The organism is Armatimonadota bacterium (assembly GCA_020354555.1).
In the GTDB taxonomy this organism is placed as follows: Bacteria; Armatimonadota; Hebobacteria.
On sequence record CP070648.1, the window covers coordinates 4723889 to 4775012 of the forward strand.

The following is a 51124-nucleotide window of genomic DNA, read 5'->3' on the forward strand; positions in this document are numbered from 1 at the left end:
GGCGGCGTGGAGGTCCATCAGCCCGCGCAGGGTCGAGAGGAAGTGGTGGCTGTGGATCGCGCGCTCGTAGGGTTTGACGTGCTGGGCGATTTCCTGCGCGAGCGCGAGAAACCGGTCATCGTTTGCGGCGCGCGACAGTAGGACGAGACCGTCGAGGCAGTGCGAGTAGTTGGAGAAGACGGAAATGGCCGGCGATGGCGCGCGGTCCACCGCACCCGCAGGAGAGAGCCAGTGGGGCGCGGTCATGAGGTAATACTCGCCGAGGCGAACCGCCGCGTCGAGTGTGCGGTCGTCGCCGAATACGGCGTGATGCTCCAACAGGCCGCGCAGGAGGAACGCGGTACCGGACATCTGCCACCAGTTCAGCGTGGATATCGCCTGGTCGCCACCGAAGTGGCCGTCGGGTTTCTGGTGGCGAACGATGATCTCAGCGACCTCGTCCAGTTTCGGGTGCGGCCCGAAGGTCGGGGCCAGCGCGCTCAGCGCGCCCAGCCAGCGGCCGGAGACATCGCCCCACCAATCCATCGTCCAGCGCGGCTCTCCGGGAACACGCTCGCCGGGGACTTGCGTCACATCGCTGGTGACCCAGGGGACGGAATACGGTTCATCCCAGAGCAATCGGTCCCGGCACATGGCCATGCGAGCGGCCAGTTCGCCTTTTGGCGTGATGCGAAGCACAGCGGTTCCTGTTCTTGGCGGCGTTCGGGCGGGCCGGTACAAGCCGCCCGCTCAGTCCACCGGAACTGACGAGAGTATCTCGGCGATGACGTCGGCGGCAGTTGTGCCGGCGATGCGCGCTTCGGGGCGGACGATGATGCGGTGGCCGAGGACCGCCGGTGCGAGTCGTTTCAGGTGGTCGGGCAGCACGTAGTCCAGGCCCAAGACGGCGGCGAGGGCCTGCGCCGTGCGGAAGAGGTAGAGCGACCCGCGCGGGCTGGCGCCGAGGTAAACCTGGGGGTGATTGCGCGTCCCGGCCACGAGGTCGAGGATATACTCCTGCGCGCGCTCTTCGACGCGCACCTCGCGCACGGCGTGCTGCATGGCGACGACGGTGGCGGCATCGGTTACCGCCTCGATGCGCCGGATCGGGTGTTCCCGCTGCTGCTCGAGCACGACCGAGCGCTCTACCTCGCGTTCGGGATAGCCGATGCGCAGCCGCATCATGAAGCGGTCGAGCTGCAATTCGGGGAGCGGGTACGTGCCCTCGTATTCGATGGGGTTCTCCGTCGCCATCACGACAAACGGCTGCGGCAGCCTGTGGGGCACGCCGTCCACGGTGACCTGCCCCTCCTCCATGCATTCCAGGAGCGCTGACTGCGTTTTCGGGCTGGCGCGGTTGATCTCGTCGGCGAGCACGACGTTGGCGAACACCGGCCCGGCGACGAAGCGGAACTCCTGGCGCCCCTGGTCGTAGATGGAAACGCCGGTGACGTCGGAGGGTAGCAGGTCGGGAGTGAACTGGATGCGCTTGTACGTGCATCCCAGCGACGCCGCGAACGCCCGCGCGAGCATTGTCTTGCCCACGCCGGGCACGTCCTCGAACAGCACGTGGCCCGCGCACAACAGCGCGACGAGCGCATCCTCGATGACCTCGCGCTTGCCGAAGATGACGCGGGAGACGTTGTCAACGATGCGCGTGGCCGCAGCGGCGACCTGCGCAATCGTCATGCCGGGCGCCGCGGCCTCGACGGGATCCGCCTTTTGGCCCGGCTCCTCTGCGTTCTCTGACTGCATGGGGGAAGAGTTCGGCGGACGAGCGGGGCGCCCCTGCTCCGTCGGGCTGCGCGTGCGGATTCCGGTCTGCGCGAGGCCCGCGGCGTCGCAGGAAAACCAGTGCAATCGAGTCGAAAGAGCACCCGGCTGGGGGAGTGGGGTAGCCGGGACACGGGAGAGCTGCGTCGTCGCCACGGGAGGCTTTCATGACCAACACCGCACAATCAAGTAATCGTTTGCTCGCCGGCGCGGCGCGGGTGGATGTCACCCCGCCGCTGGGGACGTGGCTGGCGGGGTATGCCGCGCCGGACCGTTTCGCTGATGCGGTTGATGATCCGCTCCATGCCACCGCGCTCGCTCTGGAGCAGGGCGATCAACGGGCCGCGTTGGTGGTGCTGGATTGGGTCATCGTCGAGGAAAAAGAGCGTTTCGCCATCGCGTCGGCGGTCGAGAAGCGGGCGGGCATACCTGCCGCTCACCTCGTCATTCACGCGATCCAGACGCACTCGGCGCCACAAACGCAGTCCGTCTGGGGATTCCGCGAGCAGGACACGGCGTACACCGATTCGGTCCTGCCGCGGATCGTGGACTGCGTCTGCGAGGCGTGGTCGCAGCGCACGCCGGCGCGGTGCGGCGTCGGAGTCGGCCGGTGCGACGCCGGCGTCAACCGGCGCCAGATACTGGAGAACGGGGAGGTCGTTCTGGGCGTCAACCCGTTCGGCGCGTACGATCCCGAGGTAACGCTGCTGAGATTCGATACCGCGGACGGTCACCTCGCGACGGTGGTGAACTACGGCGCGCACCCGACGACGCGCGGGGGGCAGCATCGCGCGGTATCGCGCGACTGGCCCGGGGTGGCGATTGACTTCGTCGCGGCGCGCACCGGCGGCAGCGTCATGTTCCTCAACGGCGTCGTCGGCGATGTCGCGCCGCGGAACACGCTGCCCGGTCCGCCGGGGTCGGTCGAGGTCGGCCAGGTGCTTGGGCGCGAGGCGGCGCGGGCGTTCGCAGCGATCGAATGTCGCGACAACGCGGAGTTGCACGTGCTGGCGGAGGAAGTGGCGTTGCCCCTCGCGCCGCTGGAGTCGCGCGAGCTGGCCGAGGAGCGGCTGAAGTCACTGCCTGAGGAGTCACAGGACTGGTTCGTGGTGGCATCGCGACAGCACTACCGGGCGGTTGTGGATGAGTGGGAGCGGGGCGAGGTGAAGACGCACCGGCCCTTCCTGTGGACGCTGCTGCGCATCGGCGACGCGGCGATCATACCGTTTCCCGGGGAACTCTTCGCCGAGATCGGGCTGCGGCTGAAGCAGTACTCGCCGTTCCCGCATACCGTCGTGGCGAGCACGACGAACGGGTCGCTCGGCTACCTGGTGACCCGCGAGGCGCGTGCCCGCGGCGGATTCGAGGTGATGGTCGCCGACACGATATACGGCGCGTACGTGCTCGACCACAGGATTGACGATTTCCTCGTCACGAAGGGGTTGGAGCTGCTGCGCAAGTTGCAGGGGTGACCAGGGTGGAGTCTCCGGGCGGGGGGCAAATCGCGGCCTCAGGATGCGCCGCGCCCGGGATGCGGCGCGCGGGAGCAGAAGGAGTCGCGGCCTTCGGCGGTCGGCGGGACGGCATCCAGGCGTTCCGCGAGCCGTCGCGCGTCGAACGGCGCGTGCCCCTCGCCGTCGTTGTCGAAGAAGAAGTAGACCTCGCGGCGGCGACGGGCGGTGGCGCGGTCGGTAGCCCGCACCGGGTCGTCCCACGCCTTGCCCGCCATCCACGCCCGCGCCCGCTCCGCCCACCAGTCGAGCTGCGCGTCGGTGTAGCGGCTGATGTATGTCTTGTCGTGGCCGTGCAGGCGGCAGTAGACGATGTCGGACGTGATCTCCTCGGCATACGGCCAGTTGCCGGCGGAGTCGGTGAGGACGAAGCCCACGCCGCGCTCGGCCAGCATGTCGAACATCTCGCGCCGAATCATCTTGCGGCTGCGCACTTCCATGGCGTGGGCGAGCGGCCCTTCGTGGGCGCTTTCCACACACGGCGCCTTGACTTTGTCGTCGTGGTGGCGCGCAAGGCGCTGGGCGGCATCGCTGTCCCGGGGCAGCCAATCGAGGAACCGCTGAAACACATCGGGCTGCCATTCCATGCCCGGCGGCAGTTGCCACAGAATGGGCCCGAGGGTGTCGCGTAACTCGAGGACGCCGCTGGCGAAGAAGTTGGCGAGCGGCACGCGATCCTGCAGCCGGGTGATGTGCGTGATGAAGCGGTTGCCTTTGACGGCCCAGCGAAACGCCCGGGCGCCCCGCGTCTCGCGATAGCGCGCCCAAGTTTCCGCCGCCACCGTCCCGTAGAAGCTGGCGTTCAACTCGACGGCGTTGTACTGGCTGATGGCGAAGTCGCGCCAGCGCGCTTTGGGCAGTTCCGTGGGATAGAACACCCCCTGCCAGTGGCTGTAGGAGAACCCGCTGATTCCGACCCAGGCTGCGGTCATGGTGTGTGCTTCGTGAGCGGACACCGCGCTCCTGCCGCGGCGGCGCCGCAAAGCCTCGCGGCCCGCAGCGCGGCGGCGCCCGAGGACTCACGGCGCGTTTCATCGCACCGCCGGGCCCCGCGCTGCCTTGACAACTCGAGGACTTGCCCGCTATGATATATGCGGATTGGCGCATATATCATGCGGAGCCTGAATCGCATATTGCGCGCGCTGGCGGATCCGACGCGGGTGCGCATACTGGCGCTGCTGGACGGGCGCGACGAGCTGTGCGTGTGCGAGATCGTGGACGCGCTGCGGCTGCCGCAGTACGCGGTCTCGCGCCACCTGCGCGCGCTCCGCGCGGTGGGCCTGGTGTCCGCGCGGCGGCAGGGGCGCTGGATGCACTATCGCCTGCACCGCGACATGCGCGCCGCCGACCGCGCGCTTGCGGCGGCGGTGTGCGCGCGCGCGCAGGCGGAGTCCGCGGTGCGTGCAGATGTGCGCCGGCTGACCAAGTGCTTGCGCCCGCGCCGCGGGCGCACCTGCCGCATCGTCAGCGAACGCGAGCCGAAGGAGACATCCCATCGTGGCTGAACAGACGGGGCCGCCCAAGCTCGGCTTCCTAGATCGTTATCTGACCCTCTGGATATTCCTCGGGATGGCGGTCGGCGTGGGCCTGGGATACGTAGCGCCGGGCGTTGTGGGCCTGATCACGCGCTTCCAGGTCGGTACGACCTCAATCCCCATCGCCGTGGGGCTGATCCTGATGATGTACCCGCCGCTGGCGAAGGTGCGCTACGAGGAGCTGGGGGCCGTGTTCCGCAACCGGCGAGTGCTGGTGCTCGCGCTCATCATGAACTGGATCGTCGGGCCCATCGTGATGTTCGTGCTGGCGATCTTGCTGCTGCGCGGCATGCCTGAGTACATGGTTGGGGTGATCCTGGTCGGCCTGGCGCGGTGCATTGCGATGGTGCTGGTGTGGAACGACCTGGCGAAGGGCGACACGGAGTACGTCGCCGGGCTAGTGGCATTCAACGCGCTGTTCCAGGTACTCACGTACTCGGTGTACGCATACATCTTCATCACCGTGCTGCCGCCGTTGCTCGGGCTGAGCGGCGCGGTGGTGCGGGTCTCGATGGGGGAGATCGCACGCAGCGTCTTCATCTACCTCGGCATTCCCTTCCTCGGCGGCGTGATCACGCGGTTCAGCCTGATTCGCCTGAAGGACAAGCAGTGGTATCACGAGCGTTTCATCCCGCGCATCAGCCCCATCACCCTCATCGCGCTCCTATTCACGATTCTCGTCATGTTCTCGCTTAAGGGCGAGTATATCGTGCGCCTGCCGCTGGACGTCATTCGGGTGGCGATACCGCTGTTAATATACTTCGTGGTGATGTGGCTGGCGACGTTCTTCCTGGCCATGCGCATGGGGGCGGACTATCCCAAGACCGCGACGCTGGCGTTCACCGCCGCGAGCAATGATTTCGAGCTTGCCATCGCGGTCGCGGTGGCCGTCTTCGGCATTGAGTCCGGGCAGGCGTTCGCCACCGTCATCGGCCCGCTGGTCGAGGTGCCGGTGCTGGTCAGCCTGGTCAATGTGTCGCTGGCTTTTCGACGGCGGTATTTCGCCGCGGCGGCGCGACGGATCTGAAGGGCGCGGCGAGTTGAGGTAGTGGATGCACAGCGCGACGCTCCCGAGATGCCAGGGGGTGTGACTGCCCGAGGCGAAGACGACCGGATAAGGATTGAGCAACGTCTGAGGGCATACCGCAGGCCGCCCTTTGGGCGATAGGCGGCGCTCGCGGAAGGAGTGATGCGTGAGCAAGCGCGACAGCCGGAAGAAGGAATGGGTGCGAGAGCGTTACGGCGCCATCGCGGCGGGGAAGAGTTGTTGTAGCGCATCATCGTGCTGTGACGCGGCAGCGGCCACGGCGGCCAAGCTCGGTTACGGCGTGAACGAACTGGCCGAGGCCCCGCAAGGGGCGAACCTCGGCCTCGGCAGCGGCAACCCGCTGGCGCTGGACACCGTCGCGCCGGGCGAGATCGTTCTCGACCTCGGTTCCGGCGCGGGATTCGACGCGTTCCTCGCCGCTGCGCGCGTGGGCCCGACCGGCCGCGTGATCGGGGTGGACATGACTCCCGAGATGATCGAGAAGGCGCGCGCCAACGCCGAGCGAGCCGGCTGCGACAACGTCGAGTTCCGCCTCGGCGACATCGAGGCGTTGCCGGTCGAGGACGACTCGATTGACCTCGTTATCAGCAACTGCGTCCTGAACCTGGTGCCGAACAAGGCACAAGCCTTCCGCGAGATCGCGCGCGTGCTCAAGCCGGGCGGGCGCGCGGCGATCGCGGACATCGTGCTCGACAAGCCGCTACCGGAGGCGCTGCAGGACGATCCCGAATTGTACTGCTCGTGCGTCGGCGGTGCCATCCCGCGCGCCGAGTATCTCGAGGGGCTGGAGGCGGCGGGGTTGGTGGAGGTTCGGGTGGTCTCCGAGGCCGATGCGGCCGCATTGCTGGCGGATGACTGCTGTGAGTGCGGCACCGCGGCGAGCGACTTCACCGGCGTGGCGACGAGCATCCACGTGACGGGTCGCAAGCCGAAGCGGGACTGACTTGCGCATGCAATCTGTTGGGGGGTACGGCTGACTGACGTGCGGCGCCGGCGGGCCCTCAGTACGCCCGCCGTATCGCCTCTTCCCACAACGCGAGCTTGATTTGCTTTGCCGCTTCCGCGGCGAGTTCATCGAGGCTCGCATTGTGGAACTCCGAGTCGCCGGGGAGCACGGTGACGACAGGTTCCCCGCGCGCGAGGACGGCCGCTCGCGCACCTCCGTTGACGACGCGCACCTCGTACATCTGGAGATTGGCGAGGATCAGTCGGCGCAGGTCGGTTGCCGCCTTCTCGGCACGCTGCTGAGGCGAGCGCCCGTCGGCCTCGACGGCCGGCTCGAAGATGACGCGGTCGTCGAGCTTGACGCGCCCGATGGTCCGGCCGTTCTCCTCCAGCGACTCCGCCTTGGTCTGCAGGGTGCTCAGCACAAGCCGCGGGTTGAGGTCAACGTCCATGTCCGTGAGCTGGTGAAGCACCGCGCGCGCGCGCCGCTGAGGGTCGGGGTGAGTTTGGAAGATGCCCAGCTCCACGTACGGGCGCGTGAGCTCCATGTGCGCCAGCCCTTGGATCACGGTGAGCATCGCAATGGGGTAATAGCCGGCCTCGTGGAGATAGACGACGGCATTGGTGTCGGCTTGGGTTTCCGCCTCCCGGCTGTAGCCGCTGAGGATTCCGGTCTTGAGCAGGCTGCCGACGAGCACGACGTCGCCGGGGTCCACATTATCGCCGGCCAGGACCGCGGCAATGACCGCCAAGGCCAGCTTGCTATTCATCTTCGCCTCGCGGCGGGCGAGATCCAGTCCGTGCTTGAGGCAGACGTGAGCCATCTCGTGGGCGATGACCGCCGCCAGTTCGTCCTCAGACTCGACGGCCTCGAGCAGCGGCTTGGTGATGTACATGAACCCGCCGGGCAGGGCGAAGGCGTTGATGCCGCCCTTCTCGAGGATCTTCGGCTGGTACTCCATCGCGGGTCGTTCGGTGTGCACCGCGAGGCGCTGGATGATCTTGACGACGCGCTCGAGCGCCGCCGGATCATCGAGCACCTTGAATTCCTTCTCGATCTCCTCCGCAGCGCGCGCGCCGACCTCGAGTTCGGCCGGAGTGGCCTTGCCGCCGTCCGCGGCGGGCGGCGGAGCGTCCGGGGTCGCGACTGCCGTCTCCGCCGCGGGTTGCTGCGCTGGCGCGGGGGCAGGTGTCTCGCTGTCAGCGACGGCGAGAATGGAGAACGCGGCGAGGGCTACGAGGAGCATGGCCGCCGCGCCGTACTGGATTGGTCGAGATTTCCTCACGCTGCGGCTCACTTCCACTTATCGAGGACCCGGGCACGTCCCGCGCGGCACCGGGACCTCGTCCCGAACAGAATTGCCGATCACCGTGTGACCGGTTTGATGGTCGCCGACGCGACAAAACCCGATTAGAGTATACCACAAAGTATGGAACCTAAACAGAGGCATGGGACGATGCAGCAGCACACTCACATGGCTATCGCAATCATAGATCGGCAGACCAGCGGCCGTACCCACGCCGAAGGCTGGCGGAGCCGTGGAGTTTCGGGCAGCATGGCGGCGACGCGGGCGAAGCCGCCGCACCGAAACTCCTCCGGAGTGGGGTTTTGCCGCGACGTGCGCGGCCTCCCGCCCCGCAATGCCGCAAGACCCCATCAGCGAAAGGATATGTGCGCGCAATGGATGAGTGGAATGAGCAGGTTCAGCTCGCTCTGCTCCGCGCTGAGGCTCGCCGACGATATCAGGTACTGATCAACTTCATCAAGGAACAAGTCGAACCAGGATTCGAGTACGCGAACGAACTAGTGCGGGTCGTGCTCTCTGAGCGCGGATGCTACTACGAATTTGTGGATCTCCCCGAGGAGTTCTCCGGGGCGCTGGGCAGCGGTTTTACGCATGAATTCGTGGGCACCGCCGACGCGGTGGCGTTGGCGCACCAAGTCCACGATCTGACCCGGGCGTGTACGGAAGAGAACACGCGCGAGTTCAGCATGCTCGTCGTGTACGAGAGGCAGGGCATCTTCCGGCGCGACGGCACCTACATCTACCATTGCGCCCATCATGGTGAAGCCGACGTCGGGCCGCTGACCGTCGGCTATCACCGGGAAAACCAGCTGCCGCTGTTCCTCAAGCTCCGGGCGGATTCCGACATCGTGACCCCGATCTTCGGCGTGCCGCGCGGGGTTCTGTTCGTCGTCGCCAACCTTTCCGATCAGCATCTGGTGGTCACCATCCCACAGGTTGGCGACGGCCTGGCCGACCTCGCCCAGGCGCCGACGAGCGAGATGATACACTGACACCGTGGGCGGCTCCACTGCGCTCCATGGCCGGTGCGATGGTGCTCGCCGTTCTCCGCGGGGACGCGCCGACATCGGCTCGTGGTTGCCCGGATGAACGGTGACCGCGATCCGGCCGCCGCCTCTATTCCGTCACCTCCCGGATGAAGAGGTCTTTCCAGCGCACCTTGGCGCCGCCGCCGCTGTGCAGTTGAAGCGCGATGACGCCGTCGGTGAACTGAGGGTCAGGGTCGGTGTAGTCCACGGCCTGGAAGCCGTTGAGATGGGTGACGATGCGGTTCCCCTTGCAGGTCACCCACAACTCGTTCCAATCGCCGAAGCGCATGAGCGTGCGCGCATCCTCGTTGGGCTGCGCCAGCCACTGGCGTCCGCCGCTCTCGTACAGGCCCGCGTTCAGGTTGCGCGGCGTGGGGTCAATCTCGGCTTGAATCCCGCGGATGTCCGTGCCGTTCAGAGTCGAGTGGAAGAACAGCCCGCTGTTGCCCTCGGCGTCGCACTTGAACTTGACGCGGACCTGAAAATCGCGATAGGTCTTCTCCGTCGCCAGGTATCCGTATCCCCCTGCGCCGCTTTCGCCGACGATCATGCCGTCCTCGACACTCCACTTTTCGTCGCCGTGGATCTTCCAGCCCGTGAAATCCTCGCGGTTGAACAGCGCCTTCCAGCCGGGGCCGTAGCCAAGATCCTGGATGCGGATGTCCTTCCACCGCACGCGCACCGGTATGATGCCGCTGTGCACCTGAAGCGCGATGATGCCGAGCACGTTCTGGCCGTCGTCGAACTCGACCATCTTGACCCCGTTGAGTTCGGTCGTGATGTGGTCGTCGACGGCGGTGATGCGGTAGTTGTTCCACTCGCCTTCCCTCAGCACGTCGGCCAGTTCCGGCGGCGGCTGTGCCAGCCAGCCGCGTCCCATCGCCTCGCCCCACACGCCGCCGGTGTCGTCGCCCCGCTTCGGGCTCACCTCCGCCTGGTAGCCTTTCATGCGCGGGGTGTCGCGATCTTCGCCCTCCATCACCACGTGCGAGCGGAACTGAACGCCCGAATTGCCGGGCGCCTCAGTCCTGAACTTCAGCTCAAGGATGAAATCGCGGTATTCCTTGTCCGTGACCAACCACCCATAGCGGCCGTCGCCGGTTTCGCCGACGATCTCGCCGTTCTGGACACTCCACTTGCCACCCAGGACTTCGTGCCAGCCGGACAGGTCCTTGCCGTTGAACAGAGGTTGCCACTCCGCCGCCGTCGCTGGCATTGCGCAGAGCATAATGGCGATCAGTAGTGCCCCGATCCTCACCATAGCCTCCCGTGAACAGTGGTTCGTTTCATGCGCAGCTTTCGGCGACTCTCGCGTCTCGTCCTGCATGCGCGCTGCCGCATTGGCAGGCAGCGCGGTAGTTGCCGATCCTGCTTCCGCCATGTCGGCCGCGCCGGGAGGAATGCGCGGCATGCCGTAGAAGCGTACCGTCGGCCACCGCCACGGTGGACCGATGCGCGAGATGGTGCGCGACACGGCGGAATCCGCGCCACAACACACTGCTATGGATAGGAGCGTGCGGTAATGCGCAGAGTGATGACGGTCGCGGTGTTGGCTGCGCTGATGCTCGGCCTTGGTGCGGCGAATGCGGAGGTCGTCCTGGATCCCGGCGCCGTCACAGGCGTCGAGCGGTTCACCCACGTCAGGGCGGTCGTCGCGGACGACCAGTCAGTCATGGCCTGGCTCTCCGCCGAGCCGCTGCAAGGCGGCCAGGTCTTCGCGGCAGGGTCAACGGACGAGGGCGCCTGGAGCGAGCCCGTGCAAGTCAGCGGCGGCTATCCGGACTGGGTGGCCTCCGACGGCGGCGCGGGGGAGTTCTCGCTCGTCCGGGCGTCCAACGGCGCGTACTGGCTGGTGTGGAGCGCGGACACGGGGTGGCGAGCGCAAGTCGGCGGCGCCCACGGCAACTCCGATTCCGAGTTGACGTACGCCATCACGAGCCCCGACATCTGGGTGTCGCAGTCACCGGATGGGCGTGCCTGGAGCATCCCCGAGCCCGTGGCCATCGCCCCGACTCCGGACCGCAACCCGGGGATCATCGAGATGCCCGACGGACGCGTTGGCGTCATTTGGATCTCTGCGCGGGACGGGAACGCCGACTTGTCTCTGGCCTTCGCCGACGACGCCGGCACGTGGGGGGAGGCCGTGCAGATCACCACAGATCCTGCCCGTGACAGTCAGTACGAGTTGGTTCACGTCGGGCCCAAGTTCGTCATCGACACCCGCGGCCGGCTGACCCTCGCATGGGTCTCCGAACTCAGCGGGCAGCCGCAGGTCTACAGCGCGGTGTCCGCTGACGGGCGCACGTGGTCGCGGCCCGTGCGCGTCAGCGGCGGTCCTGGCGACAAGGGTTTCCTGACGATCGAGGAAGCCGGCGGAGGCTACAACTTGTACTGGAGCACAGCGACAGATGAGGGCGAGCAGCGCTGGGCATCGCGCTCTGCGGACTTCGTGACGTGGGGCGAGCCACGACTCGCTCCGGTGGGGAAGTAATTGGGCTCTCCGACGCCTGACGCCGACGAGCTGCGGGTCGTGATCGCCGCGGGTGGCACGGGCGGGCACATCTATCCCGCGATCGCGATCGCTCAGAGCCTGACGGCTCGCAACCCCGGCGCGCGCATCCTCTTCATCGGCACCCGCGAGCGTATGGAATCGCGGATCGTGCCCGCCGCCGGATATGACTTCGCGACCATCGCGGTGCGCGGGTTGCGCGGCAAGCAGCCGCTGCTGCGCCGCGCGCGCAGCCTGTGGGGCTTGCTGAGCGGACGCAGCCTGCGCCACAGCCGGCGCATTCTGCGCCTGCAGCGGCCGCACGTGGTGGTGGGCATGGGCGGTTACGTCAGCGGGCCGGTGCTCCTCGCCGCGCGCCAACTGCGCATTCCGCGGATCACCGTCGAGCAGAACCAGCAGCCCGGTTTCACGAGCCGGGTCACCGCCCGCATGTCGCAGGCGCTGTGCGTCGTGTCGCAGCAATCGGCCGGGTACTGTCGGGAGCTATTCGGAGAGCGCCTCCGCATCGAAGTCACCGGCAGCCCGATCCGACGCGAGATCGTCGACACTGCGCGCGATGATGCCCTATCCGCCCTTGGGTTGTCGCCGGATCGTCTGACCATACTCGTCACGGGCGGCAGCATCGGCTCGCCCGCGATCAACGCCGCGTTCTCCGACGCGGTGCAGCACCTGGCGCGGGATGAATCAATCGCGCGCCGCATTCAGGTGCTGCACCTCACCGGCAGCAGAGACCCTATCGACCCCGACCGGGAGGTGCTCGCGGCGGCGGGCCTCCCCTATCAGGCGCGCGAGTATCTCGACGAGATGCACCTTGCCCTTGCGGCGGCCGATATCATCGTCACCCGAGGCGGGGGCATGGCGCTGGCGGAGATTGCCGCGCGCGGCATTCCCGCAATCGTCATCCCGTGGTCGGGGGCCGCCGGCAACGAGCAGGAGCAGAACGCGCGGCCGCTGGCGGAGGCGGGCGCGGCGATCATGATCCACGACGCCGACCTCACGTCCGGCATACTCGCCAAGATGCTGCGTGAGGTGATTGAGGACGACGAGCGGCGAGAGGCAATGGCGCGCCGCAGCAAAGCCCTCGGCCGTCCCGATGCCGCGGACCGCGTGGCGGCGATAGTGGAAGAGTTGGCGAGGACAAGAACAGAGTAGGTGGGAAGGATGAGCGGCGTCCCGACGCCCGACTGCGAGCTGTTGCTGTTGCTACTCCCCGGCTAACGAGAACTCAGCATCCCCCGACTCCGGCGCATCGCCCAGCCGCCGCGCGCCTTTGAGGCGCTTCACGTAATACGGGTCGTAGACGCTCGTCGTGACGACCCTTCCGGCACCGCTCGAGGCGTGGATGAACTCGCCGTTGCCGATGTACATCCCGACGTGCGAGATACCCCTGCGGCTCGTCTTGAAGAAGAGCAGGTCGCCTGGTTCGAGTTCCGCGAAGCGCACCGCGCGGCCGAGCCCAAAGAGTTGCGCGGCGCTGTGGGGGGCGCGGATGCCATGCGCCCGGAGCACGCGCGCGATGAGCCCCGAGCAGTCCATGCCACGGCTGCTCATACCGGCCCAGCGATAGCGCACCCCGCTGTATCGCTGCGCCGTACCCACGAGCCGGCTGCCGGATGCTGGGGACGGTTCCTCACTGCTCTCCACAGCGGGCGAGTCGCTGGTGAGTTCTATGGAGACGTCAAACGCCTTGATGCAACTATCGAGGACGCTCGCGGTGACGGGAGCGGCTTGCGGCAGCGGCGTTACGCGAGCGAGGAACTGCATGCTGTTGAGAACAGCCTGACCTGCGTCAATCTGGGCGGGGGGGTCGGGGGGCTGGGTTGCTGCTGGCGGCGGAATGCACGCCAGCATCAGGAAAAACGCACATGACGCGGTCAGGAATGGAAACCTGCAATGCGGCAGCAACAGAATCGCACCTCACCGGGTAGTCCTCCACGCGGCGCACGGCACTGACGCTAGTTGAATGAGCCGGTCCGCCTCCCCCCAGCGGGATGCGGTATGTTAGCATGAATCCGCGGCGCTGTAAACCCCTGAGACAGGTTTTTTCACAAGATATAGCCCCTGGCGGCGGGCTGAACCTCTACATATAGTGCGCTCGCCTCGCGCTCGCAGGCGAGAGCGGAGCGGGTCCCAGGGCGCTGCGGACGGCCAGCCGCAGGCCTCTCGCCGCCGGCAACTAGCGGCCGCCGGTGAACGCCGCAGCGATGGCATAGCCGATATACGGCGCGAGCCCGAGGCACAACAACGCGGCGATCAGGACATCCACGAGGGTTCGCAGCCGCAAGCTCACGGCGACGGGAGCTTTCGTGACCGGGCCTGTAATCAGGGGCAGGACGATGCCGGCATACGCCCACAGGCTCACGGCGCCGAGAGCCGCGGCGCCGACGGTGGCGAGGAAGAGAACTCCGGGAGCCCGCAGTCCCGCATGTATCACGGCGATCTTCGCCGGCAGCCCAGCCAGCGGCGGCAGCCCCACCAGCGACATGCACGCGAGCGCAAAGCAGAACACAGCCCAGGCCGATGGGGCGGCGTCATCCGGCAGCGGAAGCGAATCGCCTGCCTCGGCACTCAGCGCGCGTGCGGCGATCCACATCAACCCAACGCCGGCCCCGGCGGCGATGGCCTGGAATACCGCGGCGGTATGGCCGTCGCCCTGTCCGCTGATAAGGCTCGCGGCGAACCCAAGCAAGACGTAGCCGCCCTGAAGAATCGCGGAGTAGATTACGACTGCTCGCAGCCGCGCGGCGAACAGCCCGGCCGCACCCGTCGCCATCGCCGCCACGGCGCCCGCCAGAACGAAGTACCCGAGTATCTGTGTCGCCAGCATCGGCACCAGCTACCCTCCCGTCAGCGCCCGCGCGATATCAAGTAGATAAGGCCACCACAGACCCGGCGCGAGGCCGAGCGTCAGAGACACAACGACGACCGCGCCCAGCCACCACCAGTGCCAGGCGCTTCCGTCCGGGCGCGAGGTCGGCGCCCCTCGCCGCCAGCCGCTCAACGCCGCTCTGACCGCATAGACTGCGATCAGTGTCGGGGCGATGAGCGCTGCCAGGAGCGGGGCGACGGATCCAGCTTGCCACGCGGCGGTGGCAACGGCGCGCAGTCCCGAGAAGCCGGCGAGCGGCGGCAAGCCCGACAGTGTCCATGCTCCGGCGATGGTCGCGGCCAAACGGACCGGGGCTGTCCCGGAGGTGCGGCGCAGCTCGCTCCAGGTACGCGCGGAGTTCCCGCCCATGGCCCCGGCGGCGAGCAGCGGCGCAGCAAGAGCAAGTGGCGCCACGAGCGCCAGACTCCCGGCGAGCGCGCCCGGGCGTCCTTGCATCGCGAGCCCAAGGCCGAACGCGACCTGGCCCGCGGCGGCGATGAAGACATGGCTCGCGGCAGTGCAGATGTCATCCGCGAGCACCGCCCGTGCGCCCGCGTACGCGACGGTGAGGAGCCCCAGCGCTATTGGCACCCACGCGACGGCGGCGGCGGCATAAGTCGGAAGGATGTAGAATACCAGGCGCACCGAGGCGTACGCCGCGATCACGATGGCCGAGCCCAGCAGCGCGAGATTCCACCGGCCATAGGCGCCCCGGCACAGGTCGAGCGCCCAGAAATGCACCGGCACGAGCGACAGCCGGACGCCGAGGCCGAGGGCGAGCATGACACCGACCCACTTGACCGAGGACAGGCGATGCACCAGTAGGCCCGACCCCACCGTGTAGATGTGCGTGTCGCGGGTCAGGTTGGCGACCCACACGATCGCAACGAGCAGGCACACACCCCCCGCGCAGTTCCAGGTCAGGAAGCGCCGACCGACGGGATTCGGGGGAGCGAGCGCAGCCCACAGCGCCACTACGGAAAGCTCCCAGAACATGTAGAGCAGGACGAGGTCGGCGGCAAGCACGACGCCGGTGAAGGCGCCGGCCGTCGCGGCAAACGCGGCCCAGCGGACGTGATTTTGCTGTCCCCCGGCGGCTGCCCACAGCGCACAGATCAGGAGCCCCGCCAGCGTCGCCAGCAAGGCGTAGAGACCGAGAGCATCAAGCCGCAGCCGAAACTGGAAGAAGTCCGGTGTCCAGAGGTAGTCGGCGAAGGCGTCGCCCCCGCGCGCGATGATTCCGCCCATCGCGGCGCTCACGGCGAGGGACAGCCCGATCGCGCTGATCGCAGTCACGGCCGGAGCGGCGACGGCGGACTGCCGTTCATGGGCGGGTATGAATCGCAGGACGCGCGGGAAGGCCGCAATCACGGCGGCCGCAATGAACGGGAACAAGAGCAACCAGTTGAGAAGTATGCTCTCCGGGGCGTTCAATGAGCCGCCCCTGTGGAGTCTTGGGTATGACCCGGTGGCGCCGTGCGCCGCGCCGTCGAGAGTCCTGCCGAAAGGGGCTGTTGAGCAGCATGCCCGGGTTTGAGAGCCCTGCGGTAACGCAATGACCCCATCAGGCTAGCGGAGAGGGAAGTTGCCATTGGCGGTCTCGACTGTCGCCTCCACGCGGTCCAGCTCCTCGCCGTGCTGGTCAACCGCCGTAACTTCGATGGTATGCTTGCCGTCACGTTCCAGCCGCGTGTCCCAGAGATACGTGAAGTGGCTCATGTTGGACACGGCTTTGCGCACGCCGTCAATGGTCAAACGGATGAAGAGTGCCGGCCCCTGGTACTCGACGGTCAGGACTTGCTCGCCTGACAATTTCTCCTCAGCGGACAGGTAGAGGAAGAGTTGCGGTACGGGGGACTCGAACTCAGAGTCTTGCGCCGTGCTCGAGGTGTCGGTTTCCGGGGGCATGACCCCCTGCGCCGGCGCCGCGCCGTCCCCGCCTTCGGACGCAGCGCTTGAGCTGCCCGTCCCAGGCGCAGGCGCGCGATCCGCCGGGGCCGCCGGCGCGGTCTCCCATCCGAGCGGGGGCAGGCACCACGCGACGGCCACCTGCTCCGGCACCTCTCCCGTGTAGGCGGCATGCTGAAGCAAGGTCGCCAACGCCCCCATGAACTGCGCGGGGGTCAGGCGCACGCCCTCGATCCACACGCCGGAGGGCAGATGGCCGGTGCCCTCGGCGATGTCAGCCGTGGGGCGCGCCTGGGCGAGTAGATCGGCCGCCGAAATCACTTGTTCTTGCCGGACGTCGCTGGTCTGGTCGGTGCGCTCCAGCGGCCCGATCGTCTGCGGCGGCAGCGGCGCGGATTCCGGGGTCATCCCGTCTTCATAGCCGTTGCCCAGGAATCGCGCAAGGAGGACAAAGACACGGGCGGCCGAGAGTGGTTCGCGCCTGCCGTCGCTCAGCGTCACGGCTGCGCCGGTCGGGATGCGCCCGTCTCTCGCCAGGCCGCGTGCGACGACGTCGGCGACGCGCAGGACTTCATTTGCCTCAATGACGACGGTCTGGAATGGCTCGACATCCATTGGCACGGCAGGCTGCGTGCTGCGTGGGGCCTGCGCGGCTATGCGGTATGCCGTCAGGACGCTCAGCGCGAGGACGAGGACTGTCACGGCAGGCACGCGGGGGCGGGTTACCAGCTTCAACGGGTCGCGGACTCTCATGACTGCTCACCTGCGGCGGGATCTTCCATGCGTTCAATTCGCGGCAGCCGCTTGCCCAACCTTGCCACGATCTCGTGCACGACGGTGCGTTGTGCGTCGGCCAGGTCGTTCGCCGTGATCTGCTCGCCCATTTGCTCTCCGATCAACACGACTTCGTCGCCGGCTTTCGCTTCCATGTCTCCCAGATCTACAAGCATCTGATCCATGCAGACCGCGCCCACAACGGGACAGCGGCGCCCGCCGATGAGCACGCGTCCGACGTTCGACAGCGCGCGCGGGAACCCGTCGGCATAGCCGACCGGGACGGTGGCGACACGCGTCGGCCGCTCCGTGACGTAGAGCCCGTTGTAGCTCAGAGGGTGTCCGGTGGGCACACGCTTGACGCAGACGATCCTGCTTTTCCAGGTGAGCGCCGCCGCGAGCCGCATCTCCGTCAGCTCGCGGCAAAGGGGGTTGAGCCCGTAGATCAGGAGCCCCGCCCGCACCATGTCAAGACGCATCTCCGGGAAGCAGACGGTCGCGGCGCTGTTGGCGAGGTGGCGAAGCGGCGGACGTATCCCGTGCGCGTCGAGTTCGGCCACCACCTCCTGGAACCGCTGCGCTTGACCGAGGGCGTAAGCCGTGTCGTCGTGGTCGGCGGTCGCGAGATGCGAATAGACGCCTTCGATGCGCAGGCCCGGCAACGCCGACACCAATTGGGCGAATGAGAGCACCTCGTGCGGCCACACCCCAAGGCGGCCCATCCCCGTGTCAACCTTGATGTGCGCGCTGATTTCGCGGCCGGCTGCCACGGCTGCCTGCGACAGCGCCGTGGCCATTTCCTCGCTGGTCAGGGTCTGCGCCAGGTCCTGCTCGACGACCTCCGCCGCCTGGTGCGGCAAACCACAGCTGAGGATGAGGATCGGGGCGGTCAGGCCGGCGGCGCGCAGTTCAGCTCCCTCCTGCACGTTGGCCACGCCGAGCCAGGACGCCCCGCCGGCGATGGCCGCGCGCGCCGCTGCGACAGCGCCGTGGCCGTAGCCGTCGGCTTTGAGTATCGCCATGACCCGCACGTTGGCGCCGACGAAATCGCACACGGCGCTCGTGTTGCGCCTTATGGCCGAGGCGTCAACCTCAATCCAGGCGTTCCAGGAGTTCTTCACAGCGGGCACAAGCGCCACGACGGCATCCCTTTCGCGTATCGGGGATGTTCGACGAGCGTACGTCCCATTCCTCCGCCCAACCAGGGACGGAGAGGATTGATCTCCTGCATCCCGAACCTATCTATGGTCGGCGCGGCGGGGCCTGCGCCCTGCTCAGCGCCGATCGCGCGTATGAGATGGGGTTCGCGTGTTGCCGCAAGGCAGGCAGACAGGAACCGTGCCCACGTACCCCATTCCGGAAGAGCGCCGGATGCATCCTGCGCGCGCCGAAGCTCATTAGAGGAGTCGTTGAGTGATCAAGCGCGTTCTACCGACGCTGGCGATATGCTCGATTGCCGCGTTGCTCGTCGTCGGCTGCGGCGGCAGTTCAGGCCCCGGCATCGGCTCCATACAGGGCTACGTCTTCGGCCAGGTCGTGGCTGACACAGGCGGCTCCGCGCCCGCGATCGCCATCGGGCGCGCCGCGACGCCTCCTGCCGGATACGAGCCGGTTCAGGGGGCCGTAGTCATGGTGACCGGCAGTTCCACCATCGCCACCACCGACGCCCAGGGCTACTTCCGGATTGACGACGTCCTGTCCGGCGTGCAGACGGTCAGCGTGACCAAGTCGGGCTACCTCACCGGGATTGCGCAGGTGACGGTCCTGCGAGGGCAACTGGTGACGGTCGGGGACACGCTGCTCAACCCGTCGGAGCGCAAGTGGACGATCCTTGTCTTTCTCAACGCCGACAACGATCTCGACCCGTACGGCGTGCTCGACGTCAACGAGATGGAGACGGTGGGTTCGTCGCCGGAGGTGGACATTCTGGTACAGATGGACCGGTACAGCACGAGTCCGGACTGGACCGGATGCCGGCGCATGCGCATCATGCGCGACAACAATCCGGCGACGATCACTTCGCCGGTGCTGCAGGACCTCGGCGAGGTGGACATGGGGGATTGGCGGGTGCTGCGGGACTTCGTCGTCTGGGGGACGACCAACTACCCCGCGGAGCACTACCTGGTGATGGTATGGAATCACGGGGACGGGTGGCGGACCACCCAGGCGGCGGCACTCAAGCAGGTCAGCCCCGCGACGCGGAGCATTTCCTCGGACTGGACGAGCAACACGCAGATCAAGATCACCGACCTCCCCCGCGCCTTCGACGTGCACCCGCGAGTTGACATCGTCAGCTTCGACGCGTGTCTGATGCAGATGGCCGAGGTCGCGTATGAGCTGCGCCACTACGGCGGTCTCGTCGTCGGCTCGGAGGAAATCGTCCCCGACCAAGGCTATCCGTACCAGACGTACCTGAGCGCCCTGGTCGCCTCGCCGACCATGATGCCGGAGCAACTGGCCGAGGAGATGGTCACGCAGACCCTGGACTTCTACAACTCGCAGCCGGATTCTTACAACTACCGATGGCTGACGCAGTCAGCCGTGGCGCTGGCGCAAATGGACGGCGTCGCGGTGGCGCTCGATGGCTTTGCGCGCGCGCTGTCCGCGGCGATGCCGGCCTACACCGTGGAGATCACGTCGGCCCGCACGCAGGCGCAGAGCTACTCCGGCAACCGCGACCACAAGGACCTCTACGATTTCGCGCGGCTCGTCAACGAGCTCGTGCCCAAGGACGACGTCAGGCTGGCGGCGCAGGCGCTGATGATCGCGCTCGACGACGCGGTGCGCTCGGAGGCGCACGGCGACGCGCGCCCCAACTCCCACGGCCTCGCGATCTTCGTGCCGAACCGCTTCGACTATAACGGAATCTACAAGACCTCGTATCAGACGCTCGAGCTGTCCCTCAATACCGCGTGGGATGAATGGCTCGCGGTAAGCCCGCCGTAGGCCAGGCGCTCGGAGGCGCACGCCGGGCCCGAGACCGCCTTCTGCCCCCTTGCGCAGCCCGCGCCTGTCAGAGTCGAGCGGCCACGTCCTCCCACGGCTCCAGGTCGCGCGCGTCGGTCGCAACCAGCCAGTCGAGCAGCCGCGAGCGCATTTCATCGGCCACCGCACGATACTCCACGTCGCCGACGAGGTTACGCAATTCCTCGGGGTCATCCTCGAGGTCGTACAACTCCTGCGCGCCGCCCGCCCTCGGGTCGTGGACATACTTCCACCGCCCCGCGCGCACCATGCACGCCGACCCCAGCTCGCTGAAGGCGGCGCCGTCACCGCACGTTGCATCTCCGCGAGCGAGAGGCATGAGGTCTTTCCCGAAGGTTCCGTCGGGTGGCTCAACGCCCGCTAGTGCGAGGATTGTGCGATAGGGGTCAATGATCTCGGCGGGCGTCGAGCATACCGCGCCCAGAGCGGGGCCGCGATAGTCGGCTGCCAGCAGCGGTATGCGCGCCGACCCCTCGTAGAACACACTCTTGTTGACGAGCCGGTGGTCGCCGAGCATTTCGCCGTGGTCGCTGGTATAGATGACGACGGTGTTGTCGAGCACGCCGGATTCCCTGAGCGCGGCAAGGATGCGGCCGCACCAGTCGTCAATGTTGCTGACCAGCCCGTAGTACTGAGCGGCCATCGGTTTGACGTCGGACTCCTCGAGCGCGGGCATGCCGCCGCGCTCCGAGCGCTCCCGCTGCCTGGCGGGCTTGCCCTGCAGCGTGTCGCTCCACGCAATCGGCAGGGGCATGTCGGCGGGGTCGTACATCTCGCCGTACTCGCCCGGCGCATCCCAGGGGTCATGTGGTCCGGGGAAGGAGACCCAGAGGAAGAACGGCTGCGGCGGGGCGGACGCGAGCCACTCGATGGCTTTGCGCCCGGTGAAGCTATCGCACTGCTCGTCGCGCGGCAGGGGAGACGGCTTCGCGAAATACACGGGCTGCCGCTTTCGCTCCCGGTAGTCATCGCGGTGCACGTCAAGCAGGCCGAGTTCCTTGAGCTGTGCCGTCCAATCGCAATCCGCGCGCATGGAACCGAACTTGCCCATGACCTGGACCAGGTGGTCGAACCCGAACTCGCGCTTGAGGAAACCGGCGGCCTTTCGCATGTCGTAACCGGCGGGCTGCGGCAGCAGGTGGTGCTTGCCGACGAATGCGGACGTATAACCGGCATGTTGCAGCGCCAGGCCTACCGACCGACGGCGCTCCTCGGGGTTTATGACGCAGGCGAGGTTGCCGATCATGCCGTGGTTGTGGTTGTATCGCCCGGTGGCGAGTGACGCGCGCGCCGGCATGCACAGCGGCGAGGTCGTGTAGGCCCGAGTGAAGCGGCAGCCCTGGGCGGCGACGGCGTCGAGCGCGGGCGTCCGCACCACCGGATGCCCCTCGCAGCTCAGCGCGTCGCCCCGGTGCTGGTCGCTCATGAGCAGGATGATGTTGGGCAGCTTCGGTTGGCGAGCGGTCGAATCGGCGGCCAATGTGTACCTCCCGTATCGCCGGTAAGGCGTTATGGATGGATGCGGGACACGACTTCCTGCCTTCGACGGGGGACGCTTCCTGTTCCTGCAATGGAGGTTGGGCCGGAGCTGCGCCGAAAAGTGATGGCGAGCAATCGTGGTTCGAAAGCCCGCGTGTGATGAGCCGCCCGCGAAACTTCCAGCTCTTGATAAAGCCCGTGTCCGCGGACTGCAACCTAGGGTGCCGGTACTGTTTCTACCGGCGCGTCGCCGGCATGTACCCGGACAGCGGCGCGCATCGCATGCCTGCCGAAGTGTTGGAACGCATGATCGGCCACTACCTCGGGGCCACGCGCTATTCGCCGGCGGTGTTCGCGTGGCAGGGCGGAGAGCCGCTGCTCGCGGGGCTGGACTTCTACGTTGACGCATTCGGCCTCATGACGCGCCATGGGCGCGGCGGCCAGGATGTCTCGAATGCGGTACAGACCAACGGCGTGTTGATTGACCGGGAATGGGCGCGGTTGTTCGCCGCGTACAGCGTGCTCGTCGGGGTCAGCCTCGATGGGCCGCGCGAGATCCACGACCACTATCGGACGGGCCCGGGCGGTGGCACCTTCGACGCGGTCATGGTGGGGATACGCCATCTGCGAGAGGCGCGGGCGGAATTCAACATACTCACCATGATCACACCGCACAGTGCGCCGCGCGGCGCGGAGATCTACCGCTTCCTGCGCGGCGAGGGGTTCAGGCATCTGCAGTTTATCCCATGTGTGGAAGCGGATCCGCGCACCGGCGAGCCGGCGGCGTACACGGTGTCACCCCTAGCGTTCGGCGACTTCATGTCAGCGGTATTCGATGCGTGGCGCACGGACGGCAGCGATGAAGTATCGGTGCGGTTGTTCGACGCCATGATGGAGCGCGAGGTGCGGGGCCGCAGCAGCCTGTGCGAGTTGGACGGCCCGTGCAGCGGATACGTCGTCGTCGAGCACAATGGCGACGTCTATCCCTGCGACTTCTTCGTCCGGCCGGAGTGGCGCATGGGTAACCTGATGCGCGATGACTTCGACGCGCTGTTCGCGAGCGCGCAGTGGCGGGATTTCGGCGCGCAGCGGGAGGCGAACGCCGGGGCATGCGTTGGATGCGAGTGGCTCGACCTGTGCCGGGGCGGCTGCAACAAGGATCGGCTGTTGGCCGGCGGAGTGGAGCATAGAACGTACCTGTGCGAGGGATACCGGCGGTTCTTCGCCCACGCGGGCGAGGAACTGCGCCGGCTGGCACGCGAACGCTGTCCGACCTGACTTCGGCCCTCCCGACGGCTCTCTGCTGCTGCGACGTGCAAGTCGTGCGCACGGCGGCAACGGCTGTTTGGCGTTGTGCGGGAAGGTCAACTCTGCTACAATAGCTGGCGTTGTTGAACGGCCGACCTGGCGCCAGGCGGCCCGGCGTCAATAATGAGAGTAACCGTCGCAGTCATCTTTGCAGCACTCGTCGTCGCAGTGGTTGGTGCGCCTATCGCCCGCGCGGACACGTTCGTCGCCGGCGGGTACTCCTTTCCCAGCCCCGCTCCGTTTCAAGTCATAACGGACAAAGACGAGATCTGCGCGCCCGCAGCCAGCGCCCTGCGGCGGCTGGGGGTGCAAGTATCCAGCAGTGACAAGCGCATCGAGTTGCGCGCGCCCAACGGCTCGTCAGTGCTCGCCACCTTCGGCAGCGACCGTGCGATGGTGGGCCAGGTGGAGCGCGTTTTGCCGGTCGCGCCATCCCTCCGCGGGGACAACGCCTTTCTGCCGGTGCGCGCTGTCGCGTGGCATCTCGGCATCGCGTATCGGTGGGATGAAGCGTCGCGCACCATCTTCCTGCACCCGCGCGTCACCGATATCACTTTCGCCCGCCTGCCCGACAAAGTGCGGGTCAGGATCAGCGGTACCGGCCAGTTATCATATTCGGTCGGCATGCTCCGCCAGCCGGCGCGCCTGTACGTGGACATCTCCAACGCCGACCTGTTCGCCGCCGAGCAGCAGATTGCGGTCAGCGAAGGCGATCTGATTGGCGTGCGCGCGAGCCAGCACTCGCTCAACCCGGACCTGGTGCGCGTGGTGCTGGATGTCAAGCGCGAGGATGTGCAGTACATTGACAGCGCGGCCGACGGAGGGCGCTCGATCATCTTGGACCTTCCGGCGCCGCTGATCCCGCCGAGCGGGGCGGGGGGCGTGATCCTGGTGCGCTCGGTGCGGCTGGAGCGCCGCTACGATTCGGTGTGCGCGCTGGTGGTCGAGGCGGACGGAGCCCCGGTGGCGAGCCTGAGCACGCGGCGCAATCCGCCGCAGGTAATCGTCGAGCTGTCAAACGTGCGCCTCTCCGCCGAGGAAGTCGAGGGCACGCACTCCGCGGTCGAATCCGCGACGGCGGAGCAGACCGGCGAGAGCGAGGCGCGGGTAGTGCTCAATCTCAAGGAGCCGCTACCGGCGGCGCTGGTGCGACGGCCGACGGGCGTGTGCGTGCTGACGGGCAAGGTGCCGCTGACTGACGTGACGGTGGTTCTGGACGCCGGGCACGGCGGGCGCCAACCCGGTGCGATCGGTCCCAGCGGACTGGAGGAGAAGGCGGTCAATCTGGCCGTCGCGCTGGCGGCGGAGAAAGCTCTCAAGGAACTCGGCGCGCAGGTCATTCTGACGCGCAGGGATGATTCCAGCCTGGTGCCGGTGGCATCCCGCGAAGACCTGCGTCGGGAACTCGCGATGCGCGCCGAGGTCGCCAATACCCGCCGGGCTGATGTCTTCGTCTCGCTTCACTGCAACGCATGTCCCAAGGGCGTCCGGCGCGTCGGCACGGAGACGTATTATTGCACGGCGCGCAGTCTCGGGTTGGCGAAGGTGATGCAGCAGGAACTGGTGCGGGAACTCAAGCTCAACGACGGCGGCACGCGCTCGGCGAACTTCGTGGTCATTCGGGAGGCCAAGATGCCCGCGGTGCTGCTGGAGATGGCGTACCTCAATGACCGCCACGAGGAGGCCCTGCTGGGCAGCCCGGCGTTCCGCGAGCGTGCGGCAAGAGCCGTTGCCAGCGGCCTGCGGCGCTTTGCCGATGAGGGCGGACTGCTCGAATACTACGCCGAGCTGGAGTCGGCCAAATGGGCGCAGGCCTTCGTCGAGCGAGACCGGTCAGAGCCGGGAGAAGTGGCAAGCGAGATCAGTGAGGACAAGCCCGGCGTCGGCGGGGCGGCGAACGATCTCCAGCCCGAGGGCGATGACGCCGTGACGCCCGCGGGCCCTGCGGGCTTGCCGCTGCAGAAAGCACCGCGATGATCGGAGTTTTCGATTCCGGCCTCGGCGGACTCACCGTCGTGCGGCGCATCTTCGAGGTCCTGCCCGATTACCGCGTCACGTATTTCGGTGACACGGCGCGGGTGCCATACGGCGGCAAGTCGGCGGAGACCGTCACTCGCTACGCTCTCGAGGACGCCGATCTCCTGCTCGGGCAGGGCGCGAAGCTGATCGTGGTCGCGTGCAACACGGCGTCGGCGGTCGCGCTCGATGCCCTGCGGGAGCGGTTCGAGGCCCCGGTCGTCGGTGTCATCGAGCCGGCGGTGCGCGCGGCGGTCGCGGCGAGCGAGAGCGGACGCATCGGCGTCATCGGTACGCGAGCCACCATCGCCAGCGGCATCTACGAGCGCATGGTCACGGAAATGCGTTCGGACGCCGTCGTCATCGCCGAGCCGGCGCCTCTGCTCGTGCCGCTGGTGGAGGAAGACTGGCTTGATCAGCTCGAGACGCCGTCCATCCTTCGCACATACCTCACCCCACTGCTCGAGCGGCGGGTGGACACGATCATCCTCGCCTGCACTCACTACCCCATCTTGCGCGACATGATCGCGCGCCTGGTCGGTGATGGCGTGACGCTGGTTGATCCCGCCCAGGAGACGGCGGCGGAGACCGCGGCGTTGATCGCCCGCGACGAGGCGCTGCGCGAGTTGCTCGAGCGCTCGCAGGATCACCTGTTTCTCGTCTCCGACATCACCCCCCACTTCGCGGCGGTCAGTGAGAGGTTCCTCGGGCGCAGCATCGAAGGGCATATCCGCAAGATCGAGCTGCCGTAGCGACGACCCTGCAACCGCGGAGAGAACAGAGCGGACGCCGCAGAGCGAGGGCGGGGCTCATCCCCGCTCGGCGCGCTTCTAGGGCAGGAGCTTCAGTCGCCTCCGGAGACTCGCCTCCTGCCCTGGCGGCCGTGAGACGGCGTGTTGTCACCGCGGGTCGGCGTGCGAGCCGTATGCGATGAGTGCAGCGCGCTGACGACGTTTGCCCCAATGGGAAGAAGGAGTCGCTGATGCCACGAGTTGACGGGCGCGCGGCCAATGCGCTGCGCCCGGTAAGTATAACGCGCGAGTATCTGAAGTACGCTGAGGGCTCGTGTCTCATCGAGATGGGCGACACGAAGGTCGTGTGCGCAGCGAGCGTGGACGAAGGGGTGCCGCCGTTTCTCAAGGGCTCGAGTTCGGGCTGGGTGACGGGCGAGTACGGCATGCTGCCGCGCGCGGGCAGCGAGCGTTCGCCGCGGGAGGCGGCCCGGGGCCGCCAGGTTGGGCGGACGTATGAGATACAGCGGCTGATCGGCCGTTCGCTGCGGGCCGTGACCGAGTTGCGGTCGCTCGGCGAGCGCACGATCATCGTGGACTGCGACGTCATTCAGGCCGACGGCGGCACGCGGACGGCGTCGATCACCGGCGCGTACGTCGCGCTCGTGGACGCCCTGCGCAGTCTTCAGCAGCGCAAGGTCGTGCGCAACCTGCCGCTGATTGACGCGGTAGCGGCGGTGAGCGTCGGCATCGTCCAGGGCGAGATGCTCCTCGACCTGAATTACGATGAGGACTCGAGGGCCTCGGTGGACATGAACGTCGTCGCGACCGGGGCGCTGCGGCTGGTTGAAGTGCAGGGAACAGCCGAGGGCACGCCGTTCACGCGTGAGCAGATGGATCAGCTGCTCGACCTCGCGCAAGCGGGGATCAAGCAACTTCTCGACGCGCAGAAGGCGGTGTTGGGGTAGAAGCGACGGTGCGCCATCGCTCGTAACGCACGGCTCGGGCGTGTCGGGGCGGTCTCTTGCAGGCCATTGCATGATTGCTTCGACGGGACCGAGATTCTTCGCTTCGCGCCTCGCGTACGCTCGGCGCTGTGCTCTGAATGACGTTCTGCGGGTTGGCGCAACGCGAGGCAGTGAATTACGCAGCAGTGTTCAGGGGGCCGTCCCTACGGTTGCTTTCCGGCCATGCCTCAGATCGGCCCGATAGTCCTGGCAACGCGCAACGCGCACAAGCTGCGGGAGGTGCGACAGATCCTTGCAGCGGGCGGGTGGAGTGTTGATCTACGCGGGCTCGATGAATTTCCCGACGCACCCGACACCCCCGAGACCGGCACCACGTTCGCCGAGAACGCTGTTGCGAAGGCCCAAGCGGCAGCGTTCGCGACCGGGTTGATCGCGTTGGCCGATGACTCCGGCCTGGAGGTAGATGCGCTGGGCGGGCGACCGGGGATTGAATCCAATCGTTTTGCCGGGCCGGACGCGGATGACGCCGCGCGAATCGCGAAACTGCTGGGGCTGATGCAGGACGTGCCTGACGCGCAACGGGCGGCGCGATTCCGGTGCGCGGCAGCCGTTGCGACCCCGGGGGGAGAGGTGACGGTGGTCGAGGGTGTGTGCGAGGGCGCGATTAGTGATTCGCCGCGAGGCGATAGCGGCTTCGGCTACGATCCCGTGTTCGTACCGCTCGGCCACAACCGCACGTTTGCGGAGATGAGCGCGGAGGAGAAGAACCGGCTCAGCCACCGCGGGCGGGCGTTCCGCGCCGCGGCGACAATGCTCACGCAAATGGCGCAAGGCACCGGCGATCCCGCGCAGGCTGCATCGCCGTGACAGCCTCCTGACAACCCGTGCCGGGACTACGATGACAACCGTCGCTGAGCAGCACGAGGCAGAGATGTGAGTATATCGCGCCGAGACTTCCTGAGGTACTGCGGGGTATCCGCGGCTGCACTCGCAGCACACATGCCGACTTCGGCCGACGCAGGACCGGATCCGATCGGAGGGCAAACCATGACGGGAAGAGACCTGAGAGCGCTCCTGAAGAAAGAGGCGGCGCGCAAGCTGGCATGGGAGATGGACTGGGAGAAGACGTGCGACCAGTTCCTCGCGGGTGACCCGGAGGCCGAGGTCAAAGGCGTCGGCGTCGCCTGGCACAGCACGTCGGATGTCCTCAGGCAAGCCGCCGCGCGCGGGGCCAACATGCTCGTGACGCACGAGCCCCTCTATGCCTCCGCGGCTGATCCCTCAAAGGGCTTGAACGAAGACCATCCCTGGGTTGCCAAGCACCGGTGGCTGGCGGAGACGGGCATGGTCGTGTACCGCTGCCACGACTTCTGGGACGACTATCCCGAGATCGGCATTCATGGGGCATGGGCCAAGTGGCTCGGCTTCGAAGGCACGCCGGTCGCGGCCCAGCGCTTCTACGAGGTGCACGAGACGGGTGGCCTCAAGTTGAAGGCGCTGGCCTCGCGCGTCCTGGAGAAGACCAAAGAGTTGGGACAGACCACGCTGGGGATGATCGGCGACCCTGACCGCGCGACGCACCGCGTGGCGCTGGGCACGGGCGCAATCACCAACTACACCGTGATGGCCGGGATGGGCGCCGATGTGCTGCTGCTGACCGACGACGGGACTCGTCTCTGGGAATCGGCGCAGTGGGCGGAGGACGCCGGTGTGAGCGTGCTTGTGGTGAATCACGCCACGGCGGAGGAACCTGGAATGCGGACTCTGGCGGGGTACCTGGGCGGCCTCGTCAAGCCGGTGCCCGTCTTCCACCTGCCCGTCGGCTGTCTCTACCAGGGCATCTGCTCGTAGGCCAGGCCGCGGGGGCTGCCGGTGCAGACTGCCTCGCCGCGGTGCCTGGCGAGCCCCGGCTCAGTGCCGCAGGTTCTTGCGTCGTTACCCTTGCCCCAACGCCACGGGGCACAGCCGGGCGATTTCGGCAGCATCGGCGAGGCCGATGTTGGCGCACACTGCAATGTCGAACGCGCCGCCCAGGCCGAGCCGGATGTCGCCTGCCTCGCGATCATCCTGCGCGTACGCGGCAATGAGGCCAAATCCGCTCTCGGCCAGCAGACCCGTGAACTCCGCGCTTTTGTAATGCCGGACGTGGTGCGCGTGGTTGCTCGGGTCGAAAGGCAGTACGTCTTCATTCGGAGTCGAAACCATGAGCGTGCCGCCCGGGACGAGCAACTGCCCGAGTTTCGCCAGAAAGGCGCGGTCCTCCGCGACGTGTTCGAGTGCCTCGAAACTGACGATAACGTCGAAGCGCTGTCCGCCGAGGTCGAGCTTCAGCAGATCCGCGCACATCAGAGTGACCCCGGGATGAGGGTAATGCCGCAGCCCGTACGCTACGGCATCGAGCGAGATGTCCACCCCGACGACGTGGGTCGGTTGCGCCATCTCCGCCATCATCCACGAGCCGTAGCCTATCCCGCAGGCGGCGTCGAGCACCCACGCACCCTCGGATATGAAGCTTGCCGCAAGCCGGTAGCGCTCGCGGTGGTCGCGCCGGATCCCGTCAAGGGTCGGGCTGACCTCGCGCTCATCCTCGATAGCCATGATTCCTCTCCGAACAGGCCTCGTCCGGGAGAGTCCGCAGGCAGTACCGGTGCTACGGGAATACCCGAGACTCTATACTAGGGTCTTCGGAACCGGCGGGGAATAACTTGAGGGGTGGATGCGCTGCGCGGCGCCGTCTCGGAAGCTGTGCCGCGCCGGATGCGCGACCACTTCCTGTGGCAAATCGAGCATGTTCTTCCTCCTGCCATATGCGACGGAGAGGCCCCGGCGGCGTACGCCGTTCGCGACGTACGGGCTGCTCGTCGCCAACTGCGTCGTGTTCCTGTTCTACCAGTTGCCGTACTGGGCGGACGGGCACCACGGGGCGGGGCCGTTCGGGTTCGTGCCTTCCGCCCCGGAGACGCGGGCGTTGGTGGTCTCGATGTTCTCGCACGGCGGGCTGGGGCACCTGTTCTGGAACATGTTGTTCCTGTGGCTGTTCGGCTCGATCGTCGAGGACGTGTTGGGGCCGGTGATGTTCCTCGGCTTCTACTTGGGCGGGCAGATGGGCGCGACGCTGCTGGACGTGAGCATCGCCAAGGCGTTCGCCCCGGCTTCGCTTATCGTCCCGCGCGTGGGGGCGTCGGGGGCAATCGCCGGCATCCTCGGTCTCTCGGCGGTGTGTTTCTCCGGCGTACGCATCAAGGTCGCGTACTTCTTCGGCATCATTTTTCTGTGGCGCGTCGGCGTGTGGCGTATTCCGGCATGGTTCTTCCTGGGGCTGTGGATTGCGGTGCAGTTCGTGGGCGGGTTCTTCTCGACGTCGTTGAGCGCGGCCACCGGCCAGGCGGTCGGGGGGGTCGCGTACTGGGCGCACATCGGCGGGGTCGCGGCGGGCATGGTCGGCGCCGTCTTGCTCGCACTGCCCGGCAAGATCCGCAGGCACGACCTGCTGCAGCGCACGCCGGTCGGTGAAGACGGCGGCTCGCGGCGCTACGCCGACCTGCACGATCTGGTTCGCCGCGCGCCCGAGGATGCCGAGGCGTGGCTCGCCCTCGCCCACAGCAAGGAATCGTACGGCGCGACCACGGAAGCCGCCGAGGCCTATGCGCGGGCGGCCACGCTGTTCCTGGAACACCGCGAGCCGGAGCGGGCAGCCCGCGCTTACAAAGCCGTGCTTGCCTACGATCCAACGTTCGTGTTGTCCGCCCCGGCGCAGTTCGATATCGCCCTCGGGTTCGCGCGCAGCGGGGATTACAGGGACGCACTCACGGCGCTCGACAAGCTGCTGCAAGCCTACCCGTCGAGCCAGGAGGCGGAGGTCGCGTTCCTGCGCGCGGGGGAATTGGCCGAGCGCATCGGCGAGCCAGATGCGGCGCTCGAGTACTTTCAGGAACTGACCAGACGGTATCCGCACAGCGTGTGGGCGGACCACGCGCGGCACCGGATTCGCGCCCTGCGGGGGTGACTCACGCCGCTGATGCCCGGCAGTACCGGCGGATCGGCGTCGCGCCACGCGGCCTGACGGCGTCTCTCCGAACGGTGCTCACAGCAACGGGTGCTCGTGCATCGCCCGCAGGCGGCGCCAGCGGCGTTCGACCTCGGCCTCGAACCTCTCCAGCGTCTCCTTGTGCTCGGGCTGCACGAGGTGGCGGGTCTTGCCCATCATGCCGAGCCATTCGGAAGCCGGGATGCGCTTGTCGTCCGCTTCGGGATCATAGTTGATCTTCGTACTGCCTCGCTCGATCTCATAGACCGGGAAGAAGCAGCAGTCCACCGCCGCGTGAATGACCTTAGTGCCCAACCGCTCCGGGTAGCGCCAACTCAACGGGCACGCGCTGAGGAACTTGCCGTACACGAAGCCCTCGTTCCTCGCGTACCATTGCGCCTTTGCGCCCTTCTCGGTCAGATCGCGGCCGAGGCCTTCGACGCTGGTAAAGACATACGGCACGTGGCAGCCCGCCATGATCTGCGCGGTGTCCTTGTGCTGGAACCCCTTGCCGACCTCGTATGGGCCGACGCGGCTGGTGGATGTGGCATGGCCGAGGGGCGTCGCGTAGCTCAACTGGTTGCCGGTGTTCATATATCCCTCGTTGTCGTACTCCAAGATGATGAGCGGGTGGCCGCGCAGGGCAGTGCCGATGGTCGGCCCCATGCCGATGTCCATGCCGCCGTCGCCGCTGACCATGACAAATGTGATATCGAGGTCTTCCGGCAGTTCGCCTCGGCGCTTGCGTTCGCGGAACATCTCGACGACGCCGGACAGCGTCGCGGCGCCGTTCTGGAACAGGTTGTGGATGTAGGTCACGCGGTGGGCGCTGAACGGGTAGCCGGTGGTGACGACCATCGCGCAGCCGGTCTGGAAGAGCACGACGATATGACCGGTGATGCCCTTGAAGAACTGGTTGAGGCTGGGGAAGATGCCGCAGCCGGGGCAGGCGCCGTGGCCGGGGGCGATGCGCTTGGGCATTTCGGTGAGCTGGCGCCAGGTGCCGACGGAGGACTTAACCTCTCCGCTCTCCTCATCGCGGCGCACCTTGATGTTGGGCAGCTTCGTGCCCTCGATGTCAATCGGCCCGCGCTGGCGCATCTCGTAGCCGGCTTTGCCGGGCGTCGCGCCGTGGTAGTCGAAGGCCCTTCCGAGACCCCCGGATTGCGCGGCCTCCAGCGCCTCGCGCAGCATGTGCTCGGCGTCGTCCATGTAGAAGTCCTTGCCGCCCATGCCGTACACGCGCGCGAGACACGTGGCCCGGTTGCCGGGATCGTCCTTCAGCGCCGCCTTCACCTCAAGCGCCAGGTTGCCGCCGCCGGCGCCGAACGAGTCCGCGCGGTCCGCAATGAGCACCGACTTCACGCCGCGCAGAGCGTCGCGGATCTCCTGCCCCGGGAACGGGCGGAACACGTTCAGGCTGACCACGCCGACCTTCGTGCCCGCCTCGCGGAGTCTGTCCGCCGCGTCCTTTGCGGTCTCCGCGGCGGAGTTGAGGATGACGAGCACTGCTTCGGCGTCGTCGGCGCGGTACACATCAACGACGGGGTAATGCCTGCCGCTCAGGTCACCGTATTCCGCGAACACACCTGGCAGCGCCGCCCGCGCCGCTTCCATCGCCAGGTGGAGCTGATACTTGTTGTTGATCAGGTCGGGATCGTTCATGTACGGCCCGATGGTCACCGGGCGCTCGGGGTCAAGGGCGGTGATCGGAGTCTGCGGCTCGCCAAGCCAGTCGCGCACGACCTGCGGATTCTCGAAGTGCCGGACGCGGCGCTTCTGGTGGCTGGTGAAGAAGCCGTCGTAGGCGACCATTACCGGCAAGCGCACGTCGGGCAGTTCGCCGAGCTTGGCGGCGATGATGTTCATGTCATACACCGCCTGCGGCTCGCGGGCGAGCAGCATGATCCAGCCGGCGTTGATGGCCATCATGATATCGGAGTGATCGCCCAGGATGTCGAGCGGCCCGCTCACCGCACGCGTGACGATGTTGAGCACCATGGGGTAGCGCGTGCCCGACTGCACGGGCAACTGCTCCATGGAGTAGATGAGGCCTTGCGACGATGTCACATTGAGCACGCGACCACCGCCGACCGCCGCGCCGTAGCATATGCCGGCAGCGCCGTGCTCGCCGTCGGCCGGGATCATCTTGATCTGGTGCTCGCCGTTGGCGAACATCTCATCGAGGTACTCGGCGACCTCGGTCGAGGGCGTGATGGGGTAATAGCCCATGACGTGGAAGTTGATGTGCTTGGCCGCAAGCGCCGCCATCTCGTTGCCGGTGCACAGGTCAATGATCTGGGACGCGGTTTCGGCGGCATCGCGTTTGCGGTCGGTTGTGACGGACATCGTTCTCGCTCCTTGTCCGGTTCCCCGCTTCAGGGGACAGTCACCTATTTCGTTGACAGGGCGCCCAGCTGTCCGGGCGAATCACCTTTCTCGCAACGTGTCTGCGGCGAGAGTAGCCGCAGGATCGCGAAATGGGTGACAGTCCCTGCCGCTATCCAATCCGGCGGTACGCCGTGTCCTCGTCCGGTTCGGTGGGGATGCCGACTTTCTCGCGCACGACCGAAGCGAGGTGCTCGGGCGGGCCGACGAGCTCCACCTCGCTGGTACACACGAGTTCGGGCAGGTCATCCATTTGCGTCAGCGCCTCGACCGGGCAGATCTCGACGCAGCGCATGCACCCCTTGCAGTAGCGATAGTCCGGCCCCTTCATGACCATCGCGGGCTTGCCGCGTTTATCCTCGCCCTTGTGGAAGATGAACACGTTGTCGGGGCACGTCATCTCGCACCGGCCGCAGTCGATGCAGCGGTCGCGGTGGTACTGCGGGATGTATCCCTGGCGCGATGAACCGAGGTTCCGACGCACCGTATTGCCGCCGTTGGTGACGGCGCCGCCGATCGGCGCATTTTCGTAGCCGAGGTCGGGCGTGTATCGCTCGCGCGATGCCGGCTCGAAACCGCCGGTATCCTCGAACTCAACCAGCACCAGCTCGTCGTGGCCGCGGTCGAAGGTGCGAATGTTCGGCTCGACCATGGCCGGGTAGCGTGCCTGAAAGGTCTCGGCGATGGTGTCGCGCACGGCTTGGGGGTCTATGAAACCCGATGCCTTGGTGACCGCGCCGAGCATCGCCGTGTTGACGCGCGTCTTCTCTTCATTGGCGATGCGCAGCGCGTCCACCACGCCCATGTGGAGCACCGGCGCCTTGAGGAGCTGCCGCATCAGGACGGGATCGCGCGCGGTGTTGGCGATGATGACGGTGTCTTCTTTCACCCCGCGCAGGAGGCCGGGCAGCGCGAAGAGCCCGTCGTGGAACAGCGCCAGCAGGTGCGGCTCCTCGACCGGGCTGTTGGTGCGCAGCTCGCAGTCGGGCGCGCATACGCGAACGTACGCCTTGACCGGCGAGCCCTTCTTCTCGGCCCCGTACGAGGAGAAATTCGCGCCGTTGAACCCCTGACGCAGGACGAGCGCCTCCGCCAGCATCTGCCCCGCCAGGTTGGCGCCGAGCGCCCCGATGGACTCGAAGCGCATCTCGAAATAGCCGAATTCATTGGTGCGCGGAAGGCTTGCCGTTGAATCGCTCATGACTTCACTCCTTCGGCGCGGCGCTCACGCCCCGCAGGGATCTGTCGCGTTACGCCCGCCATCGGCAGAGCCGAGAATCCGTTGGCATGGGGCGCGTGAGTGCGAGCACCGCGTCTCTATCGAGTCCGGTAGCACCCGAACTGCGTCTCCCACGACCGCTTGTCTTCCGGGTCAGCGCCGGCTTCTCCTACGCGGCGATGGCGGGCAAAGACCACATCGGACGGTCAAGCCCTTCCGCGCCGAAAGGTGGGCGCGCTGAGCAGTGCGAAGATAGGATATGATCGGTGTAAACCTCGGCGGGTGCGAGTCGCTGCATCCTGCCGGGGGCATTATAGTAAACGAAGGCATTGAGGAGGAGGACATGAAGCGAGGTGTGCTGATCGCAGTTGTGGCGGTCGCAGTGCTGTGCACGGCAGCGCAGATCGCCCTCGCGGAGACGTGGGCGGAGAAGCTCGGCTGGAAGCCGGGCGACAGAGTGCTCATGATCCACGCCGACGACGTAGGGATGTGCCGCGAGACGGTGCTCGGCGCGACCGATGCGTACGAGAATGGCGTGGTCAGTTCCATGAGCATCATGATGCCGTGCTCGTGGGTGGGGCTGATCGCGGATTATCTGAAAGAGCACCCGGACACCGATGCGGGCCTGCATTTGCAGATGAACTCGGAATGGGACCACTACCGGTTCGGGCCGGTTGCGGGCAAGTCGGCGGTGCCGAGTCTAGTGGACGAGTGGGGCTGTCTGTGGGACAACGTGGATCAGGTGCGCAAGACCGCGACCACCGAGGACGTGGAGACGGAGATCCGTGCCCAGATCGCGCGCGCCCGGGCCTTTGGTATCGAGCCGACGCACATTGACACGCACATGGGCGCGCTCTTCTGCCGCCCCGACATTGCGATGGCATACATCAAGGTCGGCATTGAAGAGGGCCTGCCGGTGATGGCGATCGACCTGTCGAAGGAGCGCCTCGAGGAAGAGGCGCCGGGCATGGCCGACGCGTTCAAGCAGTTGATCCGGACCGTCTGGGACTCCGGTCTGCCGGTGATCGACAGCCTCGTTCCCGCGGAGTACGGCATGGCGCCTGAGAAGAAGAAGGACGATTACATCAGGCTGCTGCGCGAGCTGCCGCCGGGTGTGAACGAGATGATCGTCCACTGCGCCAAGGACAGCGCGAACTTCCGCGCCATCACCGACGCCGCCCCGCGGTGGATCGCGGACGGCGAGGTGATGCTCGATTCGGACCTCAAGAAGGTCATCGAGGAAGAGGGCATCATCCTGACGAGTTGGCGCGAGCTGAAGGCGCGGCGCGCGGCGCTGGGCGAGGCGGAGAAGTAGCCGCGAGCGGCGGCGAGCGGTAGGCTGAGGGCATCCTGTCCGGTCGGGGATTCGTGCTTTCTGCCGCCGGTCGCTCGCCGCGTTATCGCAGGCACGGCCGTGATGGCCTACTTCACAGTCGCACTCGTCGCGCTGGCCGCGCTGTCACTCGCGGCGGGGGCGGCGTCGAGCCAGACGTGGGCACAGAAGCTCGGGTGGGGGGCGAATGACCGCGTGCTCATCGTCCACGCGGACGACGTCGGCATGTGTCATTCAACCAACCTTGGCGCGACGGCTGCCTACGAATGCGGCATCGTCAGCTCGATGAGCGTCATGATGCCGTGCCCGCACGTCGGCGAGATCGCCGACTACCTCAGGGAGCATCCCGAGACCGACGCGGGGCTGCACCTCACCCTAACCTCGGAATGGCCGCGCTACCGCTGGGGGCCGGTGGCGGGCGCCGCCAACGTGCCCGGACTCACGGACGAGCGCGGCCGTTTGTGGCAGGACGGCGACCTCGTGCTGAGACACGCGCCCCCGGATGAGGTCGAGATCGAGATCCGCGCGCAACTCGATCGCGCGCTCGAGTGCGGGATCAGCCCGACGCACATGGACTCGCACATGGCCGTTCTCTTTCTGTCGCGGGAGTACTTCACGCGCTATGTCAAGGTCGCCGCCGAGCACGGCCTCCCCATCCTGGCCGTTGACATGGCGCCGGAGCGTTACCCCGATCACGCACCGTACCCGGCGCAGCACCTGAAGGCCGTCATGCGGACGGTGTGGAACGCGGGGCTGCCCGTCATTGATGATGTCAGAGCCGAAACGTACGGCTGGCCGGTCGAGGAGAGACGCGCCGAGTACATCAAGCTGCTGCGCGGCCTTGCGCCGGGGATCACGGAGGTCATCGTTCACTGCGCCGCCGACACGACTGAAATGCGCACCATCTCGGATGACGCGTCACGGTGGATCGCCGACGGACGGATCATGCTCGATCCGGGGCTGCGAAACATCATCGAGGACGAGGGGATCATCCTCACGACGTGGCGCGAACTGAAGGTCCGGCGCGACGCCGCAGCCAGCTAGAGATACGACGTTCTGCGATCACGCCCGCGGCCCGGGCGTGCCGGTGCCGCGACCGCCGTCCCGGCTCATCCGATGAGCGAGCGGATGCGGTCGTCGAGCTTCTGCTGATCGGCGGTGAATGACAGCAGCCCGCTGCGGGTCATGAGGTCGTCGAGCGCGACCCGGCCTCGCCAGCGGCTGAGTTCGGGGATCTTCCCCTTGGCCGCGACCGCCGCCTCTTCGTCGCGCGTGAAGCGGTGGAAGAGCCGCGCGCCATGGTCATCCGAAGCGCGGACGAGGTCCTCGGGCGTCAGCTTGAGCAGATTCGCTCGCAGCAAGTCATCGGCGGTGGCGCGCGTCGCCTCGTCCACTTCCCACAGCACGTCGAGCCCGATGTCCTCCGCGTTCACGCCGTCATTCAGCAGGATCTCCGGATCGCGTTCGAGCTGCGAGCGGATGCCTTCCGGCGAAGCGCCGCCGGCGAGGAACTCCTCGGCCACCTTCGGCGGCACGGTCTGAACATCCACTCCCGCAAGATCAGCCATTTGCGATGGCGCGCGCATACTCGCCGCGATCTGGCGAGTTGCAGCGGCAGGGCGAGCGTCCCGAGCCTGCCGTACGGCTCGCGCGGAGGCGAGCGTTACCTTCTCGCCGATATCGCGGCCGTCGCCCAATCCGTTGTCGCCGACCACCGCGTTGAGGCGGCCCAGAAACACGTTGACGAACCGCGGCCGCGCCAGCAGCGCGGCCAGGTAGTTCTGCCGCGCCGAGAAGCCCAGCGTGAAGTTGACCGCCACCCCTTCGCTTTCCAGCCGCGCGGCGGCACAGTAGCCCGCAGGGGTCAGCGGGACCTTGATGAGGAAGTAATCAGGGCAGACGGAATGATACCGCCGCCCGAACAGCACGCTCTCGTCAACCTGGTGCGCGAGCGAGGGATGGAGTTCCACGCTGACGCGCACCCCGAACGTCGCGATCAGCGCCAACGCGACCCTGCAGTTGGCGATGAAGCCGACTTCCATGACCAGCTCGTGGCGCTCCACCGAACCCTCCGCGCTCCGCAAGCGCTCCGCGGCGGCACGGATCACGTCGTCGAGGGCTCCGGTCTGGATCACCTGGTTGACCAGCGTATTATTCGTCGTCAAACCCGAGAACTCGGACCGCCACAAGCGCCGCGCCGCATCGAGGTCACCGGTATCGAGCCACAGCTCCGTGCCGGCGGCGATGATTGCGGCGAGCCGGGCGTCCGACTGCGCTTCGACAGCGCCCGGACCACCCCAGTCCTGCAATGCGATTTCGTGTGACAATGTCGCGATCTTCGGCGTCATGCATTCCTCCACCTACGGGCGTTCTCGTGTTGCTGCAACCCTCTGGGCGTGATGCAAGTGGGCCATATCGGTGCGCCGCAGGCGAATGACGCCAGAGACGCACCGGTTCCGGAGCGCTACGCGGCGCGGCCACAGCTAGTCGTCCTCGAGGATCCGGCTCCGAGAGAGTCTCGGCGACTTCTGCAGTAACCGAGACTTGCCAGATGTCGTGCTCATGTTTTGCATGAGCGATCATACGGGAATTCGCACTGCGGGTCGGCGTGTCCTCTCGGTCGGTCTCGCCGCGGCCTTTAGACGCGCGACTCGCCGCTGATGTGCCGCAGTGCCCGCCGCTCCCGCCAGGCGCACGTGCAGCGCAGGAGGGCGCGTGTGCGCGCAGGCAGAATAGGGTATGCAGCACAGGTGGGGGTGATACATGAGCAGGGAGATCAGAGCGTGACCGATGACGTGCAGGCCACCCGCGATCAAGGGATTGAGGCTTTTCGGCAGGGGCGGGTAGATGACGCAATACGGCTCCTCAGTCAGGCCGTGTCGGACGACCCGCGAGATCACCGGGCCTACGCGGTGTTGGGCGCGGCGCACGTTCAGCGCAAGGAATACGAACAAGCCATCGCGGCGTTCGAGAACGCCCGCACCATACGGCCCGACGCGGCCCACATCCACTACAATCTGGGGCTGGCCTATCAGCGGGCGGGGAGGGCGGACGACGCCGTACCGGCATTCCAGGCGGCGCTCGAAGTTGACCCCACGTACGAGAAGGCGAAAGACGCTCTGAACCGGGCGCAGGCCGCTGCCCGGCCCCCCGGGCAGCCGTCCGGGCCGCCCCTGGCTCCGCCGGCGCCCGACGAGGCTTCGCCGGGCCCTGCGAGAATGCCCACCGTTCCACCCGCCGCGGAGGCTGCCCCGAGTCCGCCAGCGGCGGGGCAGGATGACTCGCCGACGGAGGAGAAGACGCCGTCCGCGCCGGAGCCGGAGCCGCCGACTCCCGCCGACGCCCGGCCCGGCCCTCCCAAGATGCCGAGCGTGCCGCCCGCGGCACCTGCTGCATCCGGGCCGCCGAAAGCACCGTGGGATACCGACAGCTCCACCGGCCCGGCCAAACCGGCAGACGACACGTTCCAATTGCGTCGTCTCGGCGGCGGTCAGGAACCTGCGAAGCCAGCACCAGGCCAGAAGCAGGCGTCCGGGGAGGCCGCGTCCGGCGGGCCGCCGCGCGCGCCGTGGGAGATGGAGGGGAACCAGGTACAGCGCCTCCAGCGCCCTGTTGATCGCCGGCCAAAGGAGGCGCCGCCGCCGCGCCGTCCGGAGGCGACACAGACACGCCGGCCCGGCTATGTCCCGCCGCGCACCAAGAAACCGACGCAGAGCCAATACGCGGCCGCGGGCGCGCTCGGCGGCGCGATCTACGGCGCGATCTTCATGGTCGTGCTCGTGGTGGTTGACCGCATCCTGGGCTCTCAATGGGGCGTCCTGGCCAAGGCGGGCAAGCCCGGATTGATTCCGCTCATCATCGGCGCCGCAATCACCGGCGCGTTGTTCGGCGCGATCATCGGCGTTCCGACGGCGGTCAGCGCAAACACGGCGCCGGGCATCTACACCGGCGTCGGCCTGTGGGTGTTCGTCGCCATCATCATCCATCTGCGCGCGGGCACCACCGGACTTCCGCTGCTCCTGGGCCTGGGGGTGGGCGCGGTGTACGGCCTGCTCATGGGTTGGATCGTCGCCAGCCAGACCAATTCGTCCATCAAGCGCGAGTAGCGCGCCGGGTCGCCACCACGGCGACCGCCGGAGGAGGAAGGCTCATGTCTAATATGGCGCGCCTAGCGCTGCTGTGCGTTGTCATCGGCCTCATGCTGCCCGCCGACGCGCTTGCGGAGGCGCGGACGTATGTCTGCCACCGCGCCCGCGGCGGGATTGCGATAGATGGTAGGCTCGACGATGCCGGGTGGCGCGGGATACCGTGGACCGCCGGCTTCCGCCGCTTTCGCGCGCCGGAAGAGACGACCCCCCAGCGCACGTTCGTCAAAGCCGCATGGGATGATCACGCCCTGTATGTCGCTTTGCGCGTGTATGACACCGACCCCTGGGCGACGAAGACGACCCGCGACGACAGCCTGTGGGAAGAGGAAGTCGTCGAGGTTTACATTGACGAGAATGGCGACCGGCTGAACTACCGCGAGTTCGAGATCAATCCGCTCGGCACCGTGATTGACCTGCTGATCCCGCAGGCGGGACATCAGGTCGGCTGGGAGGCATGCGCACGCTGGAACGGGCAGGGCTGGCGCACGGCGGTGGGGATGTACGACGCCGCGACGCGGCCGCACTGGGTGGCGGAGATGGCGTTCCCGTGGGGCATGTTCGACGAAGCGGCGCACTTGCCGCCGCACGTCGGGGATATGTGGCGGATACAGTTCTACCGCATTGAGCGCCCGCGGCCGGGCGAGGAACTGGTCGCCACCTCCTGGTCACCGACGCCCGACTTCCACGTGCCCGAGCACTTCGGGCGGCTTGCCTTTACGGAGCGATGACGGGCTTCATCCGCAGCTTCGCGGATGGTCGGGAGCAACGGGCTGCTGCCGGCCGCGAATTCGCATGGAAGGCGCGTCCCCCCGGTTTGCGCGATGCCCGATCCGCTGCCGATCAGGTCTTTCAGATGAAATCGTCGCGGGGGGCAGTTTGGGGGAGGTCGGGGGTGACGGGCAGGCGGCGCTTGAACTCGGAACCGCGCATGAGTTCGATGACGCGGGTGACGGCCGCCCGCGGGAAGCCCTCCGCGATGACCTGGCGCTCGCTCATCTCGAGATCCACAAGGCGATAGAGGATGCGGTCGGCGTCCTCGTACGACACGCCCATTTCCCCCTCGTCGGTCTGCCCGCGCCACAGGTCCGCGGACGGCGGTTTGTCAATGATGCGCTGCGGCAGGCCGAGGTGGCCCGCCATCTGCCGCACCTGCGTCTTGTAGAGGCATCCCAGCGGCCACAGCGCCGCGCCCATGTCGCCCCAGAGGGTGAAGTACCCGAGCAGCCATTCAGTGCGATTGCTGGTCCCGACCACCAGGCCGCCGATCGCCGCCGACTGGTCGTAGAGAATCGTCATCCGCTCGCGCGCCATCTTGTTGCCGCGCCGGACCCTGTCGGCATCGGCGAAGCGCTCGAAGTATGCGTCTATCTGCTGCGTGATGTCTAACTCGATGCGCTCGGCCCCGGCAAGTGCGATGACCGCGTCAATATCCTGGCGCGCGTCCGCCGACAGCCCGCCGTAGGGCAGGATGACACAGGTGAGGCGCCCCTTGCCCAGCGCTTGTGAAGCGAGCAGCGCGGCGGTGGAGGAATCGAGCCCTCCCGACAGCCCGATCACCGCACGGTCGCATCGGGCCTGCTCGAAAAAGCCGGCGATGAAGTCAACGAGAACTCCCCGCACCTGCTCGCAGTCCACGGACAATTCACCCGACATAGTGCGCTCTCCGCGGCGGGTGTTGTTGCCGGTGGGCAGTCTCGCCACCACGCCGGGCGAGGCTCTGCGCGACCGACAAGGAGTTCACCCGCGCCATACCCAGTATATTGCGGCGCCAGCGGCGAGGAGCCCGGCGAGGCCCCAATCGCCGACGCCGACGCTGTTCGCCGCGCGCACGAACGACAGGGAGGCCGGCGCGCCGGCCTCCGCGAGCAAGCGCGCATGCCCCGCCACCGCGCCGCTGAAGGCGCCGAGGGCGGCGGCGATACCTGCGGCGGCCTGGACGCTCGGGGCGAGTATGCGACGGACCATCGTGCGCGCCACATGCCCGACGAGCAGACCGAGAAGTATTCCAGTCAGCCAGTTGAGCCAGCCGAAATACCCCAGCGCCGATCCGGCGGCGAGCGCGGTTGCCACGGCCGCGGCGCCGGCGGCGAAGCGCCTGCGGCGCGACACGGGCTGAATCTCAATCCCGTACATGCACTCGATGCACCGCGTGCCGACCGGGCCGTGATTGACACACTCCGGGCACAGCGGCTTGCCGCATGCGCCGCACCGGACGAAGGCCGCGCGCCCGGGATGATAGTGACAGGTTGTCTCGGTGCTGTCGTCGCCGTCGCTGGACATGGGTGCGTCTATGTTCGGCGGCGGCGGACGGCGAACCTTTTGAGGGACACGCCCGGCACGCGCGGCCAGGACGTGTCCGCCCGCGGCGAAGACCGCGCGCCCGGATGCATGGGACGATGCGCCCGGCCCTTGCCCCAAAGGCAGAGCGCCAGGCTTACAGCCTGGCGCCCCTGCGACCCAAGCGCCGGTAGGATTGTCAGGAAATCACGCGGGCGAGGGCTCGATTCCCGCCGGGCCGATTGACTCGCCCTCTTCCTTATGCGTCTCCGGCTTGACTGCTTCGCCGCCTGGCGGCGACGGCCCGGCGGATTCGCTCTCCGGCAGCGGCCGGTCTTCGAGCAGAGCTTTGAACTCGTCGCGCTCGAGGGTCTCCTTCTCGAGCAGCACCTGGACGATGCGCTCCATCGCCGAACGCCGCTCGCGAAGAATCTCCTCGGCGCGATGGTACGACTGGTCTATGATGGCGCGGATCTCGTGATCAATCGCGGACGCGACGTCATCGCTGTAGTCACGTTCGTCCATGAGGTCGCGACCGAGGAAAGGCATCCCGTGCTTGCGCCCGAAGCTGCGCGCGCCGAGCTTGTCGGACATGCCGAACTCGGTCACCATCCGGCGGGCCAGTTCCGTCGCGCGCTCCAGGTCATTCGTGGCGCCGGTCGTCGGCTCCGCGAAGACGATCCGCTCCGCCGCGCGGCCGCCGAGCAGGACGGTGATATCATCGAGCAGTTCGGAGCGCGTCGTGACGTACTTGTCCTCGAGCGGGAGCTGGAGCGTGTAGCCGAGGGCCATGCCGCGAGCGAGGATGGACGTCTTGTGCAGCGGATCGGCGTGGGGCAGCAACTCGGCGAGGACGGCGTGCCCGACCTCGTGGTGCGCGAGGATTCGCTTCTCGGCCTCGGAGATGATGCGGCTTTTGCGCTCGGGGCCGGCGATGACGCGGTCAACGGAGGCCTCGAAATCGACCATTTCGATCTTGGTCTTGCTGCCGCGCGCGGCGAGGAGCGCCCCCTCGTTGGCCATATTGGCCAGATCCGCGCCGGAGAATCCGGGGGTGCGGCGGGCCAACACTTCGAGATCCACGTCGTCGGCGAGCGGCTTGCCTTTGACGTGAACGGCGAGGATGTCTCGGCGCCCCTTGATGTCGGGCTGATCCACGACGATGCGGCGATCGAAGCGGCCCGGGCGCAGCAAGGCGGGATCGAGCACGTCGGGGCGGTTGGTCGCGGCGACGAGGATGACGCCTGCATTGGGATCGAACCCGTCCATCTCGACGAGTAACTGGTTGAGCGTCGGCTCGCGCTCGTCGTGACCGCCGCCGAGGCCCGCGAATCGCTGGCGGCCCACGGCGTCAATTTCGTCGATGAAGACGATGCAGGGGCGGTTGGCCTTGGCTTGCTCGAAGAGGTCGCGCACGCGCGAGGCGCCGACGCCGACGAACATCTCGACGAAGTCGGAGCCGCTGATGTGGAAGAAGGGCACCCCCGCCTCGCCCGCGACGGCGCGCGCCAGCAGCGTCTTGCCGCACCCCGGCGGACCGAGCAGGAGCACGCCCCGCGGAATGCGGGCGCCGAGGGTCTGGAAGCGCTTGGCGTTGCGGAGGAAGTCGACGACCTCCTCCAACTCCTCCTTCGCCTCCTCGACGCCGGCGACATCGCTGAACGTGATCTTGGGCATGCCCTCGGTGATGCGTTTGGCGCGGCTGCGGCCGAAAGACAGCGCCTGACTGCTGCCGCTCTGCGCCTGGCGCATGATGAACATCCAGAAGCCGACCATGAGCAGCACGACGATGACGACCATGATGATGCTGCTCATCAGGGACTCGGAGATGGCGGGGCGATCGTAGCCGAAGTCTATGCCGGCCTCGTGCAGGGCGGCCACGTATTGCTCGCGGTCGGACTCGGGCAGCCAGACGACGAAGCGGCGATTATTGCGCAGATCGCCCGTGACGATGTCCTTGCGGAACATCGCGCTGGCGACCTGACCGCCGGCGATGCGGTTGAGGAACTCGCTTGCCGCCAGCTTCTCCTGCGGGGGCTGCTTGTTCGCCAGGTACTTGCCCGCGGCAAGCAAGCCGACAAACAGGCCCACCCAGAACAGGAGCTTCAGGAATCTGGTTCCGTTCAAGAATCAGCCTCCAGCACAAGCCCGCTGCTTGCGCCGTTCTATTACTTTCCCCATTTCTCCCTTGCGGACACAACGAATTCACTAGGATTATAGCACAGTGCTGGGCGCCAAACAACGCAGGTGCTTGCTCGACGATGGGGTTTTGTCGCGCTGCAGCCACAGTGATAACCGGCCGAGACGGGTCCGTTTGCCGGGGGCGCACGGCCAAATGCCGATGCGGGGCGTTGTCGCGGCCGCTCTGTTGATGAGGCCGCACAGCGGTCTCGAGCGCGCGGGACGCACCGTCGCTACGGCTGATCCGGGCCGACTTCTCCCAACGGCTCGTTCATGCTGCCGGTGCGATAGCCGCGCAGGTCAGCCGCGACGTAAGTGTAGCCTAGCTCGCGCAGGCGCGCGTCAATGCGGTCGCGCAGCGCCGGGTCGAGCAGGCGGCTGATGTCCTCCGCGGCCACCTCGATGCGCGCCACATCGCCGTGATGCCGCACCCGCACCTGCTTGAAGCCGAGGGCGCGCAGGGATGATTCCGCGGCATCCACACGGCGGAGTTCGTCCGGCGTTATCCGCTGCCCGTAGGGGAAGCGCGAGGCGAGGCACGCGAATGACGGCTTGTCCCACGTCGGCAAGCCCATGTCGCGCGACAGGGCGCGGATCTCGGTCTTGGTCAGGCCGGCTTCCTGCAACGGGCTGCGGACGCCCAGCTCGCGCGCCGCCTTCATCCCCGGTCGCCAGTCGCCGAGGTCGTCGTGGTTCGAGCCGTCACACACCCATTCCAGCCCGCGCCGCCGGGCCACGTCGAGCAGTTTGCCGAAAAGCTCCTGCTTGCAGTGGTAGCAGCGGTCGGGCGGGTTGGCGGCGAACTGCTCGATGCCGAGCTCCGAGGTCGTCAGCAGTTCATGAGGGACGTCGAGGTCGGCCGCCAGCGCGGAGGCATCCTCAATCTCGCTCTGAGGATACGTCTCGGAGCACGCGGTGGCCGCCAGCAGTCGGTCGCGCGGGAGTTCCTGCGACGCTACCTTGAGCAGCAGGCTGCTGTCAACGCCGCCCGAGAAGGCGACGAGCGCGCTCCCCATCTCGCGCAGGATCTGGCGCAGTCGTTCCAGCTTCGCGTGGGTTTCGTTCGTCACGGCGCGGACCTCGTTCCTCGCCCCACGGGCGTGGTCGGTCACTTTGCCGGCGCCGCGCTGGCGAGGGACGAGGCGGCGATCTTCGCTGCTCGCTTGCCCGACAACAGCATGGCGCCGAAGGTCGGGCCCATGCGCGGCAGACCGTACACGGTTGACACGGCCATGCCGCAGACGATCAAGCCCGGATGCGCCTCGCCGGTGTGTTCGACGATCAGGTCCTCGCTGCGCTCCACCCACATCGCGCCGAAGCCGACGGTCTTGAGCAATCCTCGCTCCTCGAGCTTGCGGGCGACCTGGGCGTCGTGCCCGGTGGCGTCGATGACGACTTTCGCTTCGAGGGCGATGGGGTCAACGCAGGTTATCTCGCGCGGCATCGCGGCAACCGGGGTCCAGTTGACCACCGCGCCGGCCACGCGGTTGCCTTCGCGCAGCACGATGTCGTCGAACACGGTGAGGCTGGCGATCTTGACGCCCGCGTCGCACGCGGCGGCGATCAGCTTGGAGCACGCATGGGGGCCGTCGGCGACATAGAGCCCGGGGAACGCCTCCTCGTACGGCACGCCCAATTCGTCGAGGGCGAGGTGCCCCGGCGCGCGCACCGTCAGCTTGTTCATGAGGTAGCCGCCGATCCAGAAGCCGCCGCCGAGGTAGTTGTTGCGCTCGATGATGAAGGTGCGGTAACCCTGGGCGGCCAGCTCGCGGCCCGCCATCAGCCCGGAAGGACCGCCGCCGACGATGATGACGTCGCTCTCGACGTATTCCATGAACTGGTGGGCGAACCGGCCGACGATGGCGCGGGTGACCTCCTTCTCGCCCACTGCTGCGAACTTCGGTGATTCCTCAGCCATCTACACATCCTCCTGCGCCGGCAGCGCCGACGCCTTGATTCGCCTGGGCCACGTGACCCGCCTGCGGCGCGTGAGCGGCCTGCAGCGGGTCAACTCGCCTGCGGCGAGTAAACATCGGGCAGCGCCGTGCGTCCGGCGCCGCCCTGAAGTGAGTTCAACCATATGATATGTTACCCACCGCAGCCGGGTTGTCCTGCCGCGGCATGGCCGCGTGCGCGACACAGAGCGCGACAGCGTCGTCAGGCGCGGTCGCCGCCCACAACGTAGACGAACTCGACGACATCGCCCGCGTGCAGGGGCGTGGCACCGTAGCGCGTGGGATCAATGATGCGGCGGTTGATTTCCACGGTCACCACGTCGGGGCGAATGCGTTGCTGCTCGAGCCAAGCGGCTACGGTAGTGCCGTCCTCGACCGATTCCTGTTTGCCGTTGACTGAGAGCGTGACGACCAACCGACTCACCTCTCATTGCGAACGACGCGGAATTTCTGCTCCGAGACCGTGCCGTTGTGGATGCGGAAGATACGCATCACCGGCCGCTTAAGATTGACGAGGGAGATGATGACGTAATCGAGGTCCGGGTAGAAGGCGAGTTCGCGGTCGCGTTCGCTGGGGTACGCCTCGCTGGCAACGTGGGAGTGATAGATCGCCAACAGCGATAGCCCTTCCCTGCGCGCGTCGCGGACGACCCGCAACTGGTCGCGCGGATCCATGAAATAGCTGTAACCGCTGTGGTCGGTGTTGATCATCGGGTACACCTTGAGCACCAGACCATCACTACCGGCCAGGATGCCGCACGCCTCCATGGGGAACTCATGGCGCACGTGCTGCTGCAGCCGCTCCATATGGCGTTTCGGTATGAGCAGCATCGCCTTTCGACCTGACTTGTGTGCGCCCCCGCCGCGCGCCGCCACGCACAACCCGCGGCCGCTGCGGCCAATCACGCGGCGTCGCACCCGGCAGCCCCGCGACGAGGACGTTCACCGCGGCCGTCCCGGCGCCCGATAGAGCAAGCGTTGGAATCATGTTGCCGCAAACGCCGAGCCCTGTCAATCCCGGCCGCGACCGCGGTGTGCCCGGCGCGGGGCGGTACGTCAGGGAATAGTGCGCTCCGCGGAGGTATCGTTGATGACCAGCCCGGTGACCGCCTTGGGGTAGAAGTACGTCGACTTGCCGGGCATGCGCAGCCCGGCCGATGCCACGCGCTTCACCTGCTCGACCGTGGTCGGACGCAAGAGCAGAGCGCATTCGGCTTGTCCCTCATTGACGCGCCGCACGGCCTCCGCTTCGTCCATCGCGTAGTCCACGTACTCGCCGCACCCGTCAGCCCCGAGTATTGGGTCTATGAGCAACCGGTGAATGAGGACGGTGCCCAGCTCGTTGATGCCTCCCGGGCCAGGATCGTTGGGCAAGGACTCGGGCTTGGCGACAAGCAACCGGCATCCCTGCGACTTGGTGTAGATCCCGAAGCGCGCGCGGCCGTCGGCATGTTCGAGGGACGCGATGAGGGACCGCGCCGCAGCGAGCGGATGTGCGTCGCATTCGACCGCGAGCGTCTCGAAGTGGCGCGCCAACAGCTCGTCGAGACGGGCCCGCTGCTCGGACGTGCGCAGTCGCAGCACGCGGTGGGTGGGCAGGATCATCATCCCCGGTTGCTCGGCAGGGCACAGCAGGACCAACACGTGGTTGAACGCGGCCTCGGCCGGCGCCGCGGGATGCGCGCGTTGCAGTTCCCGGCTCACCGCGAGGGCCGTCTCGTACCGGTGGTGTCCGTCGGCGATGAAGATCGGCCCCTGCGCGATCAGCTCGCAATAGCGATCCGTCAGCCGGTCTTGCCGGCGACGCCAGAGGCGATGGCGCTCGTCTCCCAACGCCGCCTCGGACGCCGGCTGCTCGGCCATCATCTCGGCGATGACCTCCACTATCCGTCCGTCCGCGTCGTCGTGAAGCGCGAAGACGGGGCTGATCTGTGCGCGGCACGCGAGCATCAGCCGCCGCCGATCCTCCCGCGGTGCGCGCAGCGTACCCTCGTGCGGGAGGACGATGCGCTCCTCAAAAGGCGTCAGGCGCACGGCGCAGATCACGCCGAGGCGCGTCCGGCTCTCGCCGTCAAGCATGAACGTATGCGTGCACGGGTAGAGTCCCGGCGCGTCATCGTCTGCCAGCACGCCCTGTTGCCGCCATTGCTGCAGCGCGGCCGCCGCCCGCGAGTAGCGGCCGGCGTCATCGGCAGCTCCGGCCGTGGTGAACCCGAGTTCGAGGCGAACGACATTATGTGGATCGCGATCCAGCAGGCGCTGCTCGTCGTCAGGAGCAATGATGTCGTAGGGCGGTGCCAGGACGTCGCTGAGGTCGCGGCGCTGGTACCTCAAACCGACGAACGGCCGTACAATCGGGGGCGGGGTCACAATGAGCTAGCCTTTCCGAGCAATGTGAAAAGCGCGCCGACCAGGCCGGGCCATGACACGCGCGGGTGACCACGACGGGGCATCCCGAAGCGCCGTGCTGCAGGTGGGTACGGGACCGCCGCGGCGCCGCTCGGCGGCGGCAGTCGGCGCGAACACGGCCAATTATAGCTGCAGCGTGCCGGCTCGGCAAGAGACGCCGTGATGAGGGGCAGAGGTATCGGTGCGGCCCGGGTCAGGCGGGCGGGCGCATCTGGGCGTGCCACCAGGGCGGCGAGGCGAACAATGCGAGCGCCTCGCCCATGGTCAAGCTGCGGCCTGCGGCCCGCGTCAACGCGGAACGGCTGATATCGCCGATGAATACCGTCTCCTCGTTCTGCATGCCGCCCGGGCCAGGCACGGGCGCGGCGCAATGCAGCGTGGCCCGGGTAAGCTCGTCATCCGTCGCGAAGGCGACCTCCGCCGCCCTCAAGCACTTCTGAAGCACGATGTAGCGCGTGTCGGGGCTGGCGACCGCGTCTTCCACCATGATCGACAGGGTCGCCGCGCCGTCCCGCGGATCTACCGTCACGGCGTCCACCGTTGTCATCAAGCCCTCCGCCTCTGCTGCGCTCCGCAGCGACTCCAGCAGCACGCGCTCCTTATCGGAAGGGCTGACCGCGACGTCCGCGGCCGGAGTCGCCGACGATGCGTCTTTGCCTGGAGCGTAGATGACCGGTTCCCGCGCCTCGTCGCGCGGCGCCGAGCGCCTGTCGCGTCCGTCCTCGGCTCGACGCGTGGGAGCGGGAGCGACATCACGGCTCGGCGGCCGCGCGCCCGGAGCCACGACGCGCGGCAACACTTCGTCAAGTATGCTAGCGCGCGTGGCGCCCTTCTCCCTGCTCAGCGCTACCAGCGTGGCCACCAGGATACAGCCCAGGGCCAAGCCCAGGAGCAGGCCGATCGGGGGTCGGGGGAAGGCGCGCGCGAATACTGCGCGCCACGAGGGGGTCTTGCGAGTGGCATCGTCGCTGAGCGATGACAGTCGGTGCTCGACCTGCGCGATCTTGTTGCTGTCCGAGGTGCTCGTCGGGTCGAGTTGCAGCGCGAGCCGGTACCAGCCAAGGGCATCGGTATAGGCGCCCTGATCGCGAGCGATATCGCCGAGCAAGGAATGGGCCGAGGCGTCGTTGGGATACCGACGCAGAACCTCGACACACTTGGTCGTCGCGGACTCATACTGGCGGCGCAAGCGCAGCAGATTCGCTTCCGCCAGCAGGGCGTGAGTCTCGCCTTCGAGGGGCTCCGGCGTCTGGCGTGACCGCGCCTCCGCGACGGGCGCGCCGCACTCCGGACAGACAGTCGCGTCCTCGGCAAGCCCGCTCCCGCACTGCGGGCAGTTCATCGGCTGCCACCTCCCATTCGGATGACGAAAGCATGAGTTCGCGGCGACCGCCGGCGCAGCTCGTCACGGGATGAATATGATAAGCTGCCTTGCGTCGGCGGCTCGCCGCAATCGATACCGCTAACCTCATACCCGCCGATCAAACGCCCTAATCCTGGATTCCGCCTGCAATATTGGGCGGCTGGGCGACAAATCAGCCTCCCGGAATCGGGAAAGACAATGATAAGGGAGCGCGGAGTGGCGCGCCGTGCGCCGATATGGAGCAGTGGGAGAGGATTTGTGTCGCGCGGGTGACAAGGATTGGCGCACGACACCGTATAATGTCGTCATGGCAAGGAGGGTGCGCCCCGGCGTCGTGTTTGCGTTGGCGGGTCCTGTCCCACGGACGGTGTGAGCGTCGCACTGCGCCTCGTGCCGTGCTCCCCGACGGTGGCGGTCGCCCCTACGCGTAGCTGACGCGCGGTTATGTTCAAGGCCATCACGAGCTTAATAGAGGATAAGGGAGAAGCGCTGGCTTCGGAATGGTTGGCGGAGCTGGAGCGGCGGGGCAACATCCTCGCCGCCTCGGGCAACCGCCGCCAGTTGTGGGACGACGCCAAGACGTGGGTGACGCTGCTACTGCGCGCGATGCGTGCGGAGGACATTGCGCCCCTGCAACGTGCGTATCCCCTGACCGCCGAACGTCTCGCCGCCGGTCGGTTCCCGGCGGCTGACGCTATCGAGGCGATTCTGAGTTTCAAGGCGATCTTGTGGCGTGAAGTCCTCGCCCTCCCCGATGCCGGGAGCCAGTCGGTGCTGTCGGCACTGCATCTACTCGGGGAATGGTTCGACTCCCTCGTCATCAGTACGGTGGAGAACTACATGAGCCCCGAGGGAGGTGACGGGTCGCGCAGCGTGGAGGTGGACCGCGCGAAACACCTCAGTCGGCGGGCGGAGGAGGAATCCGCCGTTTCCAAACTCGTGCAGGAGATAGCGTCGGAGCGGGATACTCGGCGCCTACTTGAACTCGTCGCGCGGTCCGCGGCCCATCTCGCGGGAGCGAAGAAGGCCGCGGTCATCGTGCGCCGCGGCGAGTCACTCGCCTACGGCGCGGCGTATCGCATGCCGCTGTCCTACCTGAACAGCTTCGTCAGACGCACCGGCACGCCGTTGTCAGGAGCGCTGGAGCCCGA

At 67.2% G+C, this 51124-nt stretch carries 44 protein-coding genes; 20 read left to right on the forward strand and 24 right to left on the reverse strand.

Translation table 11 applies throughout. From position 1 onward, the window contains the following. Both JSV65_19400 and JSV65_19405 read right to left on the reverse strand, forming a co-directional pair. On the reverse strand, nucleotides 1-678 hold a 678-nt coding region (locus JSV65_19400; GenBank protein UCH34656.1), incomplete at its 3' end, for a hypothetical protein. Nucleotides 679-729: 51 nt separating this feature from the next. Continuing rightward, complete coding sequence (locus JSV65_19405; protein ID UCH36853.1) at nucleotides 730-1668, reverse strand: MoxR family ATPase; 939 nt, start codon at nucleotides 1666-1668, stop codon at nucleotides 730-732. 251 nt (nucleotides 1669-1919) lie between these two features. On the opposite strand from JSV65_19405, the gene JSV65_19410 reads away from it, so the two are divergent. Then, nucleotides 1920-3224, forward strand: coding sequence for a neutral/alkaline non-lysosomal ceramidase N-terminal domain-containing protein (locus JSV65_19410; GenBank protein UCH34657.1), 1305 nt, complete (start codon nucleotides 1920-1922; stop codon nucleotides 3222-3224). A 38-nt stretch (nucleotides 3225-3262) separates the two neighbouring features. On the opposite strand, the gene JSV65_19415 is transcribed toward JSV65_19410, so the two are convergent. Then, complete coding sequence (locus JSV65_19415) at nucleotides 3263-4195, reverse strand: DUF72 domain-containing protein (GenBank protein ID UCH34658.1); 933 nt, start codon at nucleotides 4193-4195, stop codon at nucleotides 3263-3265. 180 nt (nucleotides 4196-4375) lie between these two features. Between JSV65_19415 and JSV65_19420 the strand changes: the two genes are divergently transcribed. From JSV65_19420 to arsM, 3 genes are all read left to right on the forward strand, one after another. After that, nucleotides 4376-4768, forward strand: a complete 393-nt coding sequence (locus JSV65_19420) for a winged helix-turn-helix transcriptional regulator (protein UCH34659.1) — start codon at nucleotides 4376-4378, stop codon at nucleotides 4766-4768. Between the two features lie 64 nt (nucleotides 4769-4832). After that, nucleotides 4833-5825 (forward strand): ACR3 family arsenite efflux transporter, encoded by a 993-nt coding sequence (gene arsB, locus JSV65_19425; protein UCH36854.1) that lies wholly within the window; start codon nucleotides 4833-4835, stop codon nucleotides 5823-5825. Nucleotides 5826-5991: 166 nt separating this feature from the next. Then, the gene (arsM, locus tag JSV65_19430) at nucleotides 5992-6789 is read left to right on the forward strand and encodes an arsenite methyltransferase (GenBank protein ID UCH34660.1); all 798 of its coding nucleotides are present in this window, start codon (nucleotides 5992-5994) and stop codon (nucleotides 6787-6789) included. Between the two features lie 58 nt (nucleotides 6790-6847). On the opposite strand, the gene JSV65_19435 is transcribed toward arsM, so the two are convergent. Beyond that, nucleotides 6848-8077 carry a M48 family metalloprotease gene (locus JSV65_19435; GenBank protein ID UCH34661.1) on the reverse strand — a complete coding sequence of 410 codons (1230 nt, stop codon included), beginning with the start codon at nucleotides 8075-8077 and terminating at the stop codon, nucleotides 6848-6850. A gap of 395 nt (nucleotides 8078-8472) precedes the next feature. Here JSV65_19435 and JSV65_19440 point away from each other — a divergent pair, with 395 nt between their 5' ends. Next, nucleotides 8473-9090, forward strand: a complete 618-nt coding sequence (locus JSV65_19440) for a hypothetical protein (protein ID UCH34662.1) — start codon at nucleotides 8473-8475, stop codon at nucleotides 9088-9090. A 124-nt stretch (nucleotides 9091-9214) separates the two neighbouring features. Here JSV65_19440 and JSV65_19445 read toward each other — a convergent pair whose 3' ends face one another. Beyond that, complete coding sequence (locus JSV65_19445; GenBank protein UCH34663.1) at nucleotides 9215-10387, reverse strand: DUF1080 domain-containing protein; 1173 nt, start codon at nucleotides 10385-10387, stop codon at nucleotides 9215-9217. Nucleotides 10388-10648: 261 nt separating this feature from the next. On the opposite strand from JSV65_19445, the gene JSV65_19450 reads away from it, so the two are divergent. Together JSV65_19450 and murG are read left to right on the forward strand one after the other, a co-directional pair. Next, nucleotides 10649-11617 (forward strand): exo-alpha-sialidase, encoded by a 969-nt coding sequence (locus JSV65_19450; GenBank protein UCH34664.1) that lies wholly within the window; start codon nucleotides 10649-10651, stop codon nucleotides 11615-11617. Then, nucleotides 11618-12787: an undecaprenyldiphospho-muramoylpentapeptide beta-N-acetylglucosaminyltransferase gene (gene murG, locus JSV65_19455; GenBank protein UCH34665.1), complete on the forward strand. Its 1170-nt coding sequence runs from the start codon at nucleotides 11618-11620 to the stop codon at nucleotides 12785-12787. Nucleotides 12788-12838: 51 nt separating this feature from the next. On the opposite strand, the gene JSV65_19460 is transcribed toward murG, so the two are convergent. The 5 genes from JSV65_19460 to JSV65_19480 all read right to left on the reverse strand — a co-directional run bounded on the left by JSV65_19460 (nucleotide 12839) and on the right by JSV65_19480 (nucleotide 18325). Further along, nucleotides 12839-13399 (reverse strand): C40 family peptidase, encoded by a 561-nt coding sequence (locus tag JSV65_19460; protein ID UCH34666.1) that lies wholly within the window; start codon nucleotides 13397-13399, stop codon nucleotides 12839-12841. Nucleotides 13400-13811: 412 nt separating this feature from the next. Beyond that, complete coding sequence (locus tag JSV65_19465) at nucleotides 13812-14468, reverse strand: hypothetical protein (GenBank protein ID UCH34667.1); 657 nt, start codon at nucleotides 14466-14468, stop codon at nucleotides 13812-13814. 3 nt (nucleotides 14469-14471) lie between these two features. Beyond that, on the reverse strand, nucleotides 14472-15938 hold the full coding sequence (locus JSV65_19470) for a hypothetical protein (GenBank protein ID UCH34668.1): 1467 nt from the start codon (nucleotides 15936-15938) through the stop codon (nucleotides 14472-14474). 135 nt (nucleotides 15939-16073) lie between these two features. Further along, nucleotides 16074-17165 (reverse strand): hypothetical protein, encoded by a 1092-nt coding sequence (locus JSV65_19475; GenBank protein UCH34669.1) that lies wholly within the window; start codon nucleotides 17163-17165, stop codon nucleotides 16074-16076. Next, nucleotides 17162-18325, reverse strand: coding sequence for an alanine racemase (locus tag JSV65_19480; protein ID UCH34670.1), 1164 nt, complete (start codon nucleotides 18323-18325; stop codon nucleotides 17162-17164). Before JSV65_19480 ends, JSV65_19475 begins: the two co-directional genes overlap by 4 nt. Nucleotides 18326-18599: 274 nt before the next feature. Between JSV65_19480 and JSV65_19485 the strand changes: the two genes are divergently transcribed. Next, nucleotides 18600-20132 carry a carboxypeptidase regulatory-like domain-containing protein gene (locus JSV65_19485; protein ID UCH34671.1) on the forward strand — a complete coding sequence of 511 codons (1533 nt, stop codon included), beginning with the start codon at nucleotides 18600-18602 and terminating at the stop codon, nucleotides 20130-20132. 67 nt (nucleotides 20133-20199) lie between these two features. Here the strand turns inward: JSV65_19485 and JSV65_19490 are convergent, their stop codons facing one another. Beyond that, the gene (locus JSV65_19490) at nucleotides 20200-21651 is read right to left on the reverse strand and encodes a sulfatase-like hydrolase/transferase (protein UCH34672.1); all 1452 of its coding nucleotides are present in this window, start codon (nucleotides 21649-21651) and stop codon (nucleotides 20200-20202) included. A 158-nt stretch (nucleotides 21652-21809) separates the two neighbouring features. Here JSV65_19490 and JSV65_19495 point away from each other — a divergent pair, with 158 nt between their 5' ends. The 6 genes from JSV65_19495 (at nucleotide 21810) to JSV65_19520 (ending at nucleotide 28524) form a co-directional block, all read left to right on the forward strand. Further along, the gene (locus JSV65_19495) at nucleotides 21810-22928 is read left to right on the forward strand and encodes an anaerobic sulfatase maturase (GenBank protein UCH34673.1); all 1119 of its coding nucleotides are present in this window, start codon (nucleotides 21810-21812) and stop codon (nucleotides 22926-22928) included. A gap of 153 nt (nucleotides 22929-23081) precedes the next feature. Beyond that, the gene (locus JSV65_19500; GenBank protein ID UCH34674.1) at nucleotides 23082-24935 is read left to right on the forward strand and encodes an N-acetylmuramoyl-L-alanine amidase; all 1854 of its coding nucleotides are present in this window, start codon (nucleotides 23082-23084) and stop codon (nucleotides 24933-24935) included. Beyond that, nucleotides 24932-25726, forward strand: coding sequence for a glutamate racemase (locus JSV65_19505; GenBank protein UCH34675.1), 795 nt, complete (start codon nucleotides 24932-24934; stop codon nucleotides 25724-25726). The genes JSV65_19500 and JSV65_19505 overlap by 4 nt, the downstream gene beginning before the upstream one ends. Nucleotides 25727-25956: 230 nt before the next feature. Next, nucleotides 25957-26673 carry a ribonuclease PH gene (gene rph / locus JSV65_19510; GenBank protein UCH34676.1) on the forward strand — a complete coding sequence of 239 codons (717 nt, stop codon included), beginning with the start codon at nucleotides 25957-25959 and terminating at the stop codon, nucleotides 26671-26673. 222 nt (nucleotides 26674-26895) lie between these two features. Then, entirely contained in the window at nucleotides 26896-27540 is a 645-nt protein-coding gene (locus tag JSV65_19515; protein ID UCH34677.1) for an XTP/dITP diphosphatase, read from the forward strand. Between the two features lie 66 nt (nucleotides 27541-27606). Continuing rightward, entirely contained in the window at nucleotides 27607-28524 is a 918-nt protein-coding gene (locus JSV65_19520; GenBank protein ID UCH34678.1) for a Nif3-like dinuclear metal center hexameric protein, read from the forward strand. A gap of 84 nt (nucleotides 28525-28608) precedes the next feature. Here JSV65_19520 and JSV65_19525 read toward each other — a convergent pair whose 3' ends face one another. Further along, nucleotides 28609-29271 (reverse strand): methyltransferase domain-containing protein, encoded by a 663-nt coding sequence (locus JSV65_19525; protein ID UCH34679.1) that lies wholly within the window; start codon nucleotides 29269-29271, stop codon nucleotides 28609-28611. A gap of 190 nt (nucleotides 29272-29461) precedes the next feature. On the opposite strand from JSV65_19525, the gene JSV65_19530 reads away from it, so the two are divergent. After that, the gene (locus JSV65_19530; GenBank protein UCH34680.1) at nucleotides 29462-30679 is read left to right on the forward strand and encodes a rhomboid family intramembrane serine protease; all 1218 of its coding nucleotides are present in this window, start codon (nucleotides 29462-29464) and stop codon (nucleotides 30677-30679) included. A 78-nt stretch (nucleotides 30680-30757) separates the two neighbouring features. Here JSV65_19530 and JSV65_19535 read toward each other — a convergent pair whose 3' ends face one another. Together JSV65_19535 and JSV65_19540 are read right to left on the reverse strand one after the other, a co-directional pair. Continuing rightward, nucleotides 30758-33049, reverse strand: coding sequence for a pyruvate synthase (locus JSV65_19535; protein ID UCH34681.1), 2292 nt, complete (start codon nucleotides 33047-33049; stop codon nucleotides 30758-30760). A gap of 151 nt (nucleotides 33050-33200) precedes the next feature. Beyond that, the gene (locus JSV65_19540) at nucleotides 33201-34289 is read right to left on the reverse strand and encodes a 2-oxoacid:acceptor oxidoreductase family protein (protein UCH34682.1); all 1089 of its coding nucleotides are present in this window, start codon (nucleotides 34287-34289) and stop codon (nucleotides 33201-33203) included. 277 nt (nucleotides 34290-34566) lie between these two features. Here JSV65_19540 and JSV65_19545 point away from each other — a divergent pair, with 277 nt between their 5' ends. Both JSV65_19545 and JSV65_19550 read left to right on the forward strand, forming a co-directional pair. Continuing rightward, the gene (locus JSV65_19545) at nucleotides 34567-35622 is read left to right on the forward strand and encodes a polysaccharide deacetylase family protein (GenBank protein UCH34683.1); all 1056 of its coding nucleotides are present in this window, start codon (nucleotides 34567-34569) and stop codon (nucleotides 35620-35622) included. Between the two features lie 102 nt (nucleotides 35623-35724). Beyond that, nucleotides 35725-36684 carry a polysaccharide deacetylase family protein gene (locus JSV65_19550; protein UCH34684.1) on the forward strand — a complete coding sequence of 320 codons (960 nt, stop codon included), beginning with the start codon at nucleotides 35725-35727 and terminating at the stop codon, nucleotides 36682-36684. 65 nt (nucleotides 36685-36749) lie between these two features. Here JSV65_19550 and JSV65_19555 read toward each other — a convergent pair whose 3' ends face one another. Then, on the reverse strand, nucleotides 36750-37988 hold the full coding sequence (locus JSV65_19555) for a transaldolase family protein (protein ID UCH34685.1): 1239 nt from the start codon (nucleotides 37986-37988) through the stop codon (nucleotides 36750-36752). Nucleotides 37989-38357: 369 nt separating this feature from the next. On the opposite strand from JSV65_19555, the gene JSV65_19560 reads away from it, so the two are divergent. Together JSV65_19560 and JSV65_19565 are read left to right on the forward strand one after the other, a co-directional pair. Then, nucleotides 38358-39746: a tetratricopeptide repeat protein gene (locus tag JSV65_19560; protein ID UCH34686.1), complete on the forward strand. Its 1389-nt coding sequence runs from the start codon at nucleotides 38358-38360 to the stop codon at nucleotides 39744-39746. Nucleotides 39747-39790: 44 nt separating this feature from the next. Continuing rightward, the gene (locus JSV65_19565) at nucleotides 39791-40516 is read left to right on the forward strand and encodes a carbohydrate-binding family 9-like protein (GenBank protein UCH34687.1); all 726 of its coding nucleotides are present in this window, start codon (nucleotides 39791-39793) and stop codon (nucleotides 40514-40516) included. 121 nt (nucleotides 40517-40637) lie between these two features. Here the strand turns inward: JSV65_19565 and JSV65_19570 are convergent, their stop codons facing one another. From JSV65_19570 to JSV65_19610, 9 genes are all read right to left on the reverse strand, one after another. Further along, nucleotides 40638-41441 (reverse strand): NAD+ synthase, encoded by an 804-nt coding sequence (locus JSV65_19570; protein ID UCH34688.1) that lies wholly within the window; start codon nucleotides 41439-41441, stop codon nucleotides 40638-40640. 84 nt (nucleotides 41442-41525) lie between these two features. Then, complete coding sequence (locus JSV65_19575) at nucleotides 41526-42068, reverse strand: hypothetical protein (GenBank protein UCH34689.1); 543 nt, start codon at nucleotides 42066-42068, stop codon at nucleotides 41526-41528. 204 nt (nucleotides 42069-42272) lie between these two features. Further along, nucleotides 42273-44192, reverse strand: a complete 1920-nt coding sequence (gene ftsH / locus JSV65_19580) for an ATP-dependent zinc metalloprotease FtsH (GenBank protein UCH34690.1) — start codon at nucleotides 44190-44192, stop codon at nucleotides 42273-42275. Nucleotides 44193-44479: 287 nt separating this feature from the next. Further along, entirely contained in the window at nucleotides 44480-45262 is a 783-nt protein-coding gene (larE, locus tag JSV65_19585; protein ID UCH36855.1) for an ATP-dependent sacrificial sulfur transferase LarE, read from the reverse strand. Nucleotides 45263-45354: 92 nt separating this feature from the next. Then, entirely contained in the window at nucleotides 45355-46164 is an 810-nt protein-coding gene (locus JSV65_19590; protein UCH34691.1) for a thiazole biosynthesis protein, read from the reverse strand. Between the two features lie 239 nt (nucleotides 46165-46403). Then, the gene (gene thiS, locus JSV65_19595; GenBank protein ID UCH34692.1) at nucleotides 46404-46616 is read right to left on the reverse strand and encodes a sulfur carrier protein ThiS; all 213 of its coding nucleotides are present in this window, start codon (nucleotides 46614-46616) and stop codon (nucleotides 46404-46406) included. Nucleotides 46617-46621: 5 nt separating this feature from the next. Continuing rightward, on the reverse strand, nucleotides 46622-47032 hold the full coding sequence (locus tag JSV65_19600) for a M67 family metallopeptidase (protein UCH34693.1): 411 nt from the start codon (nucleotides 47030-47032) through the stop codon (nucleotides 46622-46624). Between the two features lie 225 nt (nucleotides 47033-47257). After that, nucleotides 47258-48535: a DUF1015 domain-containing protein gene (locus tag JSV65_19605; GenBank protein ID UCH34694.1), complete on the reverse strand. Its 1278-nt coding sequence runs from the start codon at nucleotides 48533-48535 to the stop codon at nucleotides 47258-47260. 268 nt (nucleotides 48536-48803) lie between these two features. Continuing rightward, on the reverse strand, nucleotides 48804-49952 hold the full coding sequence (locus JSV65_19610) for a tetratricopeptide repeat protein (GenBank protein ID UCH36856.1): 1149 nt from the start codon (nucleotides 49950-49952) through the stop codon (nucleotides 48804-48806). A gap of 465 nt (nucleotides 49953-50417) precedes the next feature. On the opposite strand from JSV65_19610, the gene JSV65_19615 reads away from it, so the two are divergent. Continuing rightward, nucleotides 50418-51124 (forward strand): hypothetical protein (locus tag JSV65_19615; protein UCH34695.1); only part of this gene is annotated, 707 nt, incomplete at its 3' end.

What these genes read in the sequence shown, in the direction of transcription:
- JSV65_19540 (UCH34682.1), bottom strand. Translation starts at nt 34,289, where the DNA reads ATGAGCGATTCAACGGCAAGCCTTCCGCGCACCAATGAATTCGGCTAT.
- JSV65_19610 (UCH36856.1), bottom strand. Translation starts at nt 49,952, where the DNA reads ATGAACTGCCCGCAGTGCGGGAGCGGGCTTGCCGAGGACGCGACTGTC.
- arsB (UCH36854.1), top strand. Translation starts at nt 4,833, where the DNA reads ATGGCGGTCGGCGTGGGCCTGGGATACGTAGCGCCGGGCGTTGTGGGC.
- JSV65_19600 (UCH34693.1), bottom strand. Translation starts at nt 47,032, where the DNA reads ATGCTGCTCATACCGAAACGCCATATGGAGCGGCTGCAGCAGCACGTG.
- JSV65_19415 (UCH34658.1), bottom strand. Translation starts at nt 4,195, where the DNA reads ATGACCGCAGCCTGGGTCGGAATCAGCGGGTTCTCCTACAGCCACTGG.
- JSV65_19535 (UCH34681.1), bottom strand. Translation starts at nt 33,049, where the DNA reads ATGTCCGTCACAACCGACCGCAAACGCGATGCCGCCGAAACCGCGTCC.
- larE (UCH36855.1), bottom strand. Translation starts at nt 45,262, where the DNA reads ATGGGGAGCGCGCTCGTCGCCTTCTCGGGCGGCGTTGACAGCAGCCTG.
- rph (UCH34676.1), top strand. Translation starts at nt 25,957, where the DNA reads ATGCCACGAGTTGACGGGCGCGCGGCCAATGCGCTGCGCCCGGTAAGT.
- JSV65_19515 (UCH34677.1), top strand. Translation starts at nt 26,896, where the DNA reads ATGCCTCAGATCGGCCCGATAGTCCTGGCAACGCGCAACGCGCACAAG.
- JSV65_19505 (UCH34675.1), top strand. Translation starts at nt 24,932, where the DNA reads ATGATCGGAGTTTTCGATTCCGGCCTCGGCGGACTCACCGTCGTGCGG.
- JSV65_19570 (UCH34688.1), bottom strand. Translation starts at nt 41,441, where the DNA reads ATGTCGGGTGAATTGTCCGTGGACTGCGAGCAGGTGCGGGGAGTTCTC.
- JSV65_19440 (UCH34662.1), top strand. Translation starts at nt 8,473, where the DNA reads ATGGATGAGTGGAATGAGCAGGTTCAGCTCGCTCTGCTCCGCGCTGAG.
- JSV65_19590 (UCH34691.1), bottom strand. Translation starts at nt 46,164, where the DNA reads ATGGCTGAGGAATCACCGAAGTTCGCAGCAGTGGGCGAGAAGGAGGTC.
- JSV65_19405 (UCH36853.1), bottom strand. Translation starts at nt 1,668, where the DNA reads ATGACGATTGCGCAGGTCGCCGCTGCGGCCACGCGCATCGTTGACAAC.
- JSV65_19475 (UCH34669.1), bottom strand. Translation starts at nt 17,165, where the DNA reads ATGAGAGTCCGCGACCCGTTGAAGCTGGTAACCCGCCCCCGCGTGCCT.
- JSV65_19550 (UCH34684.1), top strand. Translation starts at nt 35,725, where the DNA reads ATGGCCTACTTCACAGTCGCACTCGTCGCGCTGGCCGCGCTGTCACTC.
- JSV65_19420 (UCH34659.1), top strand. Translation starts at nt 4,376, where the DNA reads ATGCGGAGCCTGAATCGCATATTGCGCGCGCTGGCGGATCCGACGCGG.
- JSV65_19495 (UCH34673.1), top strand. Translation starts at nt 21,810, where the DNA reads ATGAGCCGCCCGCGAAACTTCCAGCTCTTGATAAAGCCCGTGTCCGCG.
- JSV65_19525 (UCH34679.1), bottom strand. Translation starts at nt 29,271, where the DNA reads ATGGCTATCGAGGATGAGCGCGAGGTCAGCCCGACCCTTGACGGGATC.
- JSV65_19460 (UCH34666.1), bottom strand. Translation starts at nt 13,399, where the DNA reads ATGCAGTTCCTCGCTCGCGTAACGCCGCTGCCGCAAGCCGCTCCCGTC.
- JSV65_19575 (UCH34689.1), bottom strand. Translation starts at nt 42,068, where the DNA reads ATGTCCAGCGACGGCGACGACAGCACCGAGACAACCTGTCACTATCAT.
- JSV65_19545 (UCH34683.1), top strand. Translation starts at nt 34,567, where the DNA reads ATGATCGGTGTAAACCTCGGCGGGTGCGAGTCGCTGCATCCTGCCGGG.
- JSV65_19445 (UCH34663.1), bottom strand. Translation starts at nt 10,387, where the DNA reads ATGGTGAGGATCGGGGCACTACTGATCGCCATTATGCTCTGCGCAATG.
- JSV65_19500 (UCH34674.1), top strand. Translation starts at nt 23,082, where the DNA reads ATGAGAGTAACCGTCGCAGTCATCTTTGCAGCACTCGTCGTCGCAGTG.
- JSV65_19450 (UCH34664.1), top strand. Translation starts at nt 10,649, where the DNA reads ATGCGCAGAGTGATGACGGTCGCGGTGTTGGCTGCGCTGATGCTCGGC.
- JSV65_19565 (UCH34687.1), top strand. Translation starts at nt 39,791, where the DNA reads ATGTCTAATATGGCGCGCCTAGCGCTGCTGTGCGTTGTCATCGGCCTC.
- JSV65_19410 (UCH34657.1), top strand. Translation starts at nt 1,920, where the DNA reads ATGACCAACACCGCACAATCAAGTAATCGTTTGCTCGCCGGCGCGGCG.
- JSV65_19530 (UCH34680.1), top strand. Translation starts at nt 29,462, where the DNA reads ATGTTCTTCCTCCTGCCATATGCGACGGAGAGGCCCCGGCGGCGTACG.
- JSV65_19555 (UCH34685.1), bottom strand. Translation starts at nt 37,988, where the DNA reads ATGACGCCGAAGATCGCGACATTGTCACACGAAATCGCATTGCAGGAC.